The 57372-nt window shown below is 44.1% G+C and carries 62 protein-coding genes (2 of these 62 only partly in view); 48 read left to right on the forward strand and 14 right to left on the reverse strand.

Annotated features, from left to right (window positions below; translation table 11 throughout):
* Both NSS67_RS11690 and NSS67_RS11695 read left to right on the forward strand, forming a co-directional pair.
* Window positions 1-51 carry the end of a family 10 glycosylhydrolase gene (locus tag NSS67_RS11690; protein WP_339319690.1) on the forward strand. It extends 1596 nt beyond the left edge of the window, so 51 of the gene's 1647 nt are visible here — the last part of the coding sequence; its start codon lies off the left edge, out of view; its stop codon occupies window positions 49-51.
* 88 nt (window positions 52-139) lie between these two features.
* On the forward strand, window positions 140-1069 hold the full coding sequence (locus tag NSS67_RS11695) for a patatin-like phospholipase family protein (protein WP_339319691.1): 930 nt from the start codon (window positions 140-142) through the stop codon (window positions 1067-1069).
* An 82-nt stretch (window positions 1070-1151) separates the two neighbouring features.
* On the opposite strand, the gene NSS67_RS11700 is transcribed toward NSS67_RS11695, so the two are convergent.
* Both NSS67_RS11700 and NSS67_RS11705 read right to left on the reverse strand, forming a co-directional pair.
* The gene (locus NSS67_RS11700) at window positions 1152-1493 is read right to left on the reverse strand and encodes a hypothetical protein (RefSeq protein ID WP_339319692.1); all 342 of its coding nucleotides are present in this window, start codon (window positions 1491-1493) and stop codon (window positions 1152-1154) included.
* A 7-nt stretch (window positions 1494-1500) separates the two neighbouring features.
* Entirely contained in the window at window positions 1501-2499 is a 999-nt protein-coding gene (locus tag NSS67_RS11705; RefSeq protein WP_339319693.1) for a DUF1385 domain-containing protein, read from the reverse strand.
* Between the two features lie 156 nt (window positions 2500-2655).
* Here NSS67_RS11705 and NSS67_RS11710 point away from each other — a divergent pair, with 156 nt between their 5' ends.
* From NSS67_RS11710 to NSS67_RS11725, 4 genes are all read left to right on the forward strand, one after another.
* On the forward strand, window positions 2656-3147 hold the full coding sequence (locus NSS67_RS11710; protein ID WP_339319694.1) for a YqhR family membrane protein: 492 nt from the start codon (window positions 2656-2658) through the stop codon (window positions 3145-3147).
* 74 nt (window positions 3148-3221) lie between these two features.
* Window positions 3222-4292 carry a Xaa-Pro peptidase family protein gene (locus NSS67_RS11715; protein WP_339319695.1) on the forward strand — a complete coding sequence of 357 codons (1071 nt, stop codon included), beginning with the start codon at window positions 3222-3224 and terminating at the stop codon, window positions 4290-4292.
* Between the two features lie 47 nt (window positions 4293-4339).
* A complete protein-coding gene (efp, locus tag NSS67_RS11720) occupies window positions 4340-4897 on the forward strand; it encodes an elongation factor P (RefSeq protein ID WP_339319696.1) in 558 nt (185 codons plus the stop codon).
* A gap of 287 nt (window positions 4898-5184) precedes the next feature.
* Window positions 5185-6438: an aspartate kinase gene (locus NSS67_RS11725; protein ID WP_339320578.1), complete on the forward strand. Its 1254-nt coding sequence runs from the start codon at window positions 5185-5187 to the stop codon at window positions 6436-6438.
* A gap of 907 nt (window positions 6439-7345) precedes the next feature.
* Here the strand turns inward: NSS67_RS11725 and NSS67_RS11730 are convergent.
* Window positions 7346-8992: a response regulator gene (locus NSS67_RS11730; RefSeq protein WP_339319697.1), complete on the reverse strand. Its 1647-nt coding sequence runs from the start codon at window positions 8990-8992 to the stop codon at window positions 7346-7348.
* 27 nt (window positions 8993-9019) lie between these two features.
* A complete protein-coding gene (locus NSS67_RS11735) occupies window positions 9020-10753 on the reverse strand; it encodes a histidine kinase (RefSeq protein WP_339319698.1) in 1734 nt (577 codons plus the stop codon).
* A 180-nt stretch (window positions 10754-10933) separates the two neighbouring features.
* Here NSS67_RS11735 and NSS67_RS11740 point away from each other — a divergent pair, with 180 nt between their 5' ends.
* From NSS67_RS11740 to NSS67_RS11750, 3 genes are all read left to right on the forward strand, one after another.
* The gene (locus tag NSS67_RS11740) at window positions 10934-11866 is read left to right on the forward strand and encodes an ABC transporter permease subunit (RefSeq protein ID WP_339271741.1); all 933 of its coding nucleotides are present in this window, start codon (window positions 10934-10936) and stop codon (window positions 11864-11866) included.
* Between the two features lie 11 nt (window positions 11867-11877).
* Window positions 11878-12756 (forward strand): carbohydrate ABC transporter permease, encoded by an 879-nt coding sequence (locus NSS67_RS11745; RefSeq protein WP_339319699.1) that lies wholly within the window; start codon window positions 11878-11880, stop codon window positions 12754-12756.
* Window positions 12757-12887: 131 nt separating this feature from the next.
* A complete protein-coding gene (locus NSS67_RS11750; protein WP_339319700.1) occupies window positions 12888-14648 on the forward strand; it encodes an extracellular solute-binding protein in 1761 nt (586 codons plus the stop codon).
* A gap of 91 nt (window positions 14649-14739) precedes the next feature.
* Here NSS67_RS11750 and NSS67_RS11755 read toward each other — a convergent pair whose 3' ends face one another.
* Window positions 14740-15606 (reverse strand): YitT family protein, encoded by an 867-nt coding sequence (locus tag NSS67_RS11755; protein ID WP_339319701.1) that lies wholly within the window; start codon window positions 15604-15606, stop codon window positions 14740-14742.
* Window positions 15607-15921: 315 nt separating this feature from the next.
* On the opposite strand from NSS67_RS11755, the gene NSS67_RS11760 reads away from it, so the two are divergent.
* From NSS67_RS11760 to spo0A, 26 genes are all read left to right on the forward strand, one after another.
* Window positions 15922-16164, forward strand: coding sequence for a YqhV family protein (locus NSS67_RS11760; protein ID WP_339320579.1), 243 nt, complete (start codon window positions 15922-15924; stop codon window positions 16162-16164).
* 82 nt (window positions 16165-16246) lie between these two features.
* Window positions 16247-17248, forward strand: coding sequence for a stage III sporulation protein AA (gene spoIIIAA, locus NSS67_RS11765; RefSeq protein WP_339319702.1), 1002 nt, complete (start codon window positions 16247-16249; stop codon window positions 17246-17248).
* Entirely contained in the window at window positions 17241-17759 is a 519-nt protein-coding gene (spoIIIAB, locus tag NSS67_RS11770) for a stage III sporulation protein SpoIIIAB (protein WP_339319703.1), read from the forward strand. The genes spoIIIAA and spoIIIAB overlap by 8 nt, the downstream gene beginning before the upstream one ends.
* Window positions 17760-17772: 13 nt before the next feature.
* Window positions 17773-17976 (forward strand): stage III sporulation protein AC, encoded by a 204-nt coding sequence (gene spoIIIAC, locus NSS67_RS11775; RefSeq protein WP_036682849.1) that lies wholly within the window; start codon window positions 17773-17775, stop codon window positions 17974-17976.
* Between the two features lie 7 nt (window positions 17977-17983).
* Entirely contained in the window at window positions 17984-18373 is a 390-nt protein-coding gene (gene spoIIIAD / locus NSS67_RS11780; RefSeq protein ID WP_339319704.1) for a stage III sporulation protein AD, read from the forward strand.
* Between the two features lie 42 nt (window positions 18374-18415).
* On the forward strand, window positions 18416-19648 hold the full coding sequence (gene spoIIIAE / locus NSS67_RS11785; protein ID WP_339319705.1) for a stage III sporulation protein AE: 1233 nt from the start codon (window positions 18416-18418) through the stop codon (window positions 19646-19648).
* 29 nt (window positions 19649-19677) lie between these two features.
* Window positions 19678-20439 carry a stage III sporulation protein AF gene (gene spoIIIAF / locus NSS67_RS11790; RefSeq protein ID WP_339319706.1) on the forward strand — a complete coding sequence of 254 codons (762 nt, stop codon included), beginning with the start codon at window positions 19678-19680 and terminating at the stop codon, window positions 20437-20439.
* A gap of 39 nt (window positions 20440-20478) precedes the next feature.
* Window positions 20479-21120, forward strand: a complete 642-nt coding sequence (spoIIIAG, locus tag NSS67_RS11795; RefSeq protein WP_339319707.1) for a stage III sporulation protein AG — start codon at window positions 20479-20481, stop codon at window positions 21118-21120.
* A gap of 67 nt (window positions 21121-21187) precedes the next feature.
* Window positions 21188-22123, forward strand: a complete 936-nt coding sequence (locus NSS67_RS11800; RefSeq protein ID WP_339319708.1) for a SpoIIIAH-like family protein — start codon at window positions 21188-21190, stop codon at window positions 22121-22123.
* Window positions 22124-22267: 144 nt separating this feature from the next.
* A complete protein-coding gene (gene accB / locus NSS67_RS11805; RefSeq protein WP_339319709.1) occupies window positions 22268-22774 on the forward strand; it encodes an acetyl-CoA carboxylase biotin carboxyl carrier protein in 507 nt (168 codons plus the stop codon).
* 54 nt (window positions 22775-22828) lie between these two features.
* Window positions 22829-24172, forward strand: a complete 1344-nt coding sequence (accC, locus tag NSS67_RS11810) for an acetyl-CoA carboxylase biotin carboxylase subunit (RefSeq protein ID WP_339319710.1) — start codon at window positions 22829-22831, stop codon at window positions 24170-24172.
* Between the two features lie 114 nt (window positions 24173-24286).
* Window positions 24287-24703 carry an Asp23/Gls24 family envelope stress response protein gene (locus NSS67_RS11815; RefSeq protein WP_042132343.1) on the forward strand — a complete coding sequence of 139 codons (417 nt, stop codon included), beginning with the start codon at window positions 24287-24289 and terminating at the stop codon, window positions 24701-24703.
* A gap of 74 nt (window positions 24704-24777) precedes the next feature.
* Window positions 24778-25317 (forward strand): alkaline shock response membrane anchor protein AmaP, encoded by a 540-nt coding sequence (gene amaP, locus NSS67_RS11820; protein ID WP_339319711.1) that lies wholly within the window; start codon window positions 24778-24780, stop codon window positions 25315-25317.
* 15 nt (window positions 25318-25332) lie between these two features.
* Window positions 25333-25566, forward strand: coding sequence for a DUF2273 domain-containing protein (locus NSS67_RS11825; RefSeq protein WP_042129813.1), 234 nt, complete (start codon window positions 25333-25335; stop codon window positions 25564-25566).
* A gap of 526 nt (window positions 25567-26092) precedes the next feature.
* Window positions 26093-26545 (forward strand): transcription antitermination factor NusB, encoded by a 453-nt coding sequence (nusB, locus tag NSS67_RS11830; protein ID WP_042190451.1) that lies wholly within the window; start codon window positions 26093-26095, stop codon window positions 26543-26545.
* A 160-nt stretch (window positions 26546-26705) separates the two neighbouring features.
* Complete coding sequence (gene folD / locus NSS67_RS11835; RefSeq protein ID WP_339319712.1) at window positions 26706-27563, forward strand: bifunctional methylenetetrahydrofolate dehydrogenase/methenyltetrahydrofolate cyclohydrolase FolD; 858 nt, start codon at window positions 26706-26708, stop codon at window positions 27561-27563.
* A gap of 11 nt (window positions 27564-27574) precedes the next feature.
* A complete protein-coding gene (gene xseA / locus NSS67_RS11840; protein ID WP_339319713.1) occupies window positions 27575-28954 on the forward strand; it encodes an exodeoxyribonuclease VII large subunit in 1380 nt (459 codons plus the stop codon).
* The gene (xseB, locus tag NSS67_RS11845) at window positions 28932-29189 is read left to right on the forward strand and encodes an exodeoxyribonuclease VII small subunit (RefSeq protein WP_339319714.1); all 258 of its coding nucleotides are present in this window, start codon (window positions 28932-28934) and stop codon (window positions 29187-29189) included. Before xseA ends, xseB begins: the two co-directional genes overlap by 23 nt.
* Window positions 29176-30123 carry a polyprenyl synthetase family protein gene (locus tag NSS67_RS11850; RefSeq protein WP_339319715.1) on the forward strand — a complete coding sequence of 316 codons (948 nt, stop codon included), beginning with the start codon at window positions 29176-29178 and terminating at the stop codon, window positions 30121-30123. The genes xseB and NSS67_RS11850 overlap by 14 nt, the downstream gene beginning before the upstream one ends.
* Window positions 30124-30222: 99 nt before the next feature.
* Window positions 30223-32127, forward strand: coding sequence for a 1-deoxy-D-xylulose-5-phosphate synthase (gene dxs, locus NSS67_RS11855; protein ID WP_339319716.1), 1905 nt, complete (start codon window positions 30223-30225; stop codon window positions 32125-32127).
* A 47-nt stretch (window positions 32128-32174) separates the two neighbouring features.
* A complete protein-coding gene (locus NSS67_RS11860) occupies window positions 32175-33077 on the forward strand; it encodes a TlyA family RNA methyltransferase (protein WP_339319717.1) in 903 nt (300 codons plus the stop codon).
* Window positions 33078-33299: 222 nt separating this feature from the next.
* Entirely contained in the window at window positions 33300-33665 is a 366-nt protein-coding gene (locus tag NSS67_RS11865) for a hypothetical protein (RefSeq protein WP_339319718.1), read from the forward strand.
* Between the two features lie 24 nt (window positions 33666-33689).
* The gene (argR, locus tag NSS67_RS11870) at window positions 33690-34139 is read left to right on the forward strand and encodes a transcriptional regulator ArgR (protein ID WP_339319719.1); all 450 of its coding nucleotides are present in this window, start codon (window positions 33690-33692) and stop codon (window positions 34137-34139) included.
* A gap of 35 nt (window positions 34140-34174) precedes the next feature.
* Entirely contained in the window at window positions 34175-35902 is a 1728-nt protein-coding gene (gene recN / locus NSS67_RS11875; RefSeq protein WP_339319720.1) for a DNA repair protein RecN, read from the forward strand.
* A gap of 138 nt (window positions 35903-36040) precedes the next feature.
* Window positions 36041-37153: a SpoIVB peptidase gene (gene spoIVB / locus NSS67_RS11880; RefSeq protein WP_339319721.1), complete on the forward strand. Its 1113-nt coding sequence runs from the start codon at window positions 36041-36043 to the stop codon at window positions 37151-37153.
* A gap of 199 nt (window positions 37154-37352) precedes the next feature.
* Complete coding sequence (gene spo0A, locus NSS67_RS11885) at window positions 37353-38168, forward strand: sporulation transcription factor Spo0A (protein WP_042129795.1); 816 nt, start codon at window positions 37353-37355, stop codon at window positions 38166-38168.
* A gap of 261 nt (window positions 38169-38429) precedes the next feature.
* On the opposite strand, the gene NSS67_RS11890 is transcribed toward spo0A, so the two are convergent.
* Both NSS67_RS11890 and NSS67_RS11895 read right to left on the reverse strand, forming a co-directional pair.
* Window positions 38430-39032, reverse strand: a complete 603-nt coding sequence (locus NSS67_RS11890; RefSeq protein ID WP_339319722.1) for a hypothetical protein — start codon at window positions 39030-39032, stop codon at window positions 38430-38432.
* Window positions 39033-39370: 338 nt separating this feature from the next.
* Window positions 39371-41110, reverse strand: coding sequence for an ATP-binding cassette domain-containing protein (locus NSS67_RS11895; RefSeq protein WP_339319723.1), 1740 nt, complete (start codon window positions 41108-41110; stop codon window positions 39371-39373).
* 946 nt (window positions 41111-42056) lie between these two features.
* Here NSS67_RS11895 and NSS67_RS11900 point away from each other — a divergent pair.
* The 9 genes from NSS67_RS11900 to NSS67_RS11940 all read left to right on the forward strand — a co-directional run bounded on the left by NSS67_RS11900 (window position 42057) and on the right by NSS67_RS11940 (window position 49661).
* Window positions 42057-42545 carry a hypothetical protein gene (locus NSS67_RS11900; RefSeq protein ID WP_339319724.1) on the forward strand — a complete coding sequence of 163 codons (489 nt, stop codon included), beginning with the start codon at window positions 42057-42059 and terminating at the stop codon, window positions 42543-42545.
* 343 nt (window positions 42546-42888) lie between these two features.
* A complete protein-coding gene (locus NSS67_RS11905) occupies window positions 42889-43665 on the forward strand; it encodes an ABC transporter ATP-binding protein (protein WP_339319725.1) in 777 nt (258 codons plus the stop codon).
* A gap of 43 nt (window positions 43666-43708) precedes the next feature.
* Window positions 43709-44719 carry an aliphatic sulfonate ABC transporter substrate-binding protein gene (locus tag NSS67_RS11910; RefSeq protein WP_339319726.1) on the forward strand — a complete coding sequence of 337 codons (1011 nt, stop codon included), beginning with the start codon at window positions 43709-43711 and terminating at the stop codon, window positions 44717-44719.
* A gap of 37 nt (window positions 44720-44756) precedes the next feature.
* The gene (locus tag NSS67_RS11915; protein WP_339319727.1) at window positions 44757-45608 is read left to right on the forward strand and encodes an ABC transporter permease; all 852 of its coding nucleotides are present in this window, start codon (window positions 44757-44759) and stop codon (window positions 45606-45608) included.
* The gene (locus NSS67_RS11920; RefSeq protein WP_339319728.1) at window positions 45605-46417 is read left to right on the forward strand and encodes an ABC transporter permease; all 813 of its coding nucleotides are present in this window, start codon (window positions 45605-45607) and stop codon (window positions 46415-46417) included. Before NSS67_RS11915 ends, NSS67_RS11920 begins: the two co-directional genes overlap by 4 nt.
* A gap of 31 nt (window positions 46418-46448) precedes the next feature.
* Window positions 46449-47804: an LLM class flavin-dependent oxidoreductase gene (locus tag NSS67_RS11925; RefSeq protein ID WP_339319729.1), complete on the forward strand. Its 1356-nt coding sequence runs from the start codon at window positions 46449-46451 to the stop codon at window positions 47802-47804.
* A gap of 176 nt (window positions 47805-47980) precedes the next feature.
* On the forward strand, window positions 47981-48271 hold the full coding sequence (locus NSS67_RS11930; protein ID WP_339319730.1) for a MazG nucleotide pyrophosphohydrolase domain-containing protein: 291 nt from the start codon (window positions 47981-47983) through the stop codon (window positions 48269-48271).
* A gap of 300 nt (window positions 48272-48571) precedes the next feature.
* A complete protein-coding gene (locus NSS67_RS11935; protein ID WP_042190416.1) occupies window positions 48572-49231 on the forward strand; it encodes a helix-turn-helix transcriptional regulator in 660 nt (219 codons plus the stop codon).
* Between the two features lie 121 nt (window positions 49232-49352).
* Complete coding sequence (locus tag NSS67_RS11940; protein WP_042190413.1) at window positions 49353-49661, forward strand: hypothetical protein; 309 nt, start codon at window positions 49353-49355, stop codon at window positions 49659-49661.
* 180 nt (window positions 49662-49841) lie between these two features.
* Here the strand turns inward: NSS67_RS11940 and sda are convergent, their stop codons facing one another.
* From sda to NSS67_RS11965, 5 genes are all read right to left on the reverse strand, one after another.
* Window positions 49842-50015 carry a sporulation histidine kinase inhibitor Sda gene (gene sda / locus NSS67_RS11945; RefSeq protein WP_339319731.1) on the reverse strand — a complete coding sequence of 58 codons (174 nt, stop codon included), beginning with the start codon at window positions 50013-50015 and terminating at the stop codon, window positions 49842-49844.
* A 214-nt stretch (window positions 50016-50229) separates the two neighbouring features.
* Window positions 50230-50562: a LytTR family DNA-binding domain-containing protein gene (locus NSS67_RS11950; protein WP_339319732.1), complete on the reverse strand. Its 333-nt coding sequence runs from the start codon at window positions 50560-50562 to the stop codon at window positions 50230-50232.
* Window positions 50563-50583: 21 nt separating this feature from the next.
* A complete protein-coding gene (locus NSS67_RS11955) occupies window positions 50584-50703 on the reverse strand; it encodes a cyclic lactone autoinducer peptide (protein WP_339319733.1) in 120 nt (39 codons plus the stop codon).
* Window positions 50700-51227, reverse strand: a complete 528-nt coding sequence (locus NSS67_RS11960) for an accessory gene regulator B family protein (protein ID WP_339319734.1) — start codon at window positions 51225-51227, stop codon at window positions 50700-50702. Before NSS67_RS11960 ends, NSS67_RS11955 begins: the two co-directional genes overlap by 4 nt.
* Complete coding sequence (locus NSS67_RS11965) at window positions 51208-51873, reverse strand: hypothetical protein (RefSeq protein ID WP_339319735.1); 666 nt, start codon at window positions 51871-51873, stop codon at window positions 51208-51210. The genes NSS67_RS11960 and NSS67_RS11965 overlap by 20 nt, the downstream gene beginning before the upstream one ends.
* A 135-nt stretch (window positions 51874-52008) precedes the next feature.
* On the opposite strand from NSS67_RS11965, the gene NSS67_RS11970 reads away from it, so the two are divergent.
* On the forward strand, window positions 52009-52527 hold the full coding sequence (locus NSS67_RS11970) for a DinB family protein (RefSeq protein ID WP_339319736.1): 519 nt from the start codon (window positions 52009-52011) through the stop codon (window positions 52525-52527).
* 149 nt (window positions 52528-52676) lie between these two features.
* Here NSS67_RS11970 and NSS67_RS11975 read toward each other — a convergent pair whose 3' ends face one another.
* Window positions 52677-53246, reverse strand: coding sequence for a thymidine kinase (locus NSS67_RS11975; RefSeq protein WP_339319737.1), 570 nt, complete (start codon window positions 53244-53246; stop codon window positions 52677-52679).
* 157 nt (window positions 53247-53403) lie between these two features.
* Between NSS67_RS11975 and NSS67_RS11980 the strand changes: the two genes are divergently transcribed.
* Genes NSS67_RS11980 through NSS67_RS11990 form a run of 3 tightly spaced genes read left to right on the forward strand, consistent with a single transcriptional unit; the run spans window position 53404 to window position 57204 of the window.
* Window positions 53404-53613, forward strand: coding sequence for a hypothetical protein (locus tag NSS67_RS11980; RefSeq protein WP_339319738.1), 210 nt, complete (start codon window positions 53404-53406; stop codon window positions 53611-53613).
* 17 nt (window positions 53614-53630) lie between these two features.
* A complete protein-coding gene (locus tag NSS67_RS11985) occupies window positions 53631-55364 on the forward strand; it encodes an ABC transporter ATP-binding protein (RefSeq protein WP_339319739.1) in 1734 nt (577 codons plus the stop codon).
* Window positions 55345-57204, forward strand: coding sequence for an ABC transporter ATP-binding protein (locus NSS67_RS11990; protein WP_339319740.1), 1860 nt, complete (start codon window positions 55345-55347; stop codon window positions 57202-57204). The genes NSS67_RS11985 and NSS67_RS11990 overlap by 20 nt, the downstream gene beginning before the upstream one ends.
* A 154-nt stretch (window positions 57205-57358) precedes the next feature.
* Here the strand turns inward: NSS67_RS11990 and NSS67_RS11995 are convergent, their stop codons facing one another.
* Window positions 57359-57372 carry the final stretch of a DUF2627 domain-containing protein gene (locus tag NSS67_RS11995; RefSeq protein WP_339319741.1) on the reverse strand. It continues 292 nt past the right edge of the window, so the window shows 14 of its 306 coding nt (coding positions 293-306); the start codon falls outside the window, past its right edge; its stop codon occupies window positions 57359-57361.

Genomic DNA, 57372 nt, shown 5'->3' on the forward strand with positions numbered 1-57372 from the left:
AATCCGTTTGGGTTGTCGAGTTTATTGACCTTTTATTTTCAATCCAATTAGATTAGCTGTTATTCATAAGGAGTCATGAATGATCCCCCGTGCTCATAGATAAGCAATAGAATCTATGGGAAACGGGGGATTTTTGCGTATGGAGATTAACGCTGTATTCGAAGGAGGAGGCGTAAAGGGGATTTCTCTCGCGGGAGCAGTTGAAGCTACAGAAAGGGCGGGCTGGACTTTTAAAAGTGTAGCAGGAACCTCCTCAGGTGCGATTATAGCCACTTTACTAGCAGCGGGCTATGATGGTGAGGAAATGAGTCGGATGATTCAAGGGACGTCCTTTTCATCGTTTCTGAAGCGGGCTCCCATTTATAACACTGCCATTGTAGGTCCTGCGCTGCGTGTAATGTTAAAGAAGGGATTATATTCCGGAGAAGCATTGGAATCCTGGGTAAGAACATTATTGCTGAAAAAGGGAATCGTTACCTTCCGTGATCTGCCTTCTGGTAAATTATCTATCATCGCATCTGATATCACAAATGGAAGGATATTGGTATTGCCCGATGGCTTGGAGCAGTATGGGATCTCTCCAGAGCATTTTGAAGTGGCCAAGGCAGTACGAATGAGCTGTAGCATTCCTTATTTTTTTGATCCAGTCATGCTAAGACTAAATGGGCAAGCAGCTAGAGGGAAATCCTTTACAGAGCAGTTTGTGTATGTTGTGGATGGTGGACTTTTGAGTAATTTCCCATTGTGGCTATTTGACGGTAAGAATAATGGGAGTAAACAACTGGGGGGTAAAATTCCTACGGTCGGTTATCAAACGGTAGGTAAGACCGATCCACAGCCGCATAGAATTAGAGGACCATTCAGTATGCTGCAGGCTATGGTAACTACTATGCTCTCTGCTCATGATGAGCGATATATCGAAGGGGATAAATTAGTCCGCACGGTGAAAATTCCTACCCTAGGTATTGGGACGACTCAGTTTGAAATTACAAAAGCGCAAAGTGATGAATTGTATGCTGCTGGACTAAAGGCTGGGGAAGTATTCTTTAAGGAGTGGCGGCCACGATAACTAGCGGGGCATCATCATATCAGAAAAAAGCATCCCGCACGTTACTTAAAACGTGGAGATGCTTTTTGGAGTTTTTGTGAAGTTAGTGATACTTCGGAAGCTGATCGTCATTTTTCCCTTTACTTCCTTCAATCACTTGGAACGGATAGCTTTTGCGTTTGCCTGGAGCAGCTTGAGTCTTGCGAATTCCTGCTACCTTTGACATGGTTTTCTGGGAAGGCTTCACTTTAACCTTAGATCCATTACTGCTGCGAGCATATTTTCCTGGCCCCATTTTTTTGTAAGCATAATAAATGATTGCGAACAATACTAAGGGGAGAATCAGCTTCGACAGCGTATAGAAGGGTGCAGTCAAGACTCCAATCACAAAACCGAAAATCGCAAGCGTAACCGCAATCCAAAAAATTAAAGCATGCCTGATCATAGATCACTCATCCTTTCGCAGGATCCAATATACCGCTGGACACACTTGCCTCCGTATATCCTCTTGCTTCAATCGCAGCATCAAGCTCACGCATACGGTTGAAAGAGGCAATAGATACTTCTACCTGATCGTCTTTTGGCTCTTTGGTCGTAAGGAGTTGCAGCCACAATCCAGGGTAACCTAGATATTTAAGGCCTGGAACTTCTCTTACAGCATTGGTTGCCTTCAGAACTTCAAACGATACGCCAATCACGACTGGCAACAAAATAATCCGCTGGATCACACGTTCCCAAAGATTATCCCATGGTACTACGGAATAAATGATCACCCCGAGGATAATCGTCAGCATCATAAAGCTGCTTCCGCAACGGTAATGCAGACGGCTGTATTTCTGTACGTTCTGAACGGTCAGCTCTTCGCCTGCTTCAAAGGCGCTGATGACTTTATGTTCGGCACCGTGGTATTGGAACAGTCGCTTGATTACAGGGGTTTGAGAAATCGCCCATAAATAGACCAGCAAGAGAATCATTTTGATGCCGCCTTCTATGAGGTTGTGCAGTACGTAGTTATCAAATACATCCTTAAATAAAAAATCCTCTACAAAAACCGGAACAAGCGTAAATATGAGTTTACCGAACAAAAAGGAGAGAATACCCATTACAGCAACACCAAAAATCATTCCTAGGCTCCAGCCTTCATCCTTTTTCTTCGGCTTCGCTTTTTCCTTCTCCAGTTCTTCCGGTTCCAATTCATCTTCAGCATAGGATTCAGCTGAATAATTCAAGTGCTTAGAGCCTTTAGCGCTGGCATCTATAATACTGACAAGGCCGCGAAGCAGCGGAATCTTGCGCAGTTTCGTGACCCAGCTCTTATCTCTTTTGGGTACCTCTAAAAATGTGATTTCCTGATTCTTTCGTCGTACGGCTGTTACATTGATATGCTTGCCGCCGAACATGACACCTTCAATGACGGCTTGGCCGCCGTAACTGGGAGTTTCCTGGGACAACCAATTCACCTTCTCGTATTTAATATGATTTATATTCTACATTGTAACTAATTTTTGAAGACATTACTAGTTGGATCGCCTTTTGCTGTACATACTATCTTCTAGAGCGAGCGAGAGATAAATCAGCATTGAAAATAAAGAAAGCGAGGCAATTTTATGAGCAAATCTCATCAACAACAATCGGGGCATACAAATATTTGGCTTTTTGCACTCGAATTGGGTTTTTTTGCAGGATTGATTTGGGGTGGGTTGCATTGGCTAACCTATTGGCTCAGTTTTACCAAAGTCAGCCCTGCCTTTATCGCAGAGCCTTTTTTCAAACATGAATTTTTGACAACAGCGTTAGGGCATTTCGTGGGCTATTTGATTTTTATTGTATTTTCAGTGATAGCTTCCTTGCTGTATGTACTAATTTTACGCAAGCTGAAGGGGCCCTGGCCAGGGCTGGTCTATGGCGTCTTATGGTGGTCGGTTATATTTATTCCTGGCTCTCAATTGTTTCTTATGCAGCCTCCTTTCACACTGCCGTGGAACACGGTCATTAGTGAGTTCTGTATTTTTTTACTCTGGGGAATGTTCATTGGATACACAGCGGCGATCGAGTATACCGACGAACGAAAGCGTGAGCAAAGCACAGCGCTTGCCTAACGGCTCGAAAAAACTTCTCAAGGGGATAACCCTATGTTAAAATACAATGTGGCTATTTCGAGAGGAGAATGAAAATGGGTAACAAGCGTGTCTCCAAGCTACGTAAGGTTTTGCAGGATCAAGGATTGGACGCAATGTTGATAACCAGCGGTTATAACCGCCGCTATTTAAGTGGATTTACCGGATCGTCCGGTTATGTATTGGTGACAAGTGATGATTGTTATCTGCTGACTGACTTCAGGTATATGACACAGGCTGCGGACCAAGCAGTGGGGGTTAAAGTTGTAGAACACGCAACTCAGTTCATTGATACAGTACGCGAGCTTCTGCCTTCTGGCAAAGAGGTACGTGTCGGTTTCGAACAGGATGTTGTTTCATTCAGCGCGTACACCTCATATGCAGAAGCACTTAAGCCGGCAGTGTTAGTTCCAATTTCCAAAGCCGTGGAAGACCTTCGTAAGTTTAAGGATGAGGAAGAGCTTGCTGTTATGCAACGTGCAGCAGATTTGGCTGATGCTACGTTCAGTCATATTCTGAAGGTGATCAAGCCGGGCATGACTGAGCGCGATGTTGATCTGGAAATGGAATTTTATATGCGTACCCATGGTGCAACCTCTTCATCGTTTGATACGATTGTTGCTTCAGGCGAACGTTCGTCCATGCCACATGGAGTAGCAAGCGGCCGTGTAATTCAAGGCAATGAATTCATTACCTTTGATTTCGGTGCACTACTGGATGGCTATTGCTCAGATTTGACAAGAACCATTGCACTCGGAGCACCGAATCCGAAGCTGAAAGAGATCTATGATATTGTGCTGGAAGCTCAGCTACATACGTTAGCACATATCAAACCAGGTATGACAGGACGGGAATGTGATGCCTTAGCGCGTGATATCATTGCTAGCTACGGATATGGTGAACAATTTGGACACAGCACAGGTCATGGACTGGGAATGGAAGTTCATGAGTGGCCGCGTTTGTCCAAACTTAGTGATGAAATTATGCAGCCGGGTATGGTCGTAACTGTGGAGCCTGGTATCTATTTACCAGGAATTGGCGGAGTACGTATTGAAGACGACATTGTGATCACGGAGAGCGGAATATCGCTGCTGACCCATTCGTCCAAAGAATATACAGTACTGTAAGTAAGCGTGATGGATTAGATTAATTATGAATTTTGGAGGGATTTTTAGTGATTTCAGTAAATGATTTTAAAACAGGTTTGACCGTAGAGGTAGAAGGCGATATTTTTACCGTTATTGATTTCCAACACGTTAAGCCAGGTAAAGGTGCAGCATTTGTTCGTTCCAAGCTTAAGAACTTGCGTAACGGTAACACAGTAGAGCGTACATTCCGTGCAGGTGAAACAATTGGCCGTGCGATTATCGAGAACCGCGGTGTACAATATCTGTATGCAAGTGGATCTGACCATGTATTCATGGACAATGAAACTTATGACCAATTCGAATTGTCCGAAAAACAACTGGAATGGGAATTGAATTTCCTTAAAGAGAATATGACTGTAAACATTGTTAGTTACAAAGGTGAAATTCTCGGAATCAATCTTCCTACCAGCGTAGAGTTGAAGGTTGTTGAAACTGAGCCTGGCGTTAAAGGAAATACAGCTCAAGGTGCTACGAAATCGGCCAAGCTTGAAACCGGTCATAGTGTTCAGGTTCCATTGTTCATCAACGAAGAAGACGTCTTGCTCATCGATACCCGCGAAGGTAAATATATCTCCCGCGCGTAGGCAATAGAATACAAACCTAGATTTCACCAGAACAGCCTCCCCGTTTTTACGGAGGGGTTTTTTTGGTATGTGAACAGGAATGGAACACATTAAAAAACTGGAAGATGAGTAAGATAAGGTCAGATGAAGTGTTGAGACTGCCCTAATCTTTTTGTATCCAGCTGGGAATTTTAATAATTTTTTTATGAAACCATTAACGCAAGGCACTGTTTTCGTATTATACTGATTTAAAGCGGGAAACCGATTAGAAGCAACTACATAGACCGATATGGGGAGTGAATGGGACTTTGTCACTTTATGTTATGAAATTCGGAGGCAGCTCCGTCGGCGACACTGAACGTATGAAACGCGTCGCCAAGCGCATCGCAGACAAGCAAGATGAGGGACATCGCTGCGTTGTGGTTGTATCTGCAATGGGAGATACAACAGATGATTTGATCGATACGGCGAAGCAATTAAACGGGCAGCCGCCCGCACGTGAAATGGATATGTTGATGACGACAGGTGAACAAATCTCCGTCGCTCTATTGTCCATTGCCCTGCATGGGATCGGGCGGAATGCAGTTTCTTATACAGGTTGGCAGGCTGGATTCCGAACGGACGAAACTCACGGCAGAGCTCGTATTAATGAAATTGACCCACGTCGTGTAATAGCGTCTTTGGAACGTGAACAGATCGTGATCGTTGCAGGCTTTCAGGGAATGACTGTGGACGGTGAAATCACTACATTAGGCCGCGGAGGTTCGGACACTACAGCCGTAGCATTGGCTGCTGCTATTCAAGCAGACGTATGCGAGATCTATACCGATGTAGATGGTATCTATTCCACAGATCCACGTATCGTGAAGACAGCACGTAAGCTGAAGGAAATCTCATACGATGAAATGCTAGAGCTTGCCAATCTGGGAGCAGCTGTACTACATCCACGTGCCGTGGAGTACGCTAAGCGTCATCAAGTTAAGCTGGTCGTTAGATCGAGCTTTAATCATAATGAAGGTACCGTTGTGAAGGAGGAAGCAAGCATGGAGCAGGGAGTCGTAGTTAGTGGTATTGCATATGACAAGAATGTAGCACGTGTCAGTATTCTAGGAGTTCCTGATGTACCAGGTGTACTTGCTCAGGTTTTCGGCAAACTGGCTGAAGAAGGCGTTAACGTAGATATCATTGTACAAAGTGGTGTACAGAATGAGCAGGCTGACTTCTCATTTACAGTTTCTTTGGATGAGCTGGATCGTGCGAAAGAAGTCATTAAACAAATTCATAAAACTTTGCCTTACCGTGAAGTTACGTCCGAGGATAACCTGGTGAAGATATCCATCGTTGGCGCGGGTATGGTCAGCCATCCAGGTGTTGCGGCTCAAATGTTTGATGTACTCTCCCAAGAGGGCGTAAGCATCAAGATGGTCAGCACATCAGAGATTAAGGTCTCTTGCGTAATCGAATCTGGCAATTTGCCATCAATCATTCAGGCGCTTCATACCGCCTACAATCTCGATACAACAGAGCAGGCTTTCGTTGGAGGTCCTAAGGATCGCCGATAAGGCCTGTTGGGGAAATAAAAAGGGATGCTTACAGCTAAATGGCTGTACGCATCTTTTTTTATTGTTTAGAAAATTATACAATACAAAAAAATGTGGATAACTTCGAAGAAAGAGGAAGGAGGGGGGGACGTGAAGAAGCAGGTGACACAACGTAAACGAGCCAAATGTATGCGAAAAATCGAACACAATGTGCCGCCAGTAACGTAAACGAGCCAAATGTATGCGAAAAATCGAACACAATGTGCCGCCGGTAACGTAAACGAGCCAAATGTATGCGAAAAATCGAATAATGTGCCGACGGTAACATAAACGAGCCAAATGTATGCGAAAAATCGAACACAATGTGCCGCCGGTAACGTAAACGAGCCAAATATATGCGAAAAATCGAACACAATGTGCCGCCGGTAACGTAAACGAGCCAAATGTATGCGAAAAAGCGAATACAATGTGCCGCCGGTAACGTAAATGAGCCAAATGTATGCGAAAAAGCGAATACAATGTGCCGCCGGTAACGTAAATGAGCCAAATGTATGCGAAAAATCGAACACAATGTGCCGCCGGTAACGTAAATGAGCCAAATGTATGCGAAAAATCGAATACAATGTGCCGACGGTAACATAAACGAGCCAAATGTATGCGAAAAATCGAATACAATGTGCCGCCGGTAACGTAAACGAGCCAGCGCTGTTATTCGCCTCAGATCACCCAGGAAGGGGCTTGTTATTAGGGAATAAGTGCAATACGGTCCGTCCCTAATATATGTGCTCATTTCATCGAAATAAAGCCATTCGGTTCGTAAGCGGAACCTCATTACGAAGGTGATATGGATACGAGTATGGAATTATGGATGTACTCAGCTTGGAACTCTACCTCCAAGGACGCCTTCAGGCGTTTTTCTTGTTTAGACTTACAAACCGAGTTTGTTGCGGTATTCCTGCGGTGTTATGCCATAATGCTTCTTGAATAGATGAATGAAATAGCTTGGTTTCTGATAGCCAAGCAAGGTTGAAATTTCATAGATTTTTTCAGGAGATTGCTCTAGTAGAACGATTGCTTTCTCCATACGAACACGAAGCGTATATTCACTGATTCCTTCACCGGTCTCAAGTTTGTAAATCTTAGAGAGATATGAAGGATTCAGATACACACTCGAGGAGATCGTTTGCAGTGAAGCTGTACCTGGATTCTGCGCTATGTATTCCTGAACCTTGCGGATGATGGAGTTCCGGGAATCTTTCTCCACGCTGCTGACCGAGCGACGGTAGCTGGCGATGACACGCTCACTCCAGTTACGCAGTTCATCTACGGTTTGCATAGGTTGCCCGCTAGTTACAGTGTAGAAATCTTCACCTATTGTGTCAGCCATCCATTTCTTCGTACGGTGAATAAGAGAAGAGATAGACGAGGCTATGGTGAAATAGGTTTCAAGGATATGCTCCTGCGAGTCTCTCCATTCTTCTTCTAGCTCCTGTAGAATTGCTGCGAGCTTTTCATTGGCTGCTTCCCATTGGCCCATCTCAAGCAGTAAGCCAAGCGACGGCGTAAGGTAGAGCTCACTCAGCTGCTGCAGTTCTCCACGGTTAGGTTCCTTAGCCAGTGAGATGAACAATTCGGTATCCCTACCGATGAAATGCCTGAAGCTGGCCAGTGAGGACTGATACATGGTCCGGATATTTTGCGGGAATTGACCTCGTTTGCTCGTTAGAACGGATATACCTACCTTTAAATAGGATTTGGCCGCACGCTGGAGCTGAAAGGCCTGTGTTTCAATCCAGACATCGAGCTCCTCTTCTTCGCTTATCTTTGTTGGTTCCATCGTATTTGGGTGAGACTTGTCTGACAGCAAGCAGACGATAATTCCATGCATATCTGTACAATGCCATATCTCCATACGAGTGCCAAACAGTTCGGCTGCAATGTTAGTTAGTGCGTATTCAATAAGTGTTTCATCACTCTGATCGTACTCGCCTTCAGTCGTATCAATCCTTAGCAGCATTATGCTGTAAGAAGCGTTTCTGGCAATGGGTACTTCATACATTTGAAGCTTTTTGGAAAGTGGACCGATGGCTGGGTCCTGCTTACCGGTAATCAGATCCCGCAGTAGGTATTCTCGCAGCTTAGGTAGCTGCTCTCTGAGCGTATAATTAATTTTTTGGATCGAAATAATCTCCTGCCATTCCTGTTCAAGCTCGTCCATTGCTTTTCGGACGGCGTCCATTAATTCTTCGTCCTCAACAGGTTTAAGTAGATAATCACTCGATCTCAGCTTCAAAGCTTGTTTGGTATATTCAAAATCGGCAAAGCCTGTGAGCAAAATGCATTTGGTATGTTTCCAGTTACGTTTGATTTCGGCAATGAGCTCGAGCCCTGACATGCCAGGCATGCAGATATCAGTCACAACGACGTCGATCGAATGTTCATAGAGTAGCTCTAGCGCTTCACGTCCTGAGTAGGCTTTATGAACAATGTCGACGCCTATTTCGTGCCATGGAAGCATATCAGCCAAATCATCTACAAGTGCTGTCTGATCATCTATGATTAACAGTTGGTGCATTTCAGGTTCCTCCTTGATGTAAGCCAGTTATGAGGCACTATCGTAATCTGACTGATTAGGCCAGTACAGCTGGGTCTCAACTCCGCCTTCCTCCCGCCTTATAATACGCAGCCCGGCCTCTTTCCCGAACTGCAGCTGTATCCGCTGCCGCGTATTCCACAAGGCACAGCCCTTATCTTCGACAGGTGGAAACGCAATCTGCCGCTGCAATGAGATAAGCTTTTCTTCCGTAAGACCAATACCGTCATCCTGCACTGCAATAATATTATACTCTTCGGAGACATAGGCACTGATATGAATACTTCCGCAGCCTACCGGTTCTATGCCGTGCAGTACTGCATTCTCTACCAGCGGCTGGAGGATAAGACGCGGTAGCTTAAGCCCTGCGAAGGCAGTGGGTATATCAATCTCATATTTTAAATCCTGAACCTTGATCGCCTGAATGGCTAAGTAGCTTTGAACCAAATCGATTTCCTCTTTCAGCTCGGCGGTCTGCCGCTCGGAATAGGTCGTGTAACGGTAATATTTACTGAGGTGCATCGTTAGCTGCATAACCGTTTCTTTCTCACCTAGACGCGTCAGACTGCGAATGAGTGTGAAGCAATTGTATAGAAAATGCGGATTAATCTGTGATTGCAGTTGCTTCAGGTTAGCGTCTCTTGAAGCAATCTGCTCCAAGTAAACATTTTGTATAAGCTGTTCAATTTGTGTGGCCATATCATTAAAGCTGACCAGCAGAAAGTGAAATTCGTTATTTGGATGCAAGACATTGATCGTTGTGTAATCTCCCCGTTTAACCCTTCGGACACCACGAATTAGTTCGCGAATCGGCACCTGAACTGTGTTGTACAGGAAGTACGCAGCGATAGTACTACCTACGAGCAGGAAGAAAATCGAGCTGTAAAACAAATAGCTGTTTGTTGTAATCGGCCGCACTACATCCTGAATCGGCAAATAATCTACTAGATACTGTCTGAGCTCTGGCATCCAGACACCACTGACGGCGTATTCGCTTCCAGATAGTGTAAGACGTGTGAATGGGTGTTTAGCGAGAACCTTAAGATCGATCTTTTCAATCAGCTCTTTCTGTAGCTTATGATCAGCGTCTATGGCTTGTATCACACTATGATCGTCTGAAATAAAGAAAGGATCGCCTTTCCCCCCTTTCTTGAAACGATCAAGTGCCTTGATCAAATCCGTAGCAGGAAAGCTCATTTCTACAATCAGTTTGGCCTGTTCCAAGGAGGAATTAAATGGCTCGGTAATATGACGAACAAAGCGCAGCTGCCCGCGATAGAAGGAGGGGACATCGTTCGTTACTTTCCAAGTCCGAGAGAAATTGCGCCGAAGCTGGTTGTTGTCAAACACGTTAGACACATTGGAGGAAACAAAAGTTCGGGTGTCGGGGGCATAGATGCTAAGTGTTGTATCCCATGTTGAGGAAGCGATTACAAGTTTCAGCTTGTCATCAATTTTGAGCTTTTCATTCGTCTGCTCATACAGTGTCATAATCTCGATGAATTCGAGAGCGCGTACGTTGATATCTTCGCTGAGGATGAGTCCGCCTTTAGAGAGCTGCGCAGCAACATTGTCAGTCTGCACGGCAAAGTATGTAAGATCCTTGTACATCGATTTCTCAATTTCATCTGAGACTACGCGAAGACTTGTCTGGTTGGAGAACCAATATAGTCCTACAAGAGGAATTAGTAGAATCAGGACCAAAGAGATGATTTTTGTAAATGTATTAAAGCGTGTGTTCATGCTTGCGACTCCTTCGCTTCATGAAAGTAAGGAAACAAAAAATGAGGCATTATTCTAAAATTATCGGCGCAGACGACCTTAGATGGCGATTGTATACTTACTATTGCAGGATGATGTTACAGATGTCAATCCTAAAAAATGATGGTAGAGAGGATTATGGGGATGGAAACAGCAAAAAAGATGAATGTAAAAGGCACACTGGTCTCACGGCCCTGGCTGAAAGGATTCCTAAAACGAACATGGCCACTGCATGTAATGTTGATACCTGCTGTTGTGCTACAGTTCATCTTCGGTTATTTGCCGCTTGGAGGACTTGTGATCGCTTTCAAAGACTTCAAGCCTTATGACGGGATATGGGGATCCAAATGGGTTGGACTTGAACATTTTCGCTTTATGTTTGAATACCCGGACAGTAAGAAAGTTATTGTTAATACCGTTCTGATCGCCGGTTTGAAAATTATATTGAATGTCATTGTGCCGTTTACATTTGCGCTTCTGTTGAATGAAGTCCGGCGAAATTCGGTCAAAAGAACCGTGCAAACGCTTGTATACTTACCTTATTTCATCTCTTGGGTATTTCTCGGCGGCATCTTGACGGATATGCTATCCGCCGACGGGATGATTAATTCCGTATTACAGAATTGGTTTGGCATCGAGCCTATCCTATTTTTAGCCAGTGGCAACTGGTTCCGCTTTATCGTGGTGGTGACCGATGTGTGGCAGCAATTTGGGTATGGTACGATCGTCTATTTGGCAGCGCTAGCTGGAGTAAATCCATCACTGTATGAAGCGGCGGAGGTTGATGGTGCGAACCGCTGGAGACAGACGTTAAGCGTAACGATTCCATCGTTGGTGCCTATAATCATCGTCGTTGCTACTTTGGCTATCGGTAATATCCTTAATGCAGGATTTGATCAAATCTTTAATATGTATAATCCGCTTGTATATGATAAAGGCGATATTATTGATACGTTTGTGTATCGAACCGGTATATTAAATGGCCAGTACAGCTTCGCTACTGCTGTTGGTGTGTTTAAATCATTGGTTGGCTTTTTACTCATAGTGGTTGGTTACAGAGTGGCTTATAAATTGGCGGACTATAAAATATTCTAGGAGGTTCAGGGATGTATTACAAAACAAGAGGATACCAGTTGTTCACTATACTTAACTATTGCATACTTGTCATTGCTGGACTGCTCTGTATCCTACCAATCATTCATATTTTGGCGATTAGTTTCAGTGCAAGCGCACCGGCTAATGCTCATCTCGTCGGACTTTGGCCAGTCGATTTTAATATCGAATCCTACACCAAAACCTTGAACAATCCCAATTTCTTGCGGGCATTCTTTATTTCAGTGGGTCGGACGGTTCTTGGCACATTCATGACCATGAGTGTGATTACCCTAGCCGCTTATTCATTATCGAAGGATTCGTCAGTTCTCAAAAGTCGTAACATCTATGCTTGGTATTTTGTCTTCACAATGCTATTCACAGGCGGTATGATCCCTTTGTATATGGTTGTGCGGAATTTGCACTTGATGGATACGATCTGGGCGCTTGTGCTACCGGGTGCAGTGCAAGTATTTAATATGATCCTGCTCATGAACTTCTTCAAAGCCACACCAAAAGAGCTGGAGGAGGCTGCATTGATTGATGGTGCGGGACACTTTACCGTGCTGTTCCGTGTATATCTCCCATTGGCTATGGCCTCCATTGCCACACTGTCGTTATTCTCGGTTGTCGGCAGCTGGAATGCATGGTTTGATGGTTTACTATATATCAATAATTATCGTAATTATCCGCTTGCCACTTTCCTACAGACGGTTATTGTATCGCAGGACTTTAGTAAGCTGACTGCGAATCCTCGTGATTTGCTGAATATTTCTCAGCGGACAGTGAAAGCTGCACAGATTTTCATAGGCATGCTGCCAGTACTACTGATTTATCCATTTCTGCAGCGGTTTTTTGTAAAGGGGATTGTATTAGGAGCGATTAAAGAGTAATAGTAAAAAGATAAAAAAATTAGCATCTGCACCAAATATCGGGTATTTCTTAATTTTGTATCGAGAATTATAGTTTGATATGTAGAGCAAGGGTAAGCGCTCTCAATACGATCTAGGGGGAAAAGAAGAAAATGCAATACAAAAGAATAAGCAACTTATTGCTGGCTACGGTAATGGCGCTAAGTCTGGCGGCTTGCTCGGGCAATAATGACAACAGTTCGAATGCAACCAAAGATGCAGCAAAGAACGGGAACAGCACTACTGATAATGCAGTACAGCCAAAAAGTAATGTTGACGAAACCGGTTGGGATGGCAGTAAGTATGCAGAGCCAATCACACTTACAACGGTTAAGGCTATTGGTAACAACTATTACTATAAAACTGGCGAGAGTATGGAGAACAACGTCCTCAACACTTACATGAAAGATAATCTAGGCATTGATGTGAAATATGATTGGGTTGTCACTGACACTAACCAAGCCTATCAGACGAAGATTCGACTAATGTTGTCTTCTGGTGATAAAATGCCGGACGTGATCACCTACCGCGGAGATATGGAAACGGTCAATATGCTGATTGATTCCGGCCAGTTCATGGATGTGGGTAGTTTGATCGACAAGTATGCTGGAGATGTATACAAGAAGGGGATGGAGCTCAATCCGGATACGTTGCTGCCAGTAACACGCGATGGCAAGGTTATGGCGCTTCCAGTTCTAGATTACGCATATAATGACGACATGGTACTCTGGCTGCGTCAAGACTGGATGGATAAGCTGGGGCTGCAGGCTCCTAAGACACTAGCCGATTTCGAGAGCATCATGGACGCTTTTGTAAACCAAGATCCTGATGGCAACGGCAAGAAAGATACACTTGGTCTGGCAACGGGTTTCAAAAATACCTACTTGAACTGGATTGCTGATATCAGTTGGTTGTTTGGTGATTTCGGCACACTGCCGGAACAATGGAATAAAGGTGCAGATGGGCAGCTCAGCTACGGTTCGATCGATCCAGGTGCTAAGCAAGCACTATCTACACTGAAGACATGGATGGAAAAAGGCTATATCACCAAAGATGCAGGTCTTGTCGATGAAAATGGTGGTTACGAGCAATTCACTAAAGGTCAAGCGGGTGCAATTGTGGGCCGTAACTGGCTTCCTGACTGGCCGTTTGGCGATCTGCTGAACAACGTTCCTGGTTCAAAATACAAAGCTTATGCTATTCCTGCCGGTCCTGATGGCAAAATAGGTACACAAAGTGGTAATCCTTCAGTCAACGGTTGGATGCTCATCAATAAGGATTCGAAGCATCCAGAAGCGCTGCTGCGTTATTATAACTTCTTATTCGATAACTGGGCGAACCCGCAAAAGGGTGGCATATTCGAAAATGGCTTTGCTGAAGGTTATGACTATGCCAAGCAAGCAGATGGTACTGTAGTTAAGGATCCAGCGAAATACCCAGATCTATTCCCGGGCTATGGCGACCGTACACATTTGGTTGAACCTATCTACTACTCCCTTACTTTTGATGGTGCTCGTGAGCCAGGATTGTATGCAGATACGATGAGCAAGCTGGCAGACGGGGGTACACCGGAAACACCGTATGAAATTGCAACGGCTGCGGTTCGTAAACCGGAGAACATCGAAGCGATGAAGATCGTCATGGAACAGAAGGATATCCGGATGAAAAATTACTTCCAAGGACCCCTGACCGAAACCATGAAATCCAAAAATGAGTTATTGAAGAAACTGGTACTCCAAACGTACTCCAAGATCATTTATGGTCAATCTCCTATCGAAGAGTTCGACACGATGGTGGCCAACTGGAAGAAATCAGGCGGAGATCAAATTACTAAGGAAGTTAATGACTGGTATATTTCTGCTAGTAAAAAATAAGAGGAAAATAAATATCACCTATAAATGAAAAGAAACGCTGCAGATTCGATGCAGCGTTCCTTTTTGCGTGTTAAGATATTAGACCCTCGTATTAACCCAATCGTTTGAACCGGCCCTGAATCTCTACAGTCTCTACAACATTGACGAAGGAGCTTGGGTCCGCCTCAAGAATAGTCTTTCGTAGATTTGCAAGCTCATAACGGGTCGTTACCGTCATTAGCATGGTATTTCCCTCATGACTGTAGCCACCCTCTGCATTGACGACTGTGATACCGTGTGGCAGCTGTGTAAGTCGATTAAGCATCTTTTCTCTTTCTTTCGTAACAATGAAGCAGGTCAGCTTCACATGGCGGATATGAATCATATCCACTACTCTACTCTTTACAAAAATACAGAGCATAGCGTACAAGGCGGAGTCCCAGCTTTTAAAGAAGCCTAAGCTTAGAATAACCATACCATCCAATAAGAACATTACATTCCCCATTGCAATATCGCGTTTACGTGAAATAATCGAGCCTAATATATCAAATCCCCCGGAAGAGCCCCCTGTACGGAGAGAAAAACCAACGCCGCCAGCAATAATTACCCCGCCGAAAATACTTGCCAGAATCGGGTCCTTGGTCACTTGCACCTCAGGAATAATAGTCATGAACCAGGTGGTGGCTACTACCGAAAGCATGCTTAGAAAAATGTATTTTTTTCCCACCGCAATAAATCCCCATACAATTAAAGGAAGATTTATCACAAAATAAAGCTTGGAGATGTACTTCGGATCCGTTATATAACCGATGACGGAAGCTACCCCTGCTACCCCACCACTCAGAAGCTGATGAGGGATTAGAAACAATCGCATCCCACTTGCAATTAATAAAGCTGAAAAAATAATGATAGCTACTTCCTTAAGTGGTTTTACTACGGTCCGCATGTTGGTCGGTAACCCGTAACTTCGAACTTGCATGACACAAATCCCCTCTTTTTCATATGTCTTTATAGTCTGCTCTTTTTGAAAATATAAACCCACTATATTTCCAATTAACAAGGATACCATAGATGGAAGTATTCGTAAAAAATTAATTTATCGTACTGATTATATTTATTTATATAGGGGAGCACTATGAACTCTTTCATAGCGGGTCTTGCAATTCTGTCATTTCTTCTTGTCTAAAGTGAGTAATTATCGCATATCCATGGATAAGAGAAGGACAAACAAGCCCTAGTGGTGTGAATTAGTAAAAGTTAGGAGTTGAGTAGATTGGACAAGTATGTAAGCTGGATGGCGATTCTACGGTTGCTCTCGGGCAGTGCGGAGATTACAGCTGCGCTTATTATGCTGCGGTTGAATCAGGTGGATAAGGCGCTCGCAGTTAATTCTGGGCTGGCTTTGGTAGGCCCGACCATCTTGATATTGACGACAGCGATCGGCCTATCAGGGATGGCTCAGCAGTTGTCTTGGAGCAAACTGGGCTGGGTCGGTTGTGGTGTAGCCTTTCTCTTAATTGGGATTCTAAAAAAATGATAGATGATAGGCATATTGGGCGCGTACAAGCATAAATATGGAATAAAGCAAAAAGATAGAGGACAACTTGGGGGTACTTTGTATGGCAGATGATTGGCTACAATTGTTTCCTGAAAAAGTAAGAGCACTATTAAAGTGCCTTCCCCTTCCGCTACTTGGAATGGTGGAAGAGATTCGGGTCCGTGAAGGTCGTCCGCTGGAGATTAACTATTCAGGTAAATATCACTTCCTTAGAGCAAATGGCAGCTTAACACAGAAGCCGGAAGAAGCCTATAGGCCGGATCGGGAAGACAGTCATAGACTGCTAGATCTGATCAGCAACCATTCACTATATACGATGGAAGAAGAGCTGAGAAAGGGATTTATAACGATTCCCGGCGGCCATCGAATAGGACTTGCTGGTCGGACGGTGCTGAGTGGTGGAGGTGTGGAGCATCTACGCGACATAACAAGCTTCAATGTCCGTATAGCCCGTGAGGTCCCCGGTGTCGCAGACAAGGTGCTGCCTTATCTGCTGGACAAGGGGAGGCAGCGAATGATGCACACCTTGATCCTCTCGCCCCCACAGCACGGTAAGACTACACTTCTTCGCGATATCGCAAGACAAATCTCCTTAGGGGATTTGGGCAAGCGTGAAGGCAATAGGCCCGGCTTAAAGGTAGGGATTGTCGATGAACGTTCAGAGATTGCCGGAAGCAGGCGCGGGATTCCCGCCTTTGATGTCGGCCCGCGTACGGACATCCTCGATGGTTGTCCCAAAGCAGAAGGCATGATGATGATGATTCGCTCCTTGTCACCTGATGTATTGATCGCTGATGAGATTGGTCGTCCAGAAGACGCCGATGCGGTCACCGAAGCGCTGCATGCTGGAATATCAGTCGTTGCTTCGGCTCACGGTAAAGAGGTAATAGAACTGGCTCGTAGGCCGGGGCTTGGCGGGCTATTGGAACAGAAGATGTTCGAGAGATACGTCATTCTGCACCGCTCTGAAGCGGGGCTCTCCTTCCGTATTCTGGATGGACAGAAACGCGGATTACTACTTATCTCTCCCGGGGATCGATTAGGCGGTGATTTACATGCTTAAGCTATTCGGTGCCGTGCTGATTGTGCTGGCTGGCACTTTGGCAGGACTTCAATTTGCAAGACAATATGCAGACAGGCCAAGACACATCAGAGGCTTAATAGCAGCGTTACAGCGGCTGGAAACAGAGATAATGTACGGCTTTACCCCATTGCCGGAAGCTATGCGGCGAATTGGAATGCAGTCTAAGGAACCGCTCAAATCGTTGTTTGTTAAAACAGCTGAGGAGATGAGCCCTCCCCATGACCGAAGCGCACAGGATGCCATCCAGAGGGCTATGGAGGCGCATTGGAGGTCCACCGCAATGAAGGGGACAGAAAAAGAGATTCTCCGCCAGCTCAGTTGTACTCTCGGCACAAGCGATAGGTCGAATCAGAGTACTCATATCTCGTTAGCGTTGCAGCAATTGAAGCAGGAGGAGTCGGTGGCCAGAGAGGATCAAGGCAAATATGAAAAATTGAGTAAAAGCCTGGGTCTGCTGCTTGGAGCATTGATCGTCATTTTGATCTTTTAGCGAGGTGCCAGGAATGAATATTGAAGTCAATGCGATTTTTCAAATTGCCGGCATTGGCATAATTATCGCCATGATACACACGGTGCTAAAACAGATGGGAAAAGAAGATTTTGCACATTGGGTTACCGTGATCGGGTTCGTCGTCGTGCTGTTTATGGTTATTCGAATGCTGGACGGACTGCTGCAGGAAATAAAAACGATCTTTCTTTTTCAGTAGGCGTGCTATGGAAATTATTCAGGTTGTTGGAATCGGGCTGATAGCGACCATATTGATTCTCGTGTTGAAGGAACAAAAACCGATGTTCGCCTTTCTCCTCGCTACTGCAACAGGAATTATGATCTTTCTGTTTCTAATCGGTAAGATTGGCATGATTCTCTCTACACTGGAGCGGGTGGCTGAGTCATCGGGGATGGAAATGATCTATTTGAAAACCGTGTTCAAAATCATAGGAATTTCATATATCGCAGAATTTGGAGCACAGATCGTGCGTGATGCAGGACAGGAATCGATTGCTTCCAAGATAGAGCTTGCCGGAAAAGTACTGATTATGGTACTAGCTGTACCCATTATCAGCATCATTATTGAAACGGTCATGAAGCTGCTACCAACTTGAAGCAATCGAAGGAAGCTAAGCAAAGATTAGGGAGGAGAAGTTATGCAGGAGCGCAGTGTTTTTCGTCCTCCAAAATTAAAAATAATACTGCTGCTGATCCCATGCTTCTTCATTCTATGGTTTGCAGGTACAACTCAGCTGGCTACAGCTTCTCCAACATCAGGGTCTAGCAGTCCCACCCCAATAGATCAGTGGGTCAAGGGTCAGGTGAACAATCTGCCTACAGATAAGGTGGAGTCGTACTGGGATCAACTGATGAAGGATTACGGAGGTTTTTTTCCAGACGGGGCTACACCATCGCTTATGGACATGCTGCTTCCCGGGGATAAGGGGCTTAGCTTGCAAAGTGTGTTGTCAGGTCTTCTAGGCTTTATGTGGCATGAAGTGCTGTACAACGGAAGGCTGCTGGTCACGATTGTCATGGTCAGTGTGCTCAGCATGATACTGGAGACGCTGCAAACCGCTTTTGAGCGAAAAACGGTCAGTAAAGTGGCTTATACGCTCTGTTATATGGTGGTGCTGGTGATTGCGGTCAACAGCTTCAATATTGCAATTGGTTATGCGAAGGATGCTATCGACCGAATGATTGATTTTATGATGGCCATGATTCCGTTGCTATTCGCGTTACTGGCTTCCATGGGAAATGTCTTTACCGTCTCGGTCACACATCCGCTAATTGTTTTTATGATTCATACGGTTGGCACCTTGATCCACACCATTGTATTTCCACTTCTTTTCTTCTCGGCGGTACTGCATATCGTAAGTGCGTTGTCGGAGAAATACAAGCTGACTCAGCTGGCGAATCTACTAAGAAATATCGGTGCCGGACTGCTAGGAGTACTGCTAACTGTGTTCCTCGGAGTGATTTCAGTCAGGGGGATCACGAGTTCAGTGACGGATGGTGTTACGATTCGGGCTGCTAAATATATCACAGGCAACTTTGTTCCAGTTATTGGGAAAATGTTCGCGGATGCTACAGATACAGTGATCTCAGCCTCCCTTCTGGTGAAGAACGCCATTGGGCTATCCGGTGTCATTATAATTTTATTCCTTTGTGCTTTTCCAGCGATCAAAATTCTGGTGCTTGCTCTGATCTACAATGTAGCTGCTGCTGTGATGCAGCCGTTAGGAGAGACACCGATTGTAGTCTGCCTACAGACGATTGGAAAAAGCATGGTGTACGTATTTGCAGCCTTGGCAGCTGTATCCTTAATGTTTTTTATGGCCGTCACGATCATGCTGACCGCTGGCAATTTAACCGTCATGATGAGGTGAACTTGAAAAACTTCTAGGAGGGGGAAACAATGAGCTGGTTGGGCGATTGGCTACGAGAGATCATACTTGTCGTGCTACTAGCATCGTTCGTTGAGTTACTCCTACCGAGTAAATCCATGGAGCGTTATGCGAGGCTGGTGCTGAGCCTCCTGATCCTGCTTACCATGCTTAGCCCAATCGTTTCTCTCCTTAAAGGTGATGCCATATCCGAGCTGAGTATAGCCATGGAGCGACAGGAGAAAGAAGGCGGCCTGTTCACAGGAGGGGGAAATGGGGATACCTCTTTGGAACAGATTTTGGCAGATGGGCAAAAGCTTGCACAAGGGCGTCAGGATCAAAGTCTAAAGCTGGCGGCAGAAGAGGTCGCTGAACAGATGAGAGAGCAAATCATCAGCGAGACCGGCAAACGCGGGGTTAATGTCACCGTAACGCTCGGCATGGGAAAATCCGGAGGCACTGGTAACGAAGACATCCCTGTCATCTCCGCAGTGAGGGTTTCAATGTCCCCAGCAACAGCTAGTACCATAGGAGCTCCCGGAACTTCTAGCGCAGCTGCTGCTCCGCCGATTACTATCACTCCTGTAGAGCCTGTAGAAGTTAAAATCGATGCGAATCCAGAGAATGGATCGGTATCTGCAGATGAACCCAAAGCAGTAAACGGAGAGGTAACAGAAGACAACACTTCTTCTAGTGAATCGGAATCCATCGTAAAGCTGCTGGAACAAAAATGGGATTTGGATCCCAATGTAATCCATGTAGATGGCAACGATGACAATAACGTTAAATTATAAGTTTGCAGCTTCTAAACTAACAATTTTAGGAGGGATAGGATGGGCAATTGGATGAAAAAGCTGGAGCAATGGGCTGGTGGCGGGGCTGGCAGTCCGAAGAGAAGCCATACTTTTCGCTGGCTGATCATTCTAGGTTTGCTGGGTGCAGCGATCATGCTGTTCAATTCCTTTGTTAATGTGAAGAAGATTGATAACGAGAATACGGGGCGTGAACCTCCGCTGAATCAGTCCTCCCAAACGGCGCTGGTGCAGAGTGATCCAGGAGCAACCAATTCGTTCGACAGCATTGAACTGGCAATGGAGAACCGAATGAAGGAGATTTTGGAGAAAATCGTTGGCGTCGGTACCGTCGATATCATGGTTACCGTGGAGTCAACAGAAGAAATTGTCGTGGTGCGCAATATGAATGACTCCCAGCAGCTTAGTGAAGAGACGGATGCCAGTGGTGGTAAACGTCACACGACACAATATACAAGGGATGGCGAAATCGTAACTTACTCGCAATCGGGCGATGAGACACCTATTGTGACGAAGCGGATTAAGCCTCAGGTTCGTGGTGTACTGGTAGTTGCCAAAGGGGCAGAGAACAAGGTTGTCCGTGGACTCATAGAGCAGGCTATCGAAAAAGGCTTGTATGTTCCGATTCAGCGCATTTCAGTAGTACCACGCAAACAAGAGTAGCAGGAGAAAGTCAATAAGTGAGTGCTTCCGAAGCAGCCACTAGATTAAATTTTAGGAGGAATAAGCAATGAACGGCAAAAGACAAACGATATGGTTGGTTTCTATGCTCAGCTTGATGGTGGTCCTCTCTGCATACTATTTATTCACTGAAGACTCAGGTGCCTCGATTCCGAAAGACACAGCAGGAACAATGCAGGTGGATTCCTTGAAAAAAGACACAGCGAACGCAGCATTACCAACGGTTGGCGACAAAGGTATCGTTGTGAACGAAGTGGTCAATCAAGGAGAGGTTGTTGCGGATAAAGGCGTCGTAGATAGCGCTAGCGGCACCACTGCTACTGATGATAGTGCAGCTACCGCAACTACTGATGACAGTGCAACTACAGCGGTTAAGGAGGACAGCAGTAAAGCTGAAGCAAACAGTAGTAACTCAGAGAAAGCTACGACTGACACTGCTGCAAAAGACTCCAGTAAAACTTCTGATACAGCAGCCAAGGATACAGCTACTACAGATAAAGGTACTACAGATAAAGCGGCTAAAGATACAACTGCTACAGATACAGCAGCTGCCAATACAACAACCAAGACCCCTGCTAAGAATGATAAAGAAATTCTGGATGAAGTAGCTTCACAAAGTGTATCGGCGAGCAGCATGTTCACTAACTACCTGTATGAACGTGAACAAAAGAATCTAAAGAGCCAACAAGACTTACTCGCTTTGATTAATAATATGGAGAAGACGCCTGCTGATAATGCTGTTGCTCAAGAGCAGCTCCTTAATCTTGAAGAAAAAGAATCCAAAATTACGGGTATCGAAGAACAGCTTCAACAAAAATATGGTGAAGCCATCGTGAAGGAAGAAGCTGGAGACAGCTATAAAGTCGTCGTACTGAGTGACAAGTTGGATGTGAAGCAAGCGGTTAGTATCGTTGATCTCGTGATGAAAGAACTGAGCGTGTCTCAGGATAAAGTTAGTGTTCAATACGTTTCTGAGAAAAAATAAGCAGTGAAATTATAGGAAAAATGACGAAAGAGCTCGGGTTCTCCCGGGCTCTTTCCATTTCTAGCGTTTGTGATATAATACATAAAGTTATCTTGTCCGCTTAAGAAGTGGCTTCGAGAGAAAGCTGAAGGAGTGAACTGATGTATGTTCAAGTTGAGCGAAATTAAGGAATTAATTAAATTGCTGGACCAGACCTCCTCTGTACATGAGTTGGAGATCGAAAGCGAAGGAATGAAGCTTGCAATTCGCAAACCGGATCGCCCTGAAGCTGATGGAACAGCAGTACAGGCGACTCCTTATAATGGCTATCCCTTTACGCCTGCCCCGCAGCCGCAGAGCGTGCAGCAAGTGCCCTATCCAGTAATCAGCGATGTTCCTACAGCGCAGCCACAAGCAGCCGCAGAAGGCAAACTACATAAAATTGTATCTCCAATGGTGGGGACTTTTTATAGTGCCGCTTCTCCGGAATTGCCATCGTTCGTTAATGTTGGTGACCGTGTCAGTGAGAAAACAACGGTATGCATTATCGAAGCGATGAAGCTGATGAATGAGCTGGAAGCGGAGATTAAAGGTGAAATCGTGTCTGTACTGGCCGAGAATGGTCAGCTTGTTGAATACGGTCAGCCGCTATTCCTTGTTAAACCGGAATAAATACCGCAGATTACTTATGGAGCGGAAGCTTCGCAAAACTTTGGGAGGAAACGCATGAACATTCAAAAAGTGTTGATTGCCAACCGCGGCGAAATCGCGGTCCGCATTATTAGGGCCTGCCGAGAACTGGGCATTTCCACCGTCGCAGTCTATTCGGAACCCGACCGTGATTCACTGCATGTCCGGTTGGCTGATGAAGCTTACTGCATCGGTCCGATGCCGTCCAAGGACAGCTATCTGAACTTTACAAATATTATGAGTGTGGCCACCTTAACAGAATGTGATGCCATCCATCCTGGTTATGGATTTTTAGCTGAAAATGCAGATTTTGCAGAGATTTGTGAATCTTGCAATATTATCTTCATTGGGCCATCTCCAGATGCAATCAACCGTATGGGTGATAAAGCTGTGGCGAAGGAAACCATGAAGCTGGCTGGAGTTCCGATCATCCCTGGCTCAGATGGCCTTGTAGGTGATGTTGAAGAAGCCGTCATGCTGGGCCGCGATATCGGATACCCGATTATCATTAAGGCTACAGCAGGTGGCGGGGGCAAGGGCATTCGGATTGCTGAGGACGAGGAGTCATTGGTGAAGCAGATCACTGCTGCACAACAGGAAGCACAGAAGGCGTTCGGTAACGCTGGTGTATATCTGGAAAAGTACCTAACAGGCATGAAGCACGTAGAAATTCAGATCATTGCAGATAAGCATGGTAATGTAGTGCATTTAGGTGAACGTGATTGCTCCGTGCAGCGCCGTCGCCAGAAGCTGCTTGAAGAGGCTCCTTGTTCTGTGCTCACATCGGACATCCGTGAAGCGATGGGTAACGCTGCAGTTCGAGCAGCGCTTGCCGTAAATTATTCGGGAGCAGGTACGCTTGAATTCCTCCTTGGACCGGATGGACAGTTCTACTTCATGGAGATGAATACTCGTATTCAGGTGGAGCATCCGGTAACAGAAATGGTTACGGGTGTGGATTTGATTAAGGAAATGATCTCAGTTGCGGAAGGAAATCCTTTGTCATTTACACAGGAAGATATCGTGATTCATGGCTGGGCGATTGAATGCCGTATCAATGCGGAAGATCCAGAACGTAATTTTATGCCTTCACCAGGTAAGATTGGCTTTTATTTGCCGCCTGGAGGTCTCGGTGTTCGTGTAGACAGTGCAGCGTACCCTGGTTATACGATTTCTCCTTTCTATGATTCTATGATTGCAAAGCTGATTGTATGGGCACCTACACGTCAGGAAGCGGTTGCGAAGATGAAGCGCGCCTTAGCCGAATTTGCCGTGGAGGGAATACATACTACAATCCCTTTCCATCAGAAACTGTTGGAGCATCCTGTCTTTCTGGATGGTAATTTTGACATCAAGTTTCTGGAAGAGTATGAAATTTAGGACGACTTCGCTTTGTTTGTCATAAAGTTCGTCAAATGATATAGTATGTTTAATAAGAGACGTGCTTTACGCTTGAATTTATGAGAATCTTTGTTGAAAGGTGTGAAGTCTAAAATGAGTACATTGCCGACAGAATACGAACGGACAGAAATCGGTGAGATCCAGATCGCTCCTGAAGTGATCGAGGTGATTGCAGGTTTAGCGACCGTTGAGGTTAAAGGTGTAGCTGGCATGAGCGGCGGTTTCGCCGGTGGTATTGTTGAGCTTCTCGGACGTAAGAACTTGTCCAAAGGAGTTAAAGTAGAGGTTGGACAACGTGAAGCTGCGGTGGATGTTTCTGTAATCATTGAATATGGTAACCGTCTTCCTGAAGTAGCTGCTGAAATTCAGCGCAACGTTAAGCGTTCCATCGAGACTATGACTGGTCTGACAGTTGTGGAAGTGAATGTGCATATTCATGATGTACAATTCAAGAACAACAATACTGTAGACAAGAACGAGGAAGCTGAAACGGTTCTTCGCGTGAAATAACAGTCGTCGTTCTTCCATAAACCCCCGACAGCAAAGTCGAGGGTTTACTCTAATTTAAGGAGGTTATGAGACTCGTGGCAAAAATTTTGGACAGACTTTTGCTGTTTGTCTACAGCTTAAGTATCGGAATACTATCTGTTATTGCCATCCTCCTCTTGAGCGGTGCGATTCCTAAAACTTTGGAAATTGAGAATGGACCAGCAGCTTACATTACTGCAATTATAGTAGCAGTTGTCTTGTTCCTTCTGAGCATCCGATTTTTCTACATCTCTTTGCGTCGTGATCGCGCTACTTTGCCTTCTGTTGATCAGCGTACTGAGTATGGGGATATCCAAATTTCAGTGGAGACCATTGAGAATTTGAGTTTGAAGGCTGCCGGTAAAGTGAAGGGAATCAGAGATCTTAAATCGCGTATTCGCGTTTCTCAGGCTGGCCTTGAAATTACAATTCGTGCAGTAGTGGATGGTGAGCATTCATTGCCGCTACTTACCACAGAAGTGCAGCGTCAGGTGCATGATTTTGTGCAGGAGACAACCGGTATTCCGGTTGCTGATGTGTCTGTATATATTGCTAACCTCACACAGTCTCCAAGCTTCAAAAGTCGAGTGGAATAGAGGTGAATTTCCCTTATGTCTTGGAAAGAAGTATGGGAAAGTCACGGGGGTAGAATCGCCGGAGTGACTTTCGGCATTGGTCTAGGTTTGATATATTTAATTTGCGGTTTTTGGGATATGCTGTTCTTTGCACTGGTAGTGTTCATCGGATATACGCTCGGCAAGAGAAAGGATAACGCAGAGGCTCCCCTGTTTCAGTGGCAGGAGCTGATTACGCGTCTGTCCGGACGCTGGCGTCCCTTCAAGTGAACCGCGATAGTCTTTTTCCCGGAGTAGGAAACCGTAAGTTTGTGTTGTCCAATGCCCCTGGAAGAAAGGCTTTGCGGTTTTTTTACGTAAATCTAAGTTAGCTAACCAGTAACTATAACCCGACACCTTGGCACCCCGGCACCTTGACGAATAAACCTGCAAAAATACAGTTTTAAATGATCCGAGGATGGCTAAAGCGTTAATTCCTGCAAATCTGCAGTTATTCTTGCTCCAAAAGAGGTCTCCGAGTCATATGTGAGGATATACCTGTAGATTTGCAGTTTTTGGCTCTAATGAAAAGGATATCTGTGCAAAAAGCTGCATATTTGCAGGCTTCTCTAGTCCAGCTTAAGGTATGGGTGAATAAAGGCAAAACATTTTCATTGTGTGATGTGAATCGGGGTCTCATAAAAGTTTTGTGAAATGAATGATTATCATACTTAGGTGTGAAGCTATACCTATGGATGTTCGTGTTGTAGAAGTTTGAGTAAACAAGTTAATGCGATATAGATTTTAGGAGGAACACATGAAAAGACGTATAGCGAGAGAGATTATTGTCCAAAGCCTGTATCAGATGGAAATGAACGATGTAGAAAGCGCCGAAGCCGTAGAAATGCTGTTGGAGGAAGCTTCAGAGGAGAATGAAACCGAACGTGTAATTACGGACGAGATTCAGCTCAAGCACTATGTGGTAGAGCATGTAAACGGTGTATGGGAGCACAAGGTTGCTATTGACGATATGCTTGAGCATTACTTGAAGGGCTGGCAAATGAGCCGTCTGTCACGTGTGGATCGTCAGATTTTACGTCTTGCGGCGTATGAAATGGTGTTCGCGAATGATGTTCCTGCGAAGGTTGCTGTGAATGAGGCTATAGATTTGGCTAAGCATTTTGGAACAGATGATTCTGGTAAGTTTGTAAATGGAGTTCTTGGCAAGATGATCCAAGAGATTGATACCATTAAAGCTGACCATTCTTAATTTTATAAAATATAAGCAAGTATAAGTTATTCACCGTTATTCACCTATTCTTTATGTTTTATATTTCTCGCATAAACGCTTACCGTCCACGTAAGGACGCCGAAGGCGTTTATGCTTGTACAATAGTAATAGTAAAGTATATAAAAGGGGAGAGACTATCATGACAGCAGCAATCATCAGTGGTAAACAAGTATCTGAGGAAATTCGTATTGGTATTGCCCAAGAGGTTGCTGAACTGGCTAAACGTGGTGTGAAGCCCGGTCTGGCAGTAATTCTAGTAGGTGAAGATCCAGGATCACAAGTTTATGTTCGCAACAAGGAGAAATCCTGTATCAGCCTTGGTTTCCATTCGGAAGTGCATAAACTGGATGAGTCTACTTCTCAGGAAGAATTGCTGGCTCTCGTAGCGCAGCTTAATGGACGCGATGATATTGATGGTATTCTGGTTCAGCTTCCGTTGCCTAAGCATATTGAGGAAAAAGCTGTCATTGATGCAATCTCTGTGGAGAAAGACGTTGACGGCTTCCATCCTGTAAATGTAGGTAACCTAGTGATTGGTGCTGACAGTCTACTTCCTTGTACACCTGCAGGTGTAATTGAACTAATCAAACGTACAGGAACAGGTATGGCTGGTAAACATGCTGTGGTCATTGGCCGCAGTAATATTGTAGGTAAGCCAGTATCTTTGCTACTGCAACGTGAGAATGCTACGGTTACGATGTGCCACTCCCGTACAGCTAATATGCAAGAAATTAGCCGTCAAGCGGATATTCTAGTTGTTGCGATCGGACGCGCGAATTTCATTGACGCTTCGTATGTGAAGCCGGGTGCTGTAGTCATCGATGTGGGTATGAACCGTTTGGATAACGGTAAGCTCGCGGGTGACGTTGATTATGATAGTGCAAAAGAAGTTGCCGGATATATCACACCTGTTCCGGGTGGGGTTGGACCGATGACCATTACAATGCTGATGAGCAACACGCTGATTGCGGCTAAACGCCGTCACGGCTTGGAATAGGGGTAGGATTCATGGCGGCAGAGCGGCAGGTCTATTCGATAAAAGAACTCAACCGTTATATCCGCATGAAGCTAGACTCTGATACTTTACTTTCGGATGTATGGATTCGCGGAGAGATTTCTAACTTTACGCATCACGGTAGCGGTCATATGTATTTTACGCTTAAGGATGAGAGCAGCCGAATCAAGGCGATTATGTTCGCTTCCCATAACCAGCGCTTACCCTTTATTCCGAAGGAAGGTGCTCGGGTAATTGCTAGAGGTAATGTGACCGTATATGAACGTGATGGGCAGTACCAGTTCTATGCCACACATATGCAGCCTGATGGAATTGGTAGTCTATATTTAGCCTATGAGCAGCTGAAGAGTAAGCTTGAGAAAGAGGGGCTGTTTGCAGAAGCGCGTAAACGCCCTTTGCCCCGCTTTCCGAAGTGTATCGGCGTGATTACTTCGCCAACGGGTGCAGCTGTACGGGATATTGTGATTACACTCCAGCGGCGGTTTCCGCAGGTGGCCATTGTAATCTATCCTGTGCTGGTGCAAGGCAAAGGTGCCGCGCCTTCCATCGTGAAGGCGATTGGAGCGCTTAACGCCATGGGTGAGGCCGACGTGCTTATCGTCGGCCGTGGCGGCGGTTCGCTTGAGGAGCTGTGGGCGTTCAACGAGGAGGAAGTCGCGCGTGCGATATCGGCATCAAGGATTCCGGTCATCTCGGCCGTTGGCCACGAGACCGACTTCACGATTGCCGATTTCGCCGCCGACCTCCGAGCGGCTACGCCTACAGCGGCCGCTGAGCTGGCCGTGCCACACGCCGGCGAGCTTGCTGCGCAGCTTCGCCAACAGCAGCAGCGGCTGCGCCAAGCGCTGCAAAGACGCGCCCAGCGCGGACGCGAGCGTCACGCGGGGCTGGAACGCTCGCTGGCGCTGGCAGGCCCGCGCCGCTCGCTGATGCAGCACACGCAGCGGCTGGACCAGCTGCGTGAGCGGCTCCAGCGCTCTGTGGATGCACGGCTCAGCCGTTCCCGCGAGCGCAAAGCTGTGCTGCATCATAGTCTGCAGCGGTTCCATCCGCATGGCAGCGTTGCCGCAGCACGTCAGCGCACCGAGAGCATGCGCCGAGAGCTGATGGGCGCCATGCAGGCTCGCCTGCAGGAGAAGCGATCTCGCTATGTAGCGGAGATTCGTCAACTGGATGCGCTGAGCCCTCTTAAGGTAATGTCGAGAGGCTACAGCTTAGTCTATGACGAGGCAGAAGAACATTTAATCAAATCGCTGACCGAAGTGCAGCTTGGCGATCTTGTAGTGATAAAGATGAATGACGGACAGCTGAACTGCCAGGTATGGGGAATGAAGGAGGATGGCAAAGACGATGACGAAGGAAGCGGAACTTGATTTTGAAGGCGCCATGGACCGGCTGGAGGAAATCGTTCGTGAGCTTGAACACGGCGACGTTCCCCTGGAGAAGGCCATCGATTTATTTCAGCAAGGCATGAAGTTATCTCAGCTTTGCGGCAGCAAGCTTGAGCAGGTGGAGCGTAAGATCGAAATGATTACCCTAGAGGACGGAGAACTGCGTAAGAAGCCGTTTGGTGCACGTCTGGAAGGGGATTCCGATGACTCGCTTTGAGCATGATCTTGAAAAAAGCTCCGCAGGAGAAACACAGCGGCAGCCGCTGGAGGATTACATCGCGTTCATTGGTGATCTAGTCACACATGAACTAGAGGCTACTCTCCCTACGCAATGGAAGGTTCCGGAGAATTTGCAGCAATCGATGATGTATTCACTAATGGCTGGGGGCAAACGCCTCCGTCCACTGCTAGTGATAGCCGCTTGTGAAGCACTCGGAGGTAGTCGAGAGGCTGCTTTGCCTGTCGCTGCTGCAGTTGAGATGGTACATACCTACTCGTTAATTCATGATGATTTACCTGCCATGGATAATGATGATTATCGGCGTGGAAAGCTGACCAATCATAAAGTGTTTGGGGAAGCGACAGCGATCCTAGCGGGTGATGCGCTGTTAACCCATGCATTTTACAGTGTGGTACAAGCCTCGCGTAAATTTGGTGTTCCAGCAGAAAGTGCACTATCCATCGTAGAGGATCTGGCGGAAATGGCAGGTCCACGCGGCATGGTTGGCGGTCAGATTGCAGATATGGAAGGCGAGCAGGGTCTAACCGATCATGTACAGCTGAAGTACATCCATCTGCATAAGACAGGGGATTTGATTATCTTTTCGCTTTTAGCTGGCGGCCGTATTGCAGGTGCTAACGAGCAGCAACTTGAGGCTTTACATGAATTTGGAACAGCCATTGGACTCGCTTTTCAAATCCAGGATGATATTCTAGATTTGGTTGGGGACGAAGGCAAACTAGGTAAAAAAACAGGCAGTGATGTCAAACAGCAAAAAGTAACCTATCCTTATTTTATTGGCCTCGAAGCATCGCGTGAAGAGGTAAAGCAGCTTACAGAAACAGCGCATAATGCTGTACTGAACGGCGGCTTTCACGACAACCAGCGCCTGCTGGAAATCGCAGACTATTTAATGGCACGTGATCACTAATTATGTACTTTCGAAACGGCTGTATTTCGACAGCCGTTTCGTTTGTGTTATAATGGGTTTTATAAAATTTACAACATCTAGGAAAGCGGGGAACTATACGTGCTGCTTCCACAAATAAATGATCCTGAGCAACTGAAATCACTGTCAATCGATGAATTAACTACCCTAGCGGAGGAAATCCGTCGATTTCTAATTGAGAAGCTTACAGCAACTGGTGGGCATCTCGGATCCAATTTGGGTGTCGTGGAGCTCACTTTGGCTTTACATTATTGCTATAACAGTCCTCGGGACAAAATGATTTACGACGTTGGGCACCAGGCCTATGTCCACAAGATATTGACCGGTCGTCAAGACCGCTTCGATACCCTGCGTAAATATCAGGGCTTGTGCGGCTTCGTCAAACGCTCCGAAAGTGAGCATGATGTCTGGGAAGCTGGACATAGCAGCACCTCTTTATCAGCAGCTATGGGGATGGCTATGGCCCGCGATCTCAAGGGTGAAGACAACAAAGTGATTGCCGTGATTGGTGACGGGGCTCTTACTGGCGGAATGGCGTTTGAAGCACTTAACCATATTGGCCATGAGAAGCGTAAGCTGATGGTTATTTTGAATGATAATGAAATGTCGATTGCTCCTAATGTAGGCGCGATGCACAATTATCTAAGCAAAATTCGTTCAGATCGCCACTATTTGCGCGCCAAAGACGAGGTTGAAGGGCTCCTTAAGAAGATCCCGGCCATCGGAGGGCGTCTAGCGAAGACTGCTGAACAGTTAAAGAACAGCCTGAAATATATGATGGTACCTGGTGTTCTTTTCGAGGAACTCGGCTTTACTTATCTAGGTCCAGTAGATGGGCATGATCTGGAGAAGATGATTGACACCTTCCACCAAGCAGATAACGTGGCTGGGCCTGTGTTGGTGCATGTACTAACAACTAAAGGTAAGGGCTACAAACCGGCTGAAACCGATTTTTATAAATCGCATGCCATTTCCCCTTACAAAATCGAGTCGGGCCAAGCGCTTAAAGCTGTGGGTCCACCGATGTACACAGAAGTGTTCGGCGAGACGCTGATCGAACTGGGACGTGATGACAAACGACTCATTGCTGTTACCCCTGCGATGCCAGGAGGCTCGGGATTATTTCCTTTTGCTAAGGAATTTCCGGATCGTATGATTGATGTCGGGATTGCTGAGCAGCATGCAGCTACGCTGTGCGCAGCCTTGGCTATGGAAGGTATGAAGCCGGTGTATGCGGTGTATTCTACCTTCATGCAGCGTGCTTATGATCAGATTGTCCATGATATTTGCCGTCATAACGCGAATGTCATGTTCGCCATTGATCGTGCTGGATTTGTGGGTGCCGATGGTGAGACCCATCAGGGTGTGTATGATGTTGCTTTTATGCGTCATATTCCTAATATGGTGATGATGATGCCAAAAGACGAGAATGAGCTGCGTCATATGATGAAGACGGCGCTTGAATATAATGATGGCCCGATTGCTTACCGCTATCCACGTATTAACGGAACGGGTGTGGCAATGGATGCTGAGCTGCGTACCATTCCAATTGGTTCGTGGGAGCGGCTGCGTACAGGTGAAGGTTATGCTGTGTTGGCCTGCGGACCTATGGTTCAAGTGGCTGAAGAAGCTGCTGATCTGCTGAAACGGGAAGGTATTCAGGTGGGCGTTGTAAATGCACGTTTCCTGAAGCCACTAGATAACTCTATGCTGCTTGATTTGGCTCACGCTGGAACCAATATGGTTGTTATTGAAGAGGCTTGCCAAGCGGGAAGTCTCGGCAGTGCGGTATTGGAATTCTTCGCAGAGAATGAGCTTTATGACGCGCGTGTACATCTGATGGGTGTACCTGACATCTTTGTGGAGCACGGCTCCATTAAGGAACAACGTCAGGAAACGGGCCTTACTGTAGAAGCACTATGTGCGCGTATCAAATCCATGAAGGCTTTAAGTGCTTATAGCTACAAGACGACTTCGTCTTCCTAAAGTGGAAGTCGGAAATTAGTAACCCTTTGAACGATCGGGAGATGACCATGGAACACCGTAAAGAACGGATAGATGTACTGCTTGTTGAGCAAGGATTTTATGAAAGCCGTGAGAAGGCTAAAGCAGCCATTATGGCAGGGCTGGTGCTCGCGGATGAGGAACGCATTGAAAAGGCTGGCATGAAGGTGTCACGGGAGGCTACCCTTAAGGTTAAAGGCTCTGTTCATCCATATGTCAGTCGTGGGGGCCTAAAGCTGGAGAAGGCTCTTCGCCAATTTAATATTGATCTTACGGGACGGACCATGCTGGACATCGGTGCTTCTACTGGAGGCTTCACGGATTGTGCACTTCAGAATGGAGTAAGTCATGTGTATGCGATTGATGTTGGCTATAATCAGCTGGATTGGTCGCTGCGCAATGATGAACGCGTTAGTGTCATGGAAAGAACGAATTTTCGATATATGACGCCTCCAGATTTGGAGGGTCCTGTTCCAGACTTCGCGAGTATTGATGTATCATTCATATCTTTAAAAATAATTCTCCCCCCGCTCAAAGCTTTGCTCAAGCGTCCGGCAGATATTGCTGCGCTGATCAAGCCACAGTTTGAGGCAGGACGCGAGAAGGTTGGTAAATCAGGTGTGATTCGTGATTCTGCTGTCCATAAAGAGGTATTGATTAATGTATTGACCATGGCTGCAGGGCTGGGCTACCAGCTTCAGGGATTAACCTTTTCACCGATTACAGGTGGAGAAGGCAATATTGAGTTTCTTGCTCACTGGAGATTAACGCCGGAAGTGGCGGAAGATGAAGAAGCGTTATTACAGTCGTCAGATGCAGCTTCCTCTGTTATACCAGTGGAGGATTTCCCATCCTTAGCGGATGAAGTGATTAAGCAAGCTACGGGTACCTTTAATGTAAATTCAACTCATGGAAACTCATCGCGCCGGTGAGTTTCTTTTTCCATATGGTTAATAATATCAATTATGCGGAAACCTCCTAAAAAGACTGCTCAGAAGAAGGATTTAGCATGGCTTCACGCGAATAAATCACCGAGGTGATTGATAGTGGCGGGTAGCTCTGACAAGGTCGTTATGGCGTTTATTGGAGTAGCATTATCGATTTTTATAATATATCGGATATATATATGGCTGCAAAGTTCTCCGCGTTCTTTTATGAAAGATCAGATCCCGTTTAATAAAGTGATTATTCCCCACCCTTCTATAGACATACTGGAGGATGAGGGGTATGAGGTTGTTGGAGGGAAGTTGAAAATCCCGTTGTCCTTCAACGTAAACGGGGCGCAGATGTATAGCCGGTTATTTATAGATTATTTGGCGACTAAGGAGGAAGGGTCGATATATTTGGTCATCCTTTCCAGACCGCGTAAACCTTTGGATTTCACAGGCAGTGGCTTACGAGATACCTTGCTTCCGTACTTACTGATTTATCCGGAATGTAGCGGAGTTTTGTATGTTAATACTGCAGCGAGGTCTATTCAAGTGATTAAGCTTGGCAGAGATGACGGAGAATCTAATTAAGTTCATATTTAACAGGAGGCAACAATGAAGGGACAACGACATATTAAGATACGCGAGATTATTACGCAAAAAGATATCGAGACACAGGACGAGCTAGTGGAAGCCTTACGTCAATCCGGTTTCCAGGTTACTCAAGCTACAGTGTCTCGAGATATTAAAGAGCTATTGCTCATCAAGGTTCCCATGGATGATGGAAGATACAAATATTCGCTTCCAACCGATCAGCGGTACAATCCAATACAGAAGCTGAAGCGCGTTCTGGTGGATAATTTTGTGCAGATCGATTCATCGGCTAATCTTGTGGTGATGAAATGCTTACCGGGGACGGCTAATTCAGTTGCAGCTCTGATTGATAATATTGATTGGCCACAAATTATGGGCACCATCTCTGGCGATGATACCATTCTTATTATTTGCCGCCAGCCTGAGGACAGTAAAAACGTAATTTCACAAATCATGGGTTACATTTCTTAAATTTTCCTTATCATCTTCTCGGAGGTGTTCTATTAGTGTTAGAAACCTTGTCAATCCGCAATCTAGCCGTCGTTGAGGCGGTAGATGTGCATTTTTATCCTGGCTTCCATGTGCTTACAGGGGAGACTGGGGCAGGTAAATCCATTATTATTGATGCGCTTGGACTGATTGCCGGAGGCCGCGGCTCCGCGGATTCTATTCGTTATGGCTGTGATAAAGCAGAGATGGAAGCGCTCTTCAGTCTTCCCAGCGGTCATCCCGTTTGGGATACTTTGGAGCGTCTTGGCATCCAGGCCCAGCGTGAGGAGCATCTTATTATACGTCGAGAGCTTAACTCTCAGGGGAAAAGTACATCACGTGTAAATGGACAGATGGTCAACCTGACTATGCTTCGTGAAATTGGCGAGCAGCTGGTTAATATTCATGGACAGCATGAACACCAAAATTTATTGAAAGCAGAACGACATTTGGGACTGCTGGATACATACGGAGAACCTATTATCGGACCGCTTAAAGCGGTATATCAGGAAAAGTATTCAGCCTTTGCGAAAGTCGAGAAAGAGCTCCGCGAACTGCAGGAATCCAGCCAAAAGGCTTACCAAATGCTTGATTTATACCGTTTTCAGTTAGAAGAAATTTCATCTGCCGCATTAAAACCGGGAGAAGATGAATTACTTGCCGAAGAACGGGTCAAACTATCCCACAGTGAGAAAATGATGGATTCCGTATCCGGTGCATATGAACTCCTATACGATAGACAAGGCTTGGAATCCATTGGTAATGTTATTTCCAGACTCGAGGATGCGGTTCGTTACGATGAAAAGGGTCTTAAATCCGTGCTTGAGCAGCTTCAGTCCTCTTATTATCAGCTGGAGGATGCTGCATTTCAGCTTCGTGATTACCGAGAAGAAATTGAGTTCAATCCACAGCGACTCGAAGAAATTGAGAATCGTTTAGATTTAATTACCGGACTCCGCCGTAAATACGGAGATAGTGTAGAACAGATTCTGGCTTATTATGAACAAATTCATCGGGAAACCGATCTGCTTGAGAATAAGGATGAATATCTGGAGAAACTGACGACCAAACGCGATGCATTATTATCTGTATTGATGGACGCAGCAGCTGAATTAAGTGAAGCACGGAAGCTTTGTGCGGCTGATTTAGCTACGCAAGTGGAGGGTGAGCTTAAGGACCTTCAAATGGAAAGAACCTCGTTACAGGTTAAATTAGACACGCTGGAGGACCCTCGTGGAGTCGAGTACAATGATCGTCGTATTCGCCTCACAAGACAAGGGATAGACAGTGCGGAATTTATGATTTCCCCTAACCCTGGTGAACCGCTGAGACCGCTTGGCAAAATCGCCTCAGGTGGTGAATTGTCGCGGATCATGCTGGCAATGAAGAGTATTTTTGCGCGCCATGATGCGATTCCGGTTCTAATCTTTGATGAGGTGGATACAGGTGTGAGTGGTCGGGCTGCGCAATCCATCGCTGATAAGCTGTATAAGCTGTCCTCAACATGTCAGGTGTTCTCCATTACGCACTTACCACAGGTGGCTTGTATGGCTGACCATCAGTACTTAATCCGCAAAAAGGTTGAGGACGGAAGAACGATGACTGAAGTGGAATCGCTCTCGAATGATGGACGTGTAATGGAGCTCGCCCGAATGTTGGGTGGGGTGGAAATTACCGAAAAAACATTGCACCATTCGCAGGAAATGCTCAATCTAGCCGAGGCCAGTAAGGCTGCAACAAGCTAAGCGGAACAATGATTGACAGTAATAAAAGCCTGGGGGCAAGGTTATCTTATAGGTACGCAATTGGCGACCACCTTTTTCGTCAAGCGAAAGAAGCAAAAGGGAGCGTGACAGCCATTGAAGCCTAACCTCAGGAAGTTAATGCCAGGCCTTTTAATTGCCTTCTTTCTTAGTTTATCGGGCATAACGGGAACCCACCAAAGTTTTGCCGCACCACTCAACAGTGAACCTGCGAAGGTGACTGCGCTAGGCATGAAACCGGAACTGAAGGTGATCCCGGGAGGTCAAACGATCGGAGTGAAAGTGAAATCAGCAGGTGTTCTGGTTGTAGGACATCATCTGATTGAAGTATCCGAGAAATCAAAGCTTTCCCCAGGAGAAATCAGCGGTTTGGTGCCAGGTGATTTGATGATCTCCATTGATGGAGAGAAGTTGGACGAGTTGTCTAAGGTGGCCAAGCTTGTGGATCGTGCTGGAAAAGCGAATAATCCCCTGACGATTGTCTTTAAACGCGCTGGGAAAGAGCATACAGCCAAGCTAAAACCCGCGTATGATATTAATGACAAAGTTTGGAGGTTAGGCCTGTACATTCGAGATTCTGCAGCGGGTGTCGGCACGTTAACTTTTTATGCCCCGAAACAGGGTGTTTATGGAGCTTTGGGACATGTGATTACGGACATGAATACAGGAACACCAATTGTTGTCGGTAGCGGGCAGATTGTTCAGTCCAGTGTAACTTCGATTTCTAAAAGCCAGGATGGCGATCCGGGTGAGAAACGAGCTCATTTCTTAAAGGAAAGCCAAGTGCTTGGAAATGTGGAGAGCAACACAGACTTTGGTATCTTCGGCAAAATGAACCGTAATCCCGAGCACAGTCTTTATAAAGAACCCATTCCTGTGGCGATGAGCGATCAAGTCAAGGAAGGACCTGCTGAGATTCTTACGGTTGTAGATGGGCAGCAGGTGGAGCGATTTAAGGTTGAGATCATTCATGTGGCTCATCAGCAGACGCCAGCTACTAAGGGAATGGTAATACGTATTACTGATCCACGTCTGATCGATAAGACAGGTGGTATCGTTCAAGGGATGAGCGGAAGTCCTATCGTTCAGGATGGACGACTCATCGGCGCAGTCACTCATGTATTTGTAAATGATCCTAAGTCCGGTTACGGTTGCTTCATCGAATGGATGCTTAAGGACTCTGGCGCAACTCTACAGGAGAATAGGTATCCATTAAATCTTAAGGCGGTTTAGCCTTAAGATTTTTTTGTCGAAGGATTACGAAGATCATCGAACTTTGAAACAAAATATTTAATTATAATCCATGCTCGAAAAAAAATAAAGAAAAATAATTTTCGACAGAAGGGAATTCGATGTCCATGTCGAAAATGTTATAAGACAAGAAAAAAATGTTATTTTCGAATAGCAGATATAATTAAGGAGGAAGTAGCCAGTGCAGAATATTGAAGTGTTGTTGGCCGATGATAACAGGGAATTTACGAATTTGCTTTCCGAATACATTTCTGAACAAGAAGATATGACCGTAACGGGTATCGCCTATAATGGTGAAGAAGTGCTTCAAATGCTTAGCGAAGCGCGTAAAGTTCCCGATGTCCTTATTCTTGATATCATCATGCCACATTTAGACGGTCTAGGTGTCTTGGAACGTCTGCGTGATATGGATCTGAATCCTCAACCGAAGATCATCATGCTGACCGCTTTCGGTCAGGAGAACATCACTCAAAGAGCTGTACAGCTTGGTGCATCCTATTATATTTTGAAACCGTTCGATATGGAGGTCCTGGCAAATCGTGTACGTCAGCTTGTAGGGGTCCAAGGCAGCATGAGCTCATCCTCTAACATGTACAACTATTCGTCGACGTCCAGATCGAATGTAGTGCCGCTTACGAAGGGCAAGAACCTTGATGCTAACATCACTTCGATTATCCATGAAATCGGTGTTCCAGCACATATCAAGGGCTATCAGTACCTGCGCGAAGCGATCACCATGGTATATAACAATATCGAGATCCTTGGTGCAATTACAAAAACGCTCTATCCAGCCATTGCAGAGAAATTCAAGACCACTCCTTCACGCGTAGAACGCGCGATTCGCCATGCGATTGAAGTGGCTTGGACCCGTGGCAATATTGACTCCATCAGCCATCTATTCGGTTATACGATTAATATCTCCAAATCTAAGCCTACTAACTCGGAATTTATTGCCATGGTAGCCGACAAGCTACGGATTGAGCATAAGGTTAGTTGAAAGGGTTAGGGGTAGTGCGGGGTAAGTGATTGTGAATTGCTGGTAGTGACTTACAGCCAATATATATAAGCCGATAAACTTGTTTTGAAGCCGATAAATTTTTCCCATCTCACCCGATAAACCTTTTTGGTTTATTGGGTTTTGTTTTTGTATAGGAAATTATACTATGCAAAAAAATGTGGATAACTCCCCCAGTATTCATCTGCTTCACGTGTTAAAGAAAAGCTGTTGAAATAGAATTTTTTATACTACTAAGCTCTTCTAACCAAGAAAATTGCAAATCCCGTACAATTGGCTGAAATGAGCTATACGCGCCGAAAGAACGGTATAAATCCCGTACAATTGACTGAAACGAGCTATATGCGCCGAAAGAACGGTAAAAATCCCGTACATTCGAGTGAAATGAGCTATATGCGCCGAAAGAACGGTATGAATCCTGTACATTTGGCTGAAATGAGCTATACGCGCCGAAAGAACGGTAAAAATCCCGTACATTTGGCTGAAATGAGCTATATGCGCTGAAAGAACGGTAAAAATCCCGTACATTTGGCTGAAATGAGCTATATGCGCTGAAAGAACGGTAAAAATCCCGTACAATTGGCTGAAATAAGCTATATGCGCCGAAAGAACAGTATAAATCCCGTACAATTGGCTGAAATGAGCTAAATGCGGGTTATATGTGGGGCATTTTTGTCCTTCTTTTCTGTTTATTTGGCAATTTGGGGTAAATGAGGGGTGTTTTTGTCCTTCTTTTCTGTTTATCTGGCAATTTGGGGTAAATGAGGGGCATTTTTGTCCTTCTTTTCTGTTTATTTGGCAATTTGGGGTAAATGAGGGGTGTTTTTGTCCTTCTTTTCTGTTCATTTGGCTATTTGGGGTAAATGAGGTGCATTTTTGTCCTTCTTTTCTGTTTATTTGGCTATTCGGACTAAATGAGGGGCATTTTTACACCTCTTTCCGTCAATTTGGTTCTTTGGACTGAAAGAACGGTATAAGTCCCGTACACCAAATGATTGCCTCGTACACTCCAATGTTAAGTTAACAGAAGCTTATTCAACCGCGAGGGTGATTTTGTTTTTGTAGATAAAGAGACGGAGGATTTGTATGAAGTTACCACAGTAAAAAGACACTGAGATCCTAATCATCAGTGTCTTTTGTACAATAAATGATTCTTGTAATCATTTCAATCAGAGAGTTATGATTTACATCAACTTAATCAGTTCTTCTAGCTCTTCAACCAATACTTTTGCAAGTTCAAAATTAGTATCTTTTAAAGCCAATTCTATTTTCATTTCAACTGCTTTTTTATTTTGTTCAGCTTCCAAATAGTCTTTATCAAAATGACTAGCATAAATCATCTGTTTAAATTTTTTCATTTTCATTTTTCTAATCGTCTTATCTTCAATTATTAACACATAGTCCATACCATTTACCACAGAATAGAAATCATGAGAAATCATAAGAATTGCGCCTTTGTAATCTTCAATCGCTTTCTCAAGTGCTATTTGTGTATAGGTGTCTAAATGACTTGTCGGTTCATCTAGAAGCAATACGTTTGCATTACTGGCAGAAACTTTAGCCAATTGAAGTATATTTTTTTCTCCACCAGATAAAGATTCTATCTTCTGATTAAGAATTTCTCCTTCAAAACCATAGTTTGCAATATACGATCTAATCTCATCATAAGTTTTAAACCCAGCATCAATGAATTCCTCAAGAATTGTATTAGAATCCTTAAGCACTTCTCCTTGAAGCTGAGATAAATAAGCTACTTTAACATCAGCATTTATTTCAATTGCATTATGATTATTGATAAAGATATCTCGGAGTAAAGTCGTTTTCCCGGTACCATTTGCACCGATAATGGCTACCTTATCCGTAGATTTTATCTCAAAGCTTACATTCTCTAACAACAGCTCATCAAAGGATACACTGTAATCATTGACATTGATAACAATATTGTCCTCGATTTCATTATCAATTCCGAAACTGATAACCGGTTGCTTAATATCTACGAATGGCGCTTTAATTCTACGTGATTCCAATCTCTCTTGAAACTTAACTCTAGCTTTTAACGCTCTACCTCTAGATGCTTCTGAATTATAAGTTGCGATAGCTCTAAGATTATCAATAATGTCATTGTATCTCTCAATTTCTTCTTTTTCAGCGACTGCGATTTCTTGCAACTCTATTTTTGTTTGAAGTAATGAGAAATTATACTCAATATATCGCCCATCAAACTCTTGGATCTCCATATTTTCAAGGTGTACTATTTTGTTGAAACAATGATTTAATAGATAACGGTTATGCGTAACGACGAGCAGAATGCCTTTGTGAGAATTTATAAGATTTTTAAGCGCATTTAGGTTTTCGAAATCCAAAAACACATCTGGTTCATCCATAATCAATAAGTCTGGACTATTAAGCATTTCCTTCATCACTTGAATAAGCTTGAATTCACCACCACTCAGATCGGATACCCTAAGATCTTTTAGCTTCATGAGGTTTGCCAGATTCAGTTGCTTATTAATGTTGCTTTCAAAATCATTCCCGTCCATTGCATCAAAGGCGTCCAAAGCTAATTGATACTTTTCCAGCAACGGTTCAATATCCGAGGATGTTTCCATTTCAGTTAAAATAGCATTTATTTCATTTTGTATTTTAATAAATTCTTCTCCGATATATTCAAAAACGGTTGTTTCTTTAGTGTTGTCCAGTTGCGAAAACTGGCTAACATACCCGATGGTGCAAGTCGGGTCCATTTCTAAAATACCCTCGAACAGATATCTTTCTGGATCCATCAGTATATCTATCAATGTACTTTTCCCACTACCACTCGTTCCTATAAAAGCGCAATGTTGTGCCTCTTCGAGCGTAAATGAAATGTTTTTATATAGTTCTTTTTGCGGAAATGCGAAGGATAAGTTATCAATTTTTATCATAGTATTACCTTTCTTTATAACTAAATTAGTGACTATTATTTGGATGTATTGAAAAACATAGATTATAAGTTTACCGTTGATAGAGTAACACTGTTTACAACTAACATCAATCATTCCACATTAAAATTGTTCGTGAAATTGAAAAATACAAGATAGAACAATATGATCACGCCTGCTCAGATGGCGTCTTATAGCTCGATTGCATCTGACAGAAGTAAATGAAACAGTTGCTTGAACAACTCATAAAGTACATATTTAGTCCTCACTCAAAGTGCGATGTAAGAAAGGTGAAATTACTAGAAAAGTCGAGAAATTGGGCTCATCGCTCTAGATTTTGTAGCTCTGACTGCACTTTGTACAGTAGAATTAAGAGATCGAGCCTTCATAAACAAATCTAATGTACTTTATACAACAGAAATCGGCATAATGACCTCTGGGGGAAATGTAGCTGAAATTCTAATGTACAAATTGCATTAGAATGCGAAATGGAGTTAAACATCCCTGATTCTAGTGTACAAAGTGCAATGAAATCAGAATATTCTTAGTCTCAGAGACTAGGCTCACGTTAGATCCATTTCTGCTAATTCTGAGATCGACAGTAACGACACTGTCTCTATTAAACAGACATCAGGTATTCACTACAGCGAGGAAGCAGTTTTTCTCCTGATACCATTTTATTTGCTTAATTATTGAAATTACCAAATTTTTTTTTGAGTTTATACGCTTTAAGGTTGTGTACAAAATCCCTACTAACTCGGAATTTATTGCCATGGTAGCCGACAATTGAGCATTGAGCATAAGGTTAGTTGAAAGGGTTAGGGAAATTGCGGGGGATGGACATTTTCGTCAAGGGCGTCGGTACGTACGGAGTCTCTTAATTTATCTTTCATGTTACGAATCAACTGGGTATAATTGGAATAAAGATAAACTCAGGAGGCTCGTAGATATGAAGAAGAAAATAGTAGGGATAGTAGCAGGGGCATTGTTACTTGGTGGTTCAATAGGATTTGCAGCGAGCTCGTCGTTAATTGGCGCTAAAGTTTCCGGACTGTATTCAATAAAGCAAAACGGAGAGAAGATTGCAGATGCGATCGTAGTAAATAACTCGGCCTACGTACCTGTGCGTACGATGTCCGAAGCGACCGGAACAGGGTTGACGGTACAAGGGAAGACGATAATATTGGAGAGTAAGGAAACGGAGAAGCCAGCGCTAAAGGCAAGTATTGAAGCGGCTAAGCTCCGGGAAAGATTAGCAGTATCAGAATCTAGTGTTCAAGTTCTCAAAGAAGCGATCCAACTGGCGGAAACTACTGCGGCCGACCTAACAAGTGCAGCAGATCAAGAGGCTCGAAGAAACTATATCGCTGAGTTGAATAAACGTGTTGAGTTCACGGAAACACTAATAGCGCAGCTCAAGACCCAGCTCGGCGAATAACAAATGAATTATTACGAAGAGTCTCGCCATTACTGGTGCGGCTCTTTTTGCGTAGAGGAGTCTACATTATATGAAAGTACGCTCCTTACTCGAATGTACGATAGACACAGTTAAATCCTCGGTAGAACTCGCCGCACAAAATGCACATCTTTTTGGAAAATAATGTTTGACACGTGAGGAATATCACTGCTAATATAAAATAAATTAAACCGAGCAGAATAATCGGATAAGTAATCTTTTAGAATCTTCAAGGATCTCCAAGGATCTTACTCTTTTTTTACCCTCAATACCAATTAAACGCATATGCATAATTATAATTCATAAGTCGGAAAGGGTGAATGGAGTGTCTAATGAAACACTGGTTGTCGAACATTTGAATAAAATATTCCCCGCGCCTGCTGGCGATGTTATCGCTTTAAGCAATATTCAGCTGAAGGTGAACAAAGGCGAATTGATTACGATTATAGGTCCCAGCGGCTGTGGAAAAAGCACTTTGCTGAAAATTGTGGCAGGGCTGGATACAAGTTATAGCGGTACGGTTCTACTGAATGGAAAGCAGATCGACGGCCCGAGTATTGAGAAGGGATTTATTTTTCAAGAGCCAAGACTCTTTCCGTGGTTGACAGTGGAGCATAATATTGCAGCGAATCTATCGCTTAAGAACCCTGAGGTTCGCCGAAAGGTGGATGAACTGATTGAGCTTGTACGCTTAAAGGGTTTTGAGAAATCCTATCCGCGTGAGCTATCAGGTGGGATGGCACAACGGGTGTCTATTGCTAGGGCGTTGCTCCGTAATCCGGATGTATTACTGCTCGATGAACCCTTTGGGGCACTAGACGCTTTTACTAGATCACATCTGCAAGAGGTGCTACTTGATATTTGGCAGAGCAATAAGACGACGATGTTATTTGTAACGCATGATCTGGATGAAGCCGTATTCCTGGCAGAGCGGGTAGTCATTATGAATCCTCGACCTGGGCATATTCGCAATATTCTCCCTATCGATTTACCATTTCCGAGAAAAAGATCCAGTACTTCATTCCAAGAGCTGCGTCGACTAGTTCTGAGTGAGTTTGAGAAAGTAGAGGAGCCGGCAATCGATGTTGGAGCTGGTATCTAGATAAAGAGAGTCCATTTTTTTATAAAAAGGGGAGAAATGATCCATGAAACTATTTCGCAATTTATTACTTGTTATGCTTGTCTTGTCTGTATTTGCAACGGGTTGCGCATCGAATGAGAAGAGTGAGGGTAATGACGACTCTAACAAATATGAGGGTGTAAGTATTAAGATTGGCGTGCAGGGAAGCGGGGGAATGTTTGGCAAAGCCCGTGAGGAAAAATGGTTTGAGCAAGAATTTGATAAGCTGGGCGTCAAAGTAGAATGGACAGAGTTCCAGAGTGGACCCCCAATGACTGAAGCAATCGCTTCTAATAAATTGGACATAGCGACCCTTGGCAACATGCCGATCATCGCAGCGCAAGCCGCGGGTATTCCCATCAAGATTATCTCACAGGTATTAGAAGGAACAAATAACGTTGCTCTTCTTGTGCCTGGTAGTAGCACTGCTCAGAAACTGGAGGATTTGAAAGGTAAGAAGATAGCTGTTACAAAAGGTAGCAATGCATACAACTTCCTTTATCGCGGTATTGAGGAATCAGGACTTAAAGATTCAGATTTTGAAGTTATTCAGCTGCAGCCTGATGAAGCACAACCCGCGTTTGAATCAGGTGGCGTGGATGCATGGGCTACATGGGATCCATATATTACTTTAAATGCATTGACCGGTAAAGGGAAAGTATTGACTGACGGAAAGCAACTGGGCGTTTTATCTCCTTCTTTTGTAATATCCCGTTCAGCGTTTGCAGAGAAATATCCAGAACTAGTTACTCTATATTTAAAGGTCACAAACAAAGTCATTGCCTGGGAAAAAGACAACCGCGCAGAAGCGACGGAAAGATATGCTGCTGAACGGAACATTCCGGCGGCGGTTATAGAAGGAACGTTTGAACGTGCGCAAATGATTAACATCGCAACAAGTGATGCCATTGTCGAAGAAATGCAGAAGACAGCCGATTTTCAATTTAAAATCAAGAACATCCGTAAAGAGATTGAAGTTTCCAAAATAACAGATAATCAGTATATCGAAGCAGCACTGAAGGAACCTTTGAAATAAGGGATGAAACCACAGATGTAGAAAAGAGGTTGTTTACATGCAATTCAGTGCTGAAAAAGCTGTGATCTCACCGCTAATACAAAAAAAGAATCCGGCAAAGAGACGCCGTCTTTCCATCCAAACGACGAATCTATTGCTTGGGCTGATCTTGCCGGTTGCTATTCTCCTTATTTGGGAGATCGCCGGAGCGATGGGAAAGCTGAATCCCATATTGCTGCCAAGGCCAAGTGAAATTTGGCTGGAGCTGGTCAGCCTGACCGCTTCCGGTGAACTGGCAAGACACTTGGGGATATCTGCTTGGCGAGCATTGCTTGGTTTCCTGCTTGGGGGAGGGCTTGGCTTAGCAGCTGGACTGTGGGTAGGCTTCTCATACAAAACAGAACGTTTGCTGGATCCGTCGCTGCAAATGCTCCGCACATTGCCCCATTTGGCAATTGCTCCGCTATTTATTTTGTGGTTCGGATTCGGTGAAACCTCAAAAATATTGTTGATTGCCAAAGGTTCATTTTTCCCATTATATGTGAACACATTTCTAGGAATCCGCTCGGTGGATGACAAGTTGTTTGATGTTGGGAGAGTACTGCAATTCAGTAAATGGCAGATGGTTACCAAGCTAATTATTCCAGCTTCACTGCCGAACATCTTTTTAGGTATTCGCTTGTCTGTGGGAATCGCTTGGCTTGGTCTTGTTGTAGCGGAAATGATGGGCTCTAGCTCAGGTGTTGGCTATCTTATCAATGACGCGCGATCGTTCTCTTTGACTACAGTGGTATTCGTTGGGATCATCGTATTCGCCATAGTAGGTAAGCTGTCAGACTCACTGGTTAAGCTGTTGGAATCTAGATTGCTGAGATGGCAGGACAGTTATAAAGGAGTTAAAGGATCATGAGCGAACATACATCCAGCACTAAAATAGAGCGGCAAGGCGATGCGTTAAAATGGATTCCGAAAAAACTGCTTGGCTGGCTCGTACCTCTAGCGCTAGTGGTGATTTGGGAAGCCGCAGCAGCGCTCCATCTAGTCTCTGCAACGACACTGCCGGCTCCTTCAACCATCATTGCCCAGTTCTTTTCATTAATTGCAAGCGGTGAATTATTTCGACATCTGGGGATTAGCGCCTATCGTGCAGGATTAGGGTTCCTATTGGGATCTGCGACGGGTCTTCTGCTTGGTTTATCTACAGGACTTGGAAAATTAGTAGAACGTACACTAGATCCGTCTTTGCAAATGCTTCGAACGATTCCTCTACTTGCCCTTATTCCGTTATTTATCTTGTGGTTTGGTGTTGGTGAGTTTTCCAAAATATTAATGATCTCATTAGGCGCTTTTTTTCCAGTTTACTTAAACACCTTCCTAGGAATACGCAATGTTGATATTAAGCTGGTTGAAGTATCCCGTATTTTCCAATATTCAAGGTGGCAGCTGCTTAGCAGAATGATTATTCCGGCCGCATTACCTAACATTCTGCTTGGTATTCGGTTGTCACTTGGTGTAGCCTGGCTTGTACTTGTCGTTGCGGAGATGATGGGAACAAGTGCGGGGATAGGATATATGATTCAGGATGCGAGAGCTTATTCGCAAACAGATATCGTATTCGTTGGTATTTCAATTTTTGCTGTGATAGGAAAACTCTCGGATTCAGCCATTCGCCTGCTGGAGAGAAGATGGCTTCATTGGCGTGATACATTCAAAGGATAACGAACTCTAGAATACGAAAGGCAGGGTCATTATGGGAACCAGACAAGATCAGCTACATTTAGGCGCATTTATTTATTATACAGGTCATCATCACTATGGCTGGCGTCATCCAGAATCAGGAGCAGATAAAATCTTCAATTATAAATTTTATCGCGAATTGGCACAGACTGCTGAGCGTGGGAAATTTGATATGATGTTTTTGGCGGATTTGTTGTATGTGATGGGTGCGGATCAAGCAGCTTCAGGTATGCTGGACCCACTGACACTGTTGTCAGCCCTTTCGACAGATACAGAAAAACTAGGATTAACGGCTACCGTATCGACCACATATAACGAACCCTATAATGTGGCTCGCAAATTTGCATCATTAGATCATATTAGTGAAGGTCGAGCAGGCTGGAATATTGTCACCTCCCAGCTCGATGTGGAAGCTTATAACTATGGGAAGCCGGAGCATCCAGAGCATGGACTTCGTTATCGAATGGCACGGGAATTTGTTGAGGTTGCAACGCTTCTCTGGGATAGTTGGGAGGATGACTCTCTGATCGTTAACCGCGAGGAGGGGCAATTTGCTGATGCTACGAAGATTAAAGAAGTGGAATACAAGGGGGAGTGGTATTCTACGAAAGGAACACTCAATGTTCCCCGTTCACCTCAAGGGTATCCCGTACTTATTCAAGCTGGTTCTTCTGGTCCAGGCCAAGATTTCGCAGCTAGTTTTGGTGAGGTGATCTTTACGGCACAGCAGTCGCTTGAAGCAGCAAAGACCTTCTATGAAAGTGTCAATTCCAAACTGGAAAATTACGGCCGTGAGCGTGGTAGCTTGAAAATTATGCCAGGCTTATCTCCGATCATCGGAGCGACCGAAGAGGAAGCGCAGCGTAAATATAAGGAATTGCAGGAACTGATTCCTCCTGCTGCGGTTGTTGGTATGTTGTCTGGGATGTTGAAATTTGACCTGTCCGAATATCCAGTGGATGGCCAGTTGCCTGAAATTCCTGATCCAGTAGAAGCATCGAATGGAATGAAGAGTCGGGTTCAGCTAATTATGGATATGGCTCGTAAGGACAAATTATCCATTCTAGAATTAGGACGCCGTTTGCTTGGTGCACGGGGACATATGCAATTTGTTGGAACCTACGAACAATTGGCTGACCTTATGCAATTATGGTTCGAAGAGTATGGCTGCGATGGATTTAATATTATGCCACCGGTACTGCCAGGCAACTTGGATGAATTCGTAGATCATGTTGTGCCTATCTTACAAGCACGTGGATTGTTCCGTACGGAGTATACAGGCAGTACCCTTCGTGAACATCTAGGTTTGGAACGTCCAGATGTCCGTCATTTCCAGAATCGTAGAGTGGCTGAAACAGTAACAAAATAAATAGCTTTTCTTAGCGATTCTTCAATGATCTGAAGAATCGCTTCTTTGTAATCTTGATTGAACAGTTTGTTTTCTTCAAACAAATGGATGATAATTAAGGAATGAGCAAGGAGAATCATATGACATAGTTTTTATAAATTACATAACTTTATACCCAAAAAGCGAGGCGTAACGAAATGAATGCATCAGAGTTTCAACAGTATGTGAAGAGGTTCAGTGAAACCAAAGGTTTTGACACCAGTAGCATTGAGCAGAGAATGTTGTACTTAATGACTGAAGTGGGTGAGTTATCCAAAGAGGTACTTTCCGTATCCTTTGACCCTGATGCGGAGAAGAAAGAAAACTTGGGATACGAGATGTACGACGTGGTGTGGAATATCTTCGATCTGGCCAATAAATTGGGTATTGATCTGAATGAGGCTTTTAAACGTAAGCTGGAAATCAATGAACAGAGAACGTGGGAGTGAAATAAATATCTACAGTTTTAAACCATCAAGCACTGGTTGCTTGATGGTTTTTTTGCTTGGCTTCAACATTTCAATGATGGAAGATGCTTGAGAAAGTAATTTGTGGTCGTATCAGGCTCATAGTATATAGGGTAGGCTTGGTATAAGTATTATGCTTTTTGTTATCATTTGGATACTAAGGGTTATATTAGAGCAAAATAACTTGGGAAAATCATTCATAACTAACTTATTCTTAGGATTAATTGTTATAAGCCAACACAAATTGTTATGTTGTGTTATGATAGTAGGGAGGTGACTCCCATGAATGATTTTGAGAACTATCCCGATGAGCTGGGTAATTTCATTCGGCACATCAGAAAGACGAGAGGGTTAACCTTAAGAGGACTGGAAGAAAAGAGCGGCATAAGTTATTCACAGCTTAGCAAGATCGAACGTGGAGAGAGCATTCCGCTTAAAGACAATCTGGACAAGATTATTGAAGCGCTTGGAACAGATCTGAAGAATCGGATGTATCATTTGGCAGACTATATGCCAGATATTGAATATATCAAGACCTTGAAGCATGGCTATGAGCTGCCACAGCTTAAACAGTCTCAAGACTATATTTATGAGACAGCCTTTAACAAGCTTAAGGAATTCAGAGCAAAGGAAGGTAAAGAAACATCTTACGTTTCCTTCGATTCTAATGAAGTCATAGTTTATGAAACCGAATATGGGGCAGGAATGGTAATAGAAAAGATTGAGAAATACAATCTTACCGATGTCCTGAACGATAAGTTTGAGGGTTGCCTCGACTCCTTAAGAAAGAGCCCTCGGAAAGGGCGTCAGGCCTTTCTATTTGGCGAGTGGTTACGGGAGTGCGTTTATGAGCTGAAGGAAGAAGAACAGGATCAGGTCATACAAGCGCTCAAAGAATTTACTCAGTTTAAAGTGCAACAAATAAAGGGTGCTTATAAATAATGTATTTCTTTCATAAATGATCTCAAAAATGAATAATGTTGCCCTTTCTTGCAGCCATCTATTCATCTTGATCCATAAACTAACAACTAAAAATGGTTTGACAGAAAAGGGGATATTAATAATGAAAATTAACATGAAGTTTACCAGCAAGGGAAAAGTCGCTATAGAGAATTTTAATAACGAGGAATTGCTGGAGATCTTCGCACGATACATCAAGACATTGTCCAAAAAGTATGATATCGAAGTTGATGTTCCTCTTGAAGAGAATCAAAATATTGTTGGTGATGGCGCTGTAATCGCGACTGCACAAAATGTGAAATGTGATGTTGAGACTTTCTTTAAAGAATTGGGTAGAGATATTAAAGTTCCCCTGAAGAAAAGACTTGGCGGGAAATTGGAGAATGTATTCAAAACAGAAATTACAGAATAGAGCATTACTTTTATCCGAGATTGAACATCATACGTTTCATATAAAGAAGGTAGGGCCTCCTAACGGCCCTACCTTCTTTATGTTTATGCAGTTAACATGTAGAGTAGCAAAGGACTTTAAAGTAGTAGCTAGTGAAAAATTTATCTTATGTCGACATGATTTTATTAGTGTATGGGGATTTTATACGTTGTCTGAACCAATGAGATTTCTACTTCTCAAGACATCTTTAACAATATCAATGAAATCGGGTAAAGCGTGAGATTCAATCGCTAACTCATAGATTTTTAGTAAATCCTCGTCAGATATCGTTTCCAGCGATGAGGGGCGCGGAGAGGGATGAAAATAGTAATTCATTATGTTCCTCCATCATTTATGTTTTATTATACGTTTATGTATATGGTATCATTTGGAATAGAATCCGTCTCCTGTCATTCATCCTACGAATTTATCTTTACAACTTAGGATTATTATGGGATAATGGCTATTTTTGTGTGATTATAGGATAGATTACTTTGAATTTTAACAAGTAAAAAAAGATCCCGACATGTGAGTACATGCCAGGATCTTTCTAATCGGAGTCTTTCTTAAGAGAAGATAAGTACTTTTTTAGGCGAGGTTCATTGGACTCCGAAACAGTTGCGAATTGCTCGCCATGATTAAAACAAACGATTTTTCGTTCGGAATCATAGCCTTCGATGTTGTTTATGTTGACGACATTGCTGCGGTCAAGGCGTTTAAATCCCATACCCTCATACGCTGTGAAAAGATCGGAAAGAGTGGTGGGGAGAACAAATTCGCCTTCTTTCGTATGGACGAATATTGTATTCTTATAATTCGAGAAATACAATATTTCTTCCTCTAGAATATCACAAGAGGAACCGTCTTTCTGTAAGACACGCATCTTTTCCCCATCCTTGTTTAATTACTTACGCAATTCTTTTGGAATTTCTGGGCTGTGAAGTAATGGTTTTAAAATTGCTGCAAAAACTACAGCAGAAGTAGCTAGTACATTAGAAGCATAACGAGCTAGATTTTTCTTCATCTAAGTGACCTCCTTTGCAATGGAATAATAACTGTAAAGGATTGAAATAAAAATGCTAAGCCAATAACAGAAGAATAGATCCAGAAATTCAAAGCCACCAGAGTTATGGAAATTACTTTCAAGCCCAGATTCCATTCTTTAGGAATTTGCGCATTAGCATCAGGATTTGGAGCAAATAAGATCATTACAAGCAAAGAAAAGAGATTAATCCAAACTAAATGGTTATCTATTAGATAAGTTATATGAGGGATCAGTGAACATATAAATATAGATACAATATTGCAGGACCTTGCGGATTTTAAATGCACACCACCAGAAGACATTCTAAGGAGTATGAAGCTGAATAAGGCGAAGAATGTTTCCTTTAGCTGTCCAGTGAGCCCGCCAATGCATAACGAGGTTACAATAATTAATAAAGTATTCAGAATAATACTAAGGGCATAATGCATTATTTCAATGGAATGCGTTTGCTCTGGATTATTTTTCTTAATGACCTCAACAATTCTAAGTGCTAAAAGATTCATAGTTATTTCGATCCTTTTTGTAGGAGAAATAAAGATATCCCCATAATATTATTCCATAGAAAATTGGGATCAAGAAAAAGAAAAAGGATTCAACAAAGTAGGAAAGAGAAGTAATAATCATTAATGCAGGAAGATTAAGAATGAACATTATTTTTTCGTTGGTCGTTGTTTTGATTTTTACATCGGGTTTATCAGGTACAAAGTCAAATCCAATACGTTTATGGCTCACATACATACCAATGCAAATTACTGTTAAAGCTGATAAAAGTTGAAGTATAAAAACATTGATTGAAATATAGTCCAGTAAGGTTAAAGGCAACTTGGCAATAAATTTTAATAAATAATAAAGACTGGTTTGAATCACCGAGTATGCTTGATAAGCCATCCCCGTCAGTATGGAAGCATAAAAGGGATGAATTCGGAATAACAGCCACATTAAGAGAAACATTAGTGCATACTGTGAGAGAATATCTAATTGAAATAGGTGGTAGTTAGTTCGAAGTGAATAGGAGAAAAAACCCATTACAAAACTTCCGAACACCATCTCCTTATGATAGAGATCAATTTTGAAGATTTTAAAAGCTAAAAAGAAAATGGCATAGGTTTCTAGTCCTGAAAAAACCATGAAGAAAATAAAATCTAGCATGCCGACACTCCCGATGACTAGTTTAACAAATCTTAATATTGCAAGTATCATACATTATTAACTAAAATACAACTACCAGCACGTGATTTTCCCCCATATTTTTCAAAAATAATTCAATATGTGAGGTGTTTCTGTATGGATCAACGTCCAAAGAGTGATGAGTATTTGAATGAGCTGTCAAAGTATATCTCTTTAGTTCCGACAGAAGGGGACATTAGTACTATTTTTAGAGAGCAGACGGCTGAAATTTGTACTTTTATTGCGAACCTTACGGAAGAACAAGGGGACCATCGTTACGCTCCTGAAAAATGGAGTATTAAGGAAATGGTAGGCCATCTAGCGGATACTGGAAGGATTATGTCTTATCGTTTGCTGCGCGTCGCAAGAGGAGATACGACCCCGCTGGCGGGCTTTGAGGAAAAGGACTATGTACTTACCGCGAATTTCAAAGCGCAAACTTTAGAAAAGCTACTGGCTCATTACAAGCTTGTCCGAGAGTCAACGCAAGCCCTTTTGGATACGCTGCCGCAAGAAGCATGGACTCGTAGGGGGATTGTTAACGAAGGAACCATCTCCGCGAGAGCAGTGGCCTGCGTAATGATTGGGCATGATCTTCATCATTTGAATATTCTTAAAGAAAGATACCTTGTTTAAGCGAGTAACATTTCTATTAGTGTATAAAAAAGCATTCCAGAGGCCAACGCGGCTTCGGAATGCTTTTTTAACTTAAAATATATATTTGGGGCCCCCCGCAAAGTACCTGAGTACGCATCTAAGCAAAGCTTCACTTTGTGGAGATATTTTTATAGCGGAGGATTCTTGTGACATTTACGGCACACCGGATAGTAGGCTTCGTTGCCGCCGATTTGGATTTGCTTGCCGCTGTATACAGGCTTACCATTCTCTACTCGTAGAGCCATCGTAGCTTTGCGCTCGCAGAACCAGCAGATCGTCTTCATTTCCTCAATTTTATCAGCGTAAATCAGCATATATTTGCTGCCTTCAAATAGCTGGTTCTGAAAATCATTTTTAAGTCCAAACGCCATAACTGGAATGCCCAGTTCATCAACGATCCGTACGAGCTGGAGAATGCAGTCCTTGCTTAGAAATTGACATTCATCAATAAGTACACAGTGTGGTTTGGGCTTATTGCTGCTGACGATGTTATAAATATCTGTATTCTCGTCAACGGGTATTGCTTGTTTTCGCAGCCCGATGCGGGAGGATATAAAACCAACTTCGTCCCGATTGTCTATGGATGGAGTGAAAATGAGCACCGATTTCCCTTGCTCTTCATAATTATGCGCAACCTTGAGTATCTCAATAGATTTACCGCTGTTCATTGCTCCGTATTTGAAAAACAATTGTGCCACTTCCATCTATCCTTTCGTTAAGCCAATAATCTGATCGTAAAAATGCGACCTTATTAGAGTATCATATTCGTGACATCTGTATCCAGTGAAAACATTGCGATAGAATTGAATGTGGTATGATAAAAGGAATCAAGTGATTGGAAAGGAAGTAATTAGTGTGACTGAAAAAATAGAAGAATACAAGGAACGGATAGCCCTGATTCAGCAGAATGAAAATCTGTCTAGCGAGGCTGAGACTTTGCTGGAAGAGATGATGGCAGATTTGGTGGAATTGAATCGAAGCAATAAAGCGCTGCGGCGGGCGATTATGAAAACTGGGCAGGCCTCCACGATGTCGACTCGTTTAAGGGATGCACTGTACGAATAGAAAAAGAGGGTATGCAAATGAGTTTGATTTTCTCTTTTCTCAAAAAATATAAGGTCGCGGCAATTGCTGCCCTAGTGATGATGTTTATTGAACTAACGGTGGAATTGTCACAGCCTTTACTCATTTCCAAAATTATTGATCAAGGCATTAAAGAACAAAATTCCTCTGTGGTTTGGCTCTGGGGCGGTGTATTGATCGGCAGTGCGGTAGTCGCGTTTATAGCCGGGGTACTAAGTTCTTTTTTTGCTGCCCATGCAAGTCAAAGCTTTGCGTTCGATCTAAGGGACAAATTATATGCAAAGGTACAATCCTTTACCTATGAGGTGTTTAATCGGTTTGCTACTTCATCGCTGATCACGCGTCTGACCGGCGATGTGTCGCAGCTGCAGGACACTATATTTATGAGCCTTCGCTTTATGACACGAGTACCGCTAGTTGTGGTGGGCAGTGTGATTATGGCATTGGTCGTTCATGTGAAGCTGGGATTATTTTTAACTGTAGCCCTACCTTTACTAATTCTCTTCCTCTATTTCATCATGAGAAAAGCATCTTTGTTATTTCGCAAGGTACAAAATCGGCTCGACGGTGTGAATGGTGTAATTCAGGAGAATCTTACGGGCATTCGCTTAATCCGAGTGTTCGTGCGTATGGGACATGAGATTGGGCGCTTCACGGTATTTAGCGGGAATTTGATGAGATCTACGGTATCTGCGCTACGTTTGACGGAGACGACGATGCCTTTTGTAATGCTTATTGTGAATGCAGCGATTATGTCGATCCTATGGTTTGGACGGATTGAGATTGCAAACGGGGATGCCACTTTAGGTGAAACCGTTGCAGTTATTAATTACTCTTTACGGACCATTGGAGCGTTGTCTGCTATATCTGGCCTTGTTGTAACCTTTTCCCGTGCACGTGCCTCATCTCAGCGTATTACAGAAGTGATGGAAGCTGGAGCTGGGATTCGTGAAGGAGGGACTTTACAAGGTGAGCCTATTCAAGGCAAAGTTAAATTTGAAGGCGTTTGCTTCAAGTACCCTAACAGTGATATCTCTGTCCTGGAGGACATTACTTTTGAAGTTTCTGCTGGTGAACGAGTAGCGATTATGGGAGCAACCGGATCAGGGAAGTCTTCTCTTGTCGGTCTAATCCCGCGTTTATATGAAGAGACAGATGGCAGTATTTTTATTGACGGTGAAAAGAGTACCGATATCGATATTTCCAGACTGCGACGAGCGATTGGTTATGTGCCTCAGGAATTGCAGCTCTTCAGCGGATCTATTCGCGATAATATCACATGGGGCAATGAACACGCCACACTGGAACAAATCGAGCAAGCGGCAGCTGCCGCACAAATTCACACAACAGTGATGGATTTGCCCAAAGGTTATGACACGATGCTGGGTCAGCGAGGGGTTAATCTGTCTGGTGGTCAAAAGCAACGATTAACGATTGCTCGGGCACTTGTAAGAAAGCCAGCAATTTTGATCCTTGATGACAGCACCAGTGCGCTTGATGCGGTTACGGAAGGGCGCTTGCTGGAGGCACTGAAAGACATATCCTGCACAACCTTCCTGATTACCCAAAAAATCAGTTCAACGGCATCTGCCGATCTGATCCTGCTGCTGGACGAAGGGCGCTTAATCGGCAAAGGCTCACATAAGGAGCTAATGGCAAGCTCTGAGCTGTATCGAACAATTTATGAATCACAGGTAGAGGAGGCGAAGCAGCATGTTCAAAGCATTACTTGAACCCTTTCGTCACCCTAAACCCGTAATTGAGCTTGGAGCAGGAAGAAGCCTTGGTTCAGCTGCTGGAGGGAAGCCAAAAGCAAAGGCGAAGGACTGGGCTGGCACACTGATGCGGATATGGAGCTATCTTGCCGAGCGTAAAGCTAAGCTATTTCTCGTTCTGTTAATGGTAGTCTTCAGCTCGGCTTTAGCACTGCTCGGACCTTATATGATTGGTAAAGCCGTGGATGATTATCTGGAAGGCACAGGCGGACGATCGTGGACGATTTTTCTGATCAGCCTAGCTAGTGTGTATATCTTCTATTCTTTAACTTCTTGGCTGCAAAATATATGGATGATCGAAATCGCTCAGGAGACCGTGTTTCGGATGCGCACAGAGTTGTTTTCCCATCTGCATCGTTTGCCTATCTCATTTTTTAACCGGAGACAGCAGGGCGAAATAATGAGTCGGCTTACCAATGATATTGAGAACGTTAGCTCTACGCTGAATAGCTCTGCCATTCAGATCTTTTCCAGTGTTTTGACGTTGCTCGGAACGGTTGGTGTAATGCTGTGGCTCAGTCCTCTTCTGACACTGCTCACGTTCATGGTAGTGCCCTTAATGTTATTTGGTATGCGCTGGATTACTCGGCGTACGGGTCCGCTTTTTAAAGAACGTCAACGCAATGTAGGTGAGTTAAACGGTTATATTGAAGAGACGTTATCCGGACAACGGATTATTAAGGCTTTTTCACAAGAGGAGCGGGTCATCACTGGCTTTCATGAGCGCAACGAGCGAATTATGCTCTCTGGATATTGGGCACAGTCGATTTCTGGCTTCATTCCTAAGCTGATGAATGGACTTAATAATCTGAGCTTTGCTATTGTTGCTGGAGTCGGTGGTTTGCTAGCGATTCGCGGGGCGATTACGGTCGGAGTGATTATCGTATTTGTTGAATACACGCGTCAATTTACTCGTCCGCTTAATGATTTAGCGAATCAGTGGAATACGCTGCTGTCGGCGGTTGCGGGAGCGGAAAGAGTATTTGAAGTGCTGGACGAAGAGACGGAAGCGAAAGATGAAGGTGCAGCCACTTCGCTTGATAAAGTTGAGGGTGCGGTGAAGTTCGAAAATGTATCTTTTTCATACGACGGAGGATCTAACACGCTGCATGATATTAGCTTTGAAGCGAAGCCTGGCGAAATGATCGCCTTAGTGGGACCTACCGGTGCCGGCAAAACAACACTTATCGGGCTGTTATCCCGTTTCTATGATCCTAATCAGGGTAAGATTACGCTGGATGGCTTAGATGTCACTTCGATTCGGCGTGAAAGCCTGAGGAGCCATATGGCGTTTGTATTGCAGGATTCTTTTTTGTTCAAGGGCAGCATCCGCGATAATATTCGTTACGGGAGACTGGATGCTACCGATGAAGAGGTCGAAGCGGCGGCCAAGCTGGCTAACGCTCATTCTTTTATTATCCGCATGCCTGAGGGATATGATCGGATGCTCTCAGCAGATGGAAGCGGCATAAGCCAAGGACAGAAGCAATTGCTATCCATTGCAAGGGCCATTCTTGCCAACCCTTCCATGCTTGTCCTTGATGAAGCGACTAGCAGTATCGATACAGTGACTGAAATCAAGATCCAGGAGGGACTTCAGGCGCTGATGAAGGGACGGACCAGCTTCGTAATTGCCCATAGATTAGGTACTATCCGCGCAGCTGACCGAATTCTTGTTCTTCAAGGGGGCAGATTATTGCAGCAGGGCTCTCATGAGGCGTTGTTGAAGCAAGGAGGCCTGTACAGCGAGTTGGTGCAGGGTGGCCGGAGAGCGGCGCTTGATAAAGCTGACCATTAAGCTGTGCATAAAAAGGCGAGAGTTTTCACGGAGTCGCAAGTTGCGTCTCTGAAAACTCTCGCCTTTATGTATTGTGTGGGTATTAGATTTCGATTTAACCTTTTATGAGCTGAATTCCATTGTACAAAGTACAATGAGGGGGTGATTTAGCAGCTTAGGAGATCGTTT

Origin of the sequence: Paenibacillus sp. FSL R10-2734, from assembly GCF_037963865.1 — a bacterium.
GTDB lineage: Bacteria > Bacillota > Bacilli > Paenibacillales > Paenibacillaceae > Paenibacillus_AQ.

Coding starts and splice junctions, on each gene's coding strand:
- NSS67_RS11985 (WP_339319739.1), top strand. CDS start 53,631: ATGAGTTTGATTTTCTCTTTTCTCAAAAAATATAAGGTCGCGGCAATT.
- accB (WP_339319709.1), top strand. CDS start 22,268: ATGTTCAAGTTGAGCGAAATTAAGGAATTAATTAAATTGCTGGACCAG.
- NSS67_RS11715 (WP_339319695.1), top strand. CDS start 3,222: ATGGGTAACAAGCGTGTCTCCAAGCTACGTAAGGTTTTGCAGGATCAA.
- NSS67_RS11755 (WP_339319701.1), bottom strand. CDS start 15,606: ATGCAAGTTCGAAGTTACGGGTTACCGACCAACATGCGGACCGTAGTA.
- NSS67_RS11740 (WP_339271741.1), top strand. CDS start 10,934: ATGAATGTAAAAGGCACACTGGTCTCACGGCCCTGGCTGAAAGGATTC.
- nusB (WP_042190451.1), top strand. CDS start 26,093: ATGAAAAGACGTATAGCGAGAGAGATTATTGTCCAAAGCCTGTATCAG.
- NSS67_RS11910 (WP_339319726.1), top strand. CDS start 43,709: ATGAAACTATTTCGCAATTTATTACTTGTTATGCTTGTCTTGTCTGTA.
- NSS67_RS11955 (WP_339319733.1), bottom strand. CDS start 50,703: ATGAAGAAAAATCTAGCTCGTTATGCTTCTAATGTACTAGCTACTTCT.
- folD (WP_339319712.1), top strand. CDS start 26,706: ATGACAGCAGCAATCATCAGTGGTAAACAAGTATCTGAGGAAATTCGT.
- NSS67_RS11895 (WP_339319723.1), bottom strand. CDS start 41,110: ATGATAAAAATTGATAACTTATCCTTCGCATTTCCGCAAAAAGAACTA.
- spoIIIAD (WP_339319704.1), top strand. CDS start 17,984: ATGGAAATTATTCAGGTTGTTGGAATCGGGCTGATAGCGACCATATTG.
- NSS67_RS11825 (WP_042129813.1), top strand. CDS start 25,333: ATGTCTTGGAAAGAAGTATGGGAAAGTCACGGGGGTAGAATCGCCGGA.
- NSS67_RS11730 (WP_339319697.1), bottom strand. CDS start 8,992: ATGCACCAACTGTTAATCATAGATGATCAGACAGCACTTGTAGATGAT.
- NSS67_RS11710 (WP_339319694.1), top strand. CDS start 2,656: ATGAGCAAATCTCATCAACAACAATCGGGGCATACAAATATTTGGCTT.
- NSS67_RS11930 (WP_339319730.1), top strand. CDS start 47,981: ATGAATGCATCAGAGTTTCAACAGTATGTGAAGAGGTTCAGTGAAACC.
- xseA (WP_339319713.1), top strand. CDS start 27,575: ATGGCGGCAGAGCGGCAGGTCTATTCGATAAAAGAACTCAACCGTTAT.
- NSS67_RS11700 (WP_339319692.1), bottom strand. CDS start 1,493: ATGATCAGGCATGCTTTAATTTTTTGGATTGCGGTTACGCTTGCGATT.
- NSS67_RS11760 (WP_339320579.1), top strand. CDS start 15,922: ATGGCGATTCTACGGTTGCTCTCGGGCAGTGCGGAGATTACAGCTGCG.
- NSS67_RS11915 (WP_339319727.1), top strand. CDS start 44,757: ATGCAATTCAGTGCTGAAAAAGCTGTGATCTCACCGCTAATACAAAAA.
- spoIIIAF (WP_339319706.1), top strand. CDS start 19,678: ATGAGCTGGTTGGGCGATTGGCTACGAGAGATCATACTTGTCGTGCTA.
- NSS67_RS11940 (WP_042190413.1), top strand. CDS start 49,353: ATGAAAATTAACATGAAGTTTACCAGCAAGGGAAAAGTCGCTATAGAG.
- NSS67_RS11925 (WP_339319729.1), top strand. CDS start 46,449: ATGGGAACCAGACAAGATCAGCTACATTTAGGCGCATTTATTTATTAT.
- NSS67_RS11815 (WP_042132343.1), top strand. CDS start 24,287: ATGAGTACATTGCCGACAGAATACGAACGGACAGAAATCGGTGAGATC.
- NSS67_RS11860 (WP_339319717.1), top strand. CDS start 32,175: ATGGAACACCGTAAAGAACGGATAGATGTACTGCTTGTTGAGCAAGGA.
- NSS67_RS11900 (WP_339319724.1), top strand. CDS start 42,057: ATGAAGAAGAAAATAGTAGGGATAGTAGCAGGGGCATTGTTACTTGGT.
- NSS67_RS11735 (WP_339319698.1), bottom strand. CDS start 10,753: ATGAACACACGCTTTAATACATTTACAAAAATCATCTCTTTGGTCCTG.
- NSS67_RS11920 (WP_339319728.1), top strand. CDS start 45,605: ATGAGCGAACATACATCCAGCACTAAAATAGAGCGGCAAGGCGATGCG.
- NSS67_RS11960 (WP_339319734.1), bottom strand. CDS start 51,227: ATGAATCTTTTAGCACTTAGAATTGTTGAGGTCATTAAGAAAAATAAT.
- xseB (WP_339319714.1), top strand. CDS start 28,932: ATGACGAAGGAAGCGGAACTTGATTTTGAAGGCGCCATGGACCGGCTG.
- spoIVB (WP_339319721.1), top strand. CDS start 36,041: ATGCCAGGCCTTTTAATTGCCTTCTTTCTTAGTTTATCGGGCATAACG.
- NSS67_RS11965 (WP_339319735.1), bottom strand. CDS start 51,873: ATGCTAGATTTTATTTTCTTCATGGTTTTTTCAGGACTAGAAACCTAT.
- NSS67_RS11695 (WP_339319691.1), top strand. CDS start 140: ATGGAGATTAACGCTGTATTCGAAGGAGGAGGCGTAAAGGGGATTTCT.
- NSS67_RS11950 (WP_339319732.1), bottom strand. CDS start 50,562: ATGCGTGTCTTACAGAAAGACGGTTCCTCTTGTGATATTCTAGAGGAA.
- sda (WP_339319731.1), bottom strand. CDS start 50,015: ATGAATTACTATTTTCATCCCTCTCCGCGCCCCTCATCGCTGGAAACG.
- spoIIIAA (WP_339319702.1), top strand. CDS start 16,247: ATGGCAGATGATTGGCTACAATTGTTTCCTGAAAAAGTAAGAGCACTA.
- spoIIIAG (WP_339319707.1), top strand. CDS start 20,479: ATGGGCAATTGGATGAAAAAGCTGGAGCAATGGGCTGGTGGCGGGGCT.
- argR (WP_339319719.1), top strand. CDS start 33,690: ATGAAGGGACAACGACATATTAAGATACGCGAGATTATTACGCAAAAA.
- spoIIIAC (WP_036682849.1), top strand. CDS start 17,773: ATGAATATTGAAGTCAATGCGATTTTTCAAATTGCCGGCATTGGCATA.
- NSS67_RS11850 (WP_339319715.1), top strand. CDS start 29,176: ATGACTCGCTTTGAGCATGATCTTGAAAAAAGCTCCGCAGGAGAAACA.
- NSS67_RS11990 (WP_339319740.1), top strand. CDS start 55,345: ATGTTCAAAGCATTACTTGAACCCTTTCGTCACCCTAAACCCGTAATT.
- spoIIIAE (WP_339319705.1), top strand. CDS start 18,416: ATGCAGGAGCGCAGTGTTTTTCGTCCTCCAAAATTAAAAATAATACTG.
- NSS67_RS11750 (WP_339319700.1), top strand. CDS start 12,888: ATGCAATACAAAAGAATAAGCAACTTATTGCTGGCTACGGTAATGGCG.
- NSS67_RS11935 (WP_042190416.1), top strand. CDS start 48,572: ATGAATGATTTTGAGAACTATCCCGATGAGCTGGGTAATTTCATTCGG.
- NSS67_RS11800 (WP_339319708.1), top strand. CDS start 21,188: ATGAACGGCAAAAGACAAACGATATGGTTGGTTTCTATGCTCAGCTTG.
- accC (WP_339319710.1), top strand. CDS start 22,829: ATGAACATTCAAAAAGTGTTGATTGCCAACCGCGGCGAAATCGCGGTC.
- NSS67_RS11865 (WP_339319718.1), top strand. CDS start 33,300: ATGAAAGATCAGATCCCGTTTAATAAAGTGATTATTCCCCACCCTTCT.
- NSS67_RS11970 (WP_339319736.1), top strand. CDS start 52,009: ATGGATCAACGTCCAAAGAGTGATGAGTATTTGAATGAGCTGTCAAAG.
- NSS67_RS11890 (WP_339319722.1), bottom strand. CDS start 39,032: ATGAACAGAAAAGAAGGACAAAAACACCCCTCATTTACCCCAAATTGC.
- NSS67_RS11745 (WP_339319699.1), top strand. CDS start 11,878: ATGTATTACAAAACAAGAGGATACCAGTTGTTCACTATACTTAACTAT.
- spoIIIAB (WP_339319703.1), top strand. CDS start 17,241: ATGCTTAAGCTATTCGGTGCCGTGCTGATTGTGCTGGCTGGCACTTTG.